Genomic DNA, 54,774 nt, shown 5'->3' with positions numbered 1-54,774 from the left:
GGCGGCGCGTTGTGGTGGCCCGTCCGGGGATGCGGGCCACCGGACGCGGGCCACCGGACGCGGGCCACCGGACGCGGTCCACCGGACGCGGTCCACCGGACGCGGGCCTCCGGATGCGGGCTAGGGCGCCGCCGTCGCGGTGTGCGCCTGTGCGACTCCGGCCGCGTCCAGCAGTGCCGTCACCGTCGCCGTGGCGAGTCCGTCGTCCAGGTGTTCCACGCGGGCACCGGCACGGGCGCTGGCGCCGTCGAAGATCAGCATGAGCTGGCGGGCGAGCAGGTCGGGGTCGTGGGCGCCGCCCCGCTCGGCCTGGGTGCGGAACAGCGCCTTGAGGTCCTCCTTCACCGCGCGGGCCACCTGGCTCGCCGGGTGCCCGGGGTCCTTCAGCTCGACGAGCACGGCGAGGTAGGGGCAGCCGAGGTAGCCGGGATCGGCGGCGGCCTTCTCGACCTGCTCGAAGACGTACAGGATCCGCTCGCGGGGCGTCACGGAGTCCGGGTCGGCGGGCGCGAGCAGGGCCTCGTACCGGGGGATCCGCTTCTCCAGGCTCGCGGCCAGCATCTCGTCCTTGCTGTCGAAGAGCTGGTACATCGACCGCTTGGAGACGCCCGCCGTCCGGCACAGCGCCTCGATGCCGACGGAGACGCCGTCGCGGTAGAACAGCTGGGCCGCCGCGTCGAGCAGCCGGTCTCGGGGGGATGCCTTGTCGGTGGTGGCCATACGGCGAGGTTACCGCGTCCGCCACGAGAGGAAACCGATCGGTCTACCATGGTGGGACCTGGCGGGACCCCCGTGACAGAGGGGGTGAACAAGCGCTTAGATAGGACCTGGCTGCCCATCCCCGACCTGCCGGAGGCCCCGTTGTTCACATCCGTCGACGACGTCTCCGCCCGCCTCGCCGGGACCGGTTACCTCGCCTCACCCGCCGTCGCCACCACCGTCTTCCTCGCCGCCAGGCTGGGCAAGCCGCTGCTGGTGGAGGGCCCCGCCGGGGTCGGCAAGACCGAGCTGGCCAAGGCCGTCGCCCAGGTCGCCGGGGCCCGGCTGGTCCGGCTGCAGTGCTACGAGGGCGTCGACGAGTCCCGTGCGCTGTACGAGTGGAACCACGCCAAGCAGCTGCTGCGCATCAGCGCCGGGCGCGACGAGAGCTGGGACGAGACCCGCACCGACATCTTCAGCGAGGAGTTCCTGCTCCCCCGCCCGCTGCTGACCGCGATCCGCGGCGACGAGCCGACCGTCCTGCTGATCGACGAGACCGACAAGGCCGACGTGGAGATGGAGGGGCTGCTGCTGGAGGTGCTCAGCGACTTCCAGGTCACGGTCCCCGAGCTGGGCACGATCACCGCCACCCGCCGCCCCTTCGTCGTTCTCACCTCCAACGCCGGCCGGGAGCTGTCGGAGGCGCTGCGCCGCCGCTGTCTGTTCCTGCACATCGGATTCCCCGAGGAGGAACTGGAGCGGCGGATCGTACGGCTGAAGGTGCCCGGGCTCGACGAGGCGCTGGCCGCATCGGTGGTCCGCGTGGTCGGGGCGCTGCGCGCGATGGACCTGCGCAAGGCTCCGTCGGTCGCCGAGACCGTCGACTGGGCGAACACCCTGCTGGCCCTGGGCGCCGGCACGCTGGACGAGACCGTCGTACGGGACACCCTGGGGGTGATCCTCAAGCACCAGGACGACGTGCAGAAGGCCGCCGCCAAGCTGGACCTGGACGCGCTGTGAGCGATGTCGACGGGCGGATCACCGCCCTGGTCGGCGCGCTGCGCGCGCACGGCGTACGGATCGGCACCGGGGAGACCGTGGACGCGGCCCGAGCGGTCGAGGCCCTCGGGCTCGCCGACCGGGAGCTGCTGCGCGAGGGGCTGGCGGCGACCCTGCTGCACGGTCCGGCGCAGCGGGCGGTGTTCGACCCCGTCTTCGACCTGTACTTCCCGCGCGGCGTCGGTGGTGGGGACGGCGGCACCGCGGACCGGCAGGAGCTGCGCGACCGCCTCGCCGACGCGCTGGCCGCCGACGACCGGTCCCTGATGGCACTCCTGGCGGCTCAGGCCGTGGACGGCCTGGGCGGGTACGGCAGTTCGCCGGGGGCGGACGGCTGGTCGGCGTACCAGACCCTCGACCGGCTCCGCCCGCAGACCCTGCTGGCCCGGGTGCGCGCCGACGTGCGGGGCCGGGACGGTGGCGCGGGGTTCGCCGACCGGCTGCTGGACGACGAGATCCGGGGCCGCATCGAGGCCTTCCGGCAGCTGGTGGCCGCGGAGGCGCGGCGCCGGGTGGCCGAGCGACGCGGCCGGGACGAGATCGCCCGGCGGGCCGTCGCCCCGACGGCAGACCGGGTGGACTTCCTCTACGCCGGCCGGGACCGGCTCGCCGAGCTGCGCAGGACCGTTCAGCCGCTCGCACGCAAGCTGGCCACCCGGCTCGCCGCGCGCCGCCGCCGCGCCGCACGTGGCACGATCGATCTGCGCCGCACCGTGCGCTCCTCACTGTCCACGGGCGGGGTGCCGATGCGGCCGGTGCTGCGCAGGCGCCGCCCCGCCCGGCCCGAGCTGGTGCTGCTCTGCGACGTCTCCGGCTCCGTGTCCGGGTTCTCCGACTTCACGATGCTGCTGGTGCAGGCGCTGCACGACCAGTTCAGCAAGGTCCGGGTGTTCGCCTTCGTCAACCGCCTCGACGAGGTGACGGGCCTGCTCGGCCACGGACACGCCGACCCCGACGGGCTCGGCGCCCGGATCCGCGCCGAGGCCACGCTCACCGGCTGGCACGGCAGCAGCGACTACGGCGTCGCCCTCGGCGAGTTCGCCGAGCGGTACGGCGACGCGGCCGGCCCGCGGACGACCGTGTTCGTCCTCGGCGACGCCCGCACCAACATGAGCGACCCGAACCTGCCCGCCGTCCGCGGCATCGCCCGCAGCGCCCGCCGCATGTACTGGCTGAATCCCGAGCCGCGCGCCCAGTGGGGCACCGGCGATTCGGCGGCGCCCGCATACGCCGAACTGGTCGAGATGCACGAGTGCCGCAACGCCGGTCAGCTGGGCGCACTGGTCGAGCGGTTGCTGCCGGTGTGATGCAACGGTTGTTGACGGTGTGAAGCAACGGTTGCTGCCGGTGGGTGAAGCAGGGAATCGGGCCCGCCGTGGGGGCGGAGCGGAGAGAGGAGCGGCTCATGGACCTGCGGCGGACGGTGTGACGCGGTGGGGCCCGGCGTGATCGACTGGCGCCGAACGGCGGACGGGCGCCCACCCTGTGCCCACCGGTCGTTCGCCGACCGCCCGCCCTCCGCCCGCAGACGAGGACGTACGACATGAGCCATCCAGCCGTGCAGCTCGGTACCTTCCCCACTCCCGTGGAACCGGCACCCCGGCTCGCCGCCGCGCTCGGACTCGGTTCCGAGGACCTGTGGATCAAGCGGGACGACCTGACCGGTCTCGGCGGTGGTGGGAACAAGATCCGCAAGCTGGAGTGGACCCTGGGCGCGGCGCTCGCGGAGGGGGCGGACACCCTCGTCACCACGGGTGCCCCGCAGAGCAACCACGCCCGGCTGACGGCCGCCGCGGCGGCTCGGACGGGCCTGGAGGCCGTCCTCGTGCTCCGCGGCTCACCCGGCTGGTCGCACTCCGGGAACCTTGCGCTGAACGGCCTGTTGGGAGCGCGTCTCGCATGGGCGGGCGAGGTGGACCAAGCCGGGCTGAACGCCGCTGCGGCCGAGGTGTGCGGGCGGCTGCGCGAGACCGGTGCCCGGCCGGCCCTGATCCCCTTCGGCGGGTCCAGCACGCTGGGCGCACGGGGCTACGTTCAGTGCGGCGAGGAGCTGCGCACGCAGGTGCCGGGGCTGCGCACGGCGGTGGTCGCGCTCGGCTCGGGCGGCACGATGGCCGGCCTGGTCGCCGCCCTGGGAACGGAATCGGTGCTGGGCGTGGACGTGGGCGCGCTGGCCGACCCGAGTGCGGCGGTGACGGAGTTCGCGGGTCCGCTCACCGCGGAGAAGGTCACCGCGGACCGGCTGAGGGTACGCCGTGACCAGGTGGGCAGCGGGTACGCGGCACTGACCGGTCCGGTGGCCGAGGCACTCCGGCTCGCCGCCCGCACCGAGGGCGTCGTCCTCGACCCCACGTACACCGGCCGGGCCCTGGCCGGCCTGGCCGCCGCGGTCCGGGACGGCGACGTACGGCCGGGCGAGAAGACTGTGTTCGTCCACACCGGCGGCCTGCCCGGCCTGTTCGGCCACGCGGAGGCCGTCGCCTCCGCCGAGGAGGCGGCAGGGGCATACGGCGTCTGACGGCCGCGGCCCCTTACACGCACCCGCGCCGCTCCTCCCCCGGGACTACGGCCCTTCCCCGATGCGGGGCCGGTGGTCCTGGCCCTAGCCTGCGAGTACGCGAGGGTGGGGAGTGAGCAGGACATGAAAGCTGTCGTCCAGGACCGGTACGGTTCACCGAACGTGCTGGAGCTGAGGGACATGGAGCGACCGGTGCCCTCCGACGACGAGGTGCTGGTGCGGGTGCGGGCGGCGGGGTTGAACGCTTACGACTGGCACCTCATGCGCGGTGACCCGTACGTGGCCCGACTGGCACTGGGACCGCGCGCACCCCGGGCCCGGATCAGAGGACGGGACTTCGCGGGCGAGGTGACGGCGGTCGGCCGGAACATACGGGATCTCCGGCCGGGCGACGAGGTGTTCGGCGAGGTCGACGGCACGTTCGCGGAGTACGTGTGCGTCCCCGACGCCTGGGTGGAACGCAAACCCGCCACGCTCACCTTCGAGCAGGCGGCGGCCTTGCCGCTGGCCGGGAACACCGCCCTGCGCGGCCTGCGTGACGTGGCAGGTGTGCGGCCGGGGCAGCATGTACTGATCAACGGCGCGTCCGGCGGGGTCGGCACGTTCGCGGTGCAGATAGCCAAGGCGCTGGGCGCGGAGGTGACCGGCGTGTGCAGCACGCGCAACGCCGAGTTGGTCCGCTCGCTGGGCGCGGACCACGTCGTCGACTACACGCGGGAGGACTTCACGCGCGCCGGCCGACACTACGACGTCGTCCTCGACCTTGCGGCCAACCACGGGATCGTCGGCCTGAGGCGCGCCCTCACGCCCACCGGCACGCTCGTCCTCGGCAGCGGGGGCAGGTCGGGGCAGTTCCTCGGAGCTCCGGTCCTCATCCTCAAGGGTCTCGCGCTGTCCCCGTTCGTCCGCCAGCGGCTGCGCCCCCTCATCGGCCCGGCACCCGGCAAGGCGGTACTGGCGGACCTGCGAGGGCTGGCCGAATCCGGGAAACTCGCCCCGGTGATCGACCGGACGTTCCCGCTGGGTGAGGTGCCCGAGGCCATCCGGTACCTGGAAGAGGAACACGCCCGCGGGAAGGTGGTCGTCACGATCTGACCACCGGACGGCTCGCAGGAGTGCCCCGCGGTGACGCGCGCGCCGCGGGGCACTCGGGGACCGGCTCACGCCCCCTGAGCCCGCGCATAGTTCTGGGCCATGCCTCCCGCGAAGTCCAGCACCACGACCTGTTCGTCGCCCACGACCCAGGCGTCGTGCCCCGGCGAGCACACGAAGACGTCGCCGGGGCCGACCTCGCCCTCGCCTCCGTCGTCCATGTGCAGGTGCATCCGTCCCTGGAGCACATAGCCGTTGTGGTGGACCATGCAGCTCCTGGTGCCCGCGATCGGCGCCACGGACTCCGACCAGCGCCAGCCCGGTTCGAAGGTGCCGACCGCGAAGTCGAGCCCGGTCAGGTGGAGCGCTTCCAGGTGGCCGCGGGGGAAGTCACGCCGCTCGTCCGGCTTGTCGACCGTCTTCACTTCCAGCATCACGGTGTCCTCCCATCCGGCCGCTCACCGCGGCCGGGGCCGGCCTCCGTCCCCCGGCGGCCTCGGACGGCACCGGCGCTGCGGCGGTGACCGTACCCCACGCCTCCATCGTCGGCCCGGCCTGTCGGGGCCGCCATCTGGAGGCAGCCGCGGCGGGACGTGCCCGAGGCGTGCCCAGACGTGCCCAGGCATGCCGGGATAACGTTGTCGCTCAGCCGTCAGGGGCCCCACGCCCGCTCACGTGATGCCGTGGGACCCGCCGAGGGGGCTCCGATCAGTTCCGATCACTGCTCACTGCTCAGTGCTCACTGCTCAGTGCTCGCTGCCCAGTGCTCGCTGCCCAGTGCTCACTGCTCAGTGCTGGAGCGCGCCCTGAGCGGGAATCTCGGCGGCGCGGGACGTCCGTTCGGCGCGCCGCGCGGCCACCACCGCGTACACGTAGGCGAGATCGAGCACGAAGCAGCCGATGTAGAGGTAGTGCATGAGGGCGCTGTCGTAACGCGGGGCGCCGTCCGGGTCGGTGAGCAGCGCGAGTGAGGCGCACGCGGTGCCCACCAGCTTGGTCACGGCGATACCCGGCGACTGACCGCGCGTGCTCCGGCGCGCGGCCAGCATCGCGAGGAACATGCCGGACATGGCCAGGTTGCTGCCGAACGCGGTGATCGCGCCGACGCCCTCGTCGAACTGCTCCGAGGCGTAGTTCATGCCCGGATAGGCGAGGGCGATCAGAACCGCCAGTGCGGGCAGGAACAACCGATCGGGGAGGTAGGGGAATTCGGCCCGCCCGAAGCGTACGACGGTGTAGCCGATGGCGAGATCGAAGCAGAACCAGACGATGTTGATGCCCTGCATGACCCCGGACGGGGGCCGCACGAACGAGAACATGAACTCCCAGCTGAAATTGGTGGCGAACGCGACGACGGGCATCCCGAAGGTGCGTTCCCGAAGCCCCGTGCGGATCAGCAGCACGTACGCCGCGGTCCAGAAGAGCCCCGTACCGAGCAGAAACGCCGTGTGCACCGCCTGCATGAACACCCTCCGTGATGCGACCGTCACGCACGCCGGGGATTACTCTCGCACGATGGCAGCAATGAGCACAGTGTCGATCGCGACGGACGCGACGGACGCCCCACCGCTGCGGCCGCTTCCCGAGCGGGCCACCGAACTGCTGGCCCGAGTGGACGCCCCGCCCCGGCTGGTCGCCCATCTCAGGGCGGTGCACGACGTGGCGGCGCAGCTCGTCGACTGGGCGCAACGGCACTGCCCGGGGCTGGAGTTCGACGCCCATGCGGTGCTGTTCGGAGCCGCGACCCACGACATCGGCAAGGCCGTGCACCCGGCCGAGCTGTCCGGCCCGGGCGCCCGGCACGAGGAAGCCGGGAGGAAACTGCTGCTCGAGCACGGCGTGGAGTCCGGCCTGGCCCGGTTCGCCGGGACCCACGCCTCCTGGACCCCGCCCGGGATCGGTACGGAGGACCTGCTGGTGAGCCTCGCCGACAAGGTGTGGAAGGGCAAACGCGTCCCTGAGCTGGAGGACCTGGTCGTCGCGCGGCTGGCCGACGCCGACGGGCGGGCGGTCTGGGAGTGGTTCATGGAGCTGGACGAAACCCTCACCCGGATCGGTGAGGAGGCCGACCGTAGGCTGGCGTACCAGATGTCCCACTCCCTGGCCCGCAGGTGACGATGTACACGATCCCGCTCGGTGACGACGGTGCCGGTCTGTGTCCCCTCCTCCCCCGGCAGGCCGGGGAGTTCCTCGCCCACGTGGACCGGGGCCGTGAGTTCATCGGACGGTTCAACGGGCTGCCGGACGTGATCACGGACCTGGCGTCCAGCCGGGCGTTCCTGCAGGCGTACGCCGAGAAGGAGGCCGCGGACGCGGGCCGCATCTGTGGGATCCGCCTCGACGGCACGCTGGTCGGGGCGGTGATCCTGCGTCGCATGGACGTGACCCGGGGCACCGCCGAGGCCGGCTGTTGGCTGGAGCCGGCGGCGGTGGGCCGGGGCCTGGTGACCCGGGGTGCCCGAGTGCTGATCGACTGGGCGATCCGGGAGCGGGGCATCCACCGCGTCGAGTGGTGGGTGTCGCCGCACAACGCCCCGAGCATCGCGGTCGCCCGGCGGCTGGGCATGCGCAGGGACGGCCTCCTCAGGGAGAGTTACCTGCACCGCGGGCAGCGGCACGACGAGGAGATCTGGTCGGTGCTGGCACCGGAGTGGACCGGCGGAGCCGACTGACCGGGGCCGCCGCGCCCTGGGCCGGCCCCACACCTGTGCGGCAGCTCGCCGACGCGGACCACGTCGTGGCCGCGACGAGGACCGGCTCCCCGCCGACCGGCGGCCTGGCGCGCGAGGTGCAACGCGCGACGTGCGGGACGCGGCGTGCGGCGTTTGGCGTGCGAGGTGCGAAGTGCAACGCGCGAGGTGCGGCGTGCCACGTTCCTGCCGGTGTGCGACGTAGGGCGTGACCACGGATTACCGACAACGGCCCGTCCGCAGATCGCTGCCACGGGTCCCTCCGCGGATCACCGTCATGAGCCCATCCGCGGATCACCGTCATGAGCTCATCCGCGGATTGCCGTCATGGGCTCATCTGCAGGTGGCCGTCATGGCCCGTCGCCGATCGCAGGCTCGGGCCCGTCCGCGGGTCGCGGGCTCGGGCCGGCTGCCGGTCGCGGCCCTCCGCACGGTCCGTCGCCGAAGGACGGCAGAAGAAGCCAGGCCGATGCCATCCTTCGGCGACAGACCGTTGACCGTCCTGCCGGTGAGATGCCGTCCTGCCGGTGAACGGAGGCCGGTCGCCCGTGCGGAAAATTGGTCGGCCGTCGCCTGCAACCTCGCCCGGGGTCGGACGTCTGTCGGGATGGAGGCCTCCACTTCGACCTAAGTCCCACCGACCCGAGCAATCGAAGGAACCCATGTCCGCACACCGCATCCCCCGTCCTCGCCGCATCCGCAGGCTGCGCACCGCCCTGGGGGTCTCCGCCGTCGGCGCGGCACTGGCCGTCGGCGGCGCCGTGACCGCGCGGGCGTCCCAGAGCGGCGCACACTCCGCGTCCCGGCCCGACGCCACCGCCGCTCCCACGCCCGCCCCTGCGGGCGGTCACGCAAAGCCGTCTCCGGCCCCGGCCCGCACGGCGACGCCGGTACTGGTGCCGTCCGCACCGCGCACGAGCGCCCCGACCCCGGTACCGTCGGCCCCCGGCACGGACACCTCCTCGCCGGCCCCGTCCGCGCCGCACACGGCAAGCCCCTCGCCGGTCCCGTCCACTCCGCGCACGGGCACCCCCTCGCCGGTCCCGTCGCCCGGGCACCCGGGGGCGCCGCGGCCCGTGCCGGCCACCCCGGCCCCCTCACCGGTACCGCATCACGGCCACCGCCCGGCGTCGCCGACGCCGGTCTCAGCGACCGTGTACGCCACGCCTTCGCCGGTTCCGCAGCAGCACTGAGGCATGCCGGTGTGCGGGGAGCCGCCCGATGGGGATCACCAGGGTCTGCATCAGCGAGACCACGATCCCGCCGAGGGCCAGCACCGCGACGACGACATTCGTCCGGGGTATGGGGGACTCCCCCGCCTCGCCGGGCCGGGAGTGCGCTTGGGACATGGTTCGCGCCTCCATCACAGGGACGCGGTCTGCACGCTTTGCCGAATATAAGTCAGCTGATTGACTTAACCAAGCGTGACCGGGGTTCTGTTGTCCGCCAAACGCCCGCACCACACCCCCGGCGCACTCGGCAACGGCGACGCCCTGCCGCTAGGTTGGGCGGCATGAGCAACCTTGACCGCGCGCCCGTGCCCAGTGTGTGCGGCGGCCGCGGCTTCGTCGTCGCCGAACCCGTCCGCGAGCTGCTGAGCCCCCGCCATGTGCAACTCGGCGAGTCGACCGAGGTGCGCCGACTTCTGCCGAACCTCGGCCGGCGCATGATCGGCGCCTGGGCCTTCGTCGACCACTACGGCCCCGACGACATCGCCGACGAGCCGGGCATGCAGGTTCCGCCCCACCCGCACATCGGACTGCAGACGGTCAGCTGGCTGCACGAGGGCGAGGTGCTGCACCGGGACTCCACCGGCAGCCTGCAGACCATCCGCCCCAAGGAGTTGGGCCTGATGACCTCGGGCCGGGCGATCAGCCACTCCGAGGAGAGCCCGAAGCCGCACGCCCGCTTCCTGCACGGCGCTCAGCTGTGGGTCGCTCTGCCCGACGAGCACCGGCACACCGAGCCGAAGTTCGAGCACCACCCCGACCTGCCCAAGGTCACCGCGCCCGGCCTGACCGCCACGGTCATCCTCGGCGCCCTGGACGGCGCCGCCTCCCCCGGTACGACGTTCACCCCGATCGTCGGCGCCGACCTCGCGCTCACCGGGGGCACCGACCTCCGCCTGCCGCTGGAACCCGAATTCGAGTACGGCGTGCTCGCCATGTCCGGCGAGGTGCACGTGGACGGCGTACCCGTGCTGCCCGGCTCGATGCTCTACCTCGGCTGCGGCCGCACCGAACTCCCGCTGCGCGCCGAGTCGGACGCCGGAATCATGCTGCTGGGCGGCGAGCCGTTCGCCGAGGAACTGATCATGTGGTGGAACTTCGTCGGGCGTACGCAGGACGACATCAAGCAGGCACGCGAGGACTGGACGAACGGGACGAGGTTCGGGGAAGTGAAGGGCTACGACGGGGACCCGTTGCCCGCTCCCGAACTGCCGGCCGTACCGCTGAAGCCGCGGGGTCGAGTGCGCTGAGCTGGGATTGTCCGGTTCGGCACGCACATAGCCGGGCGAGGCGAAACGCACCCCGCCCGGTTCGCTCAGACCACGTGAGCAAACACCCTTCACACCCCCCGTTCCACTCCATCCTGAAGTGCACGTTTCGCCAGCCGTAGTCAGCTTTGATCGGACTGATGCTGACCCAATGCTGACTTTACTGACGGTCAATCAGCTCCCTCTCTCGGGACTTCGCTGACACCGCCCGCGTCTCACTCGCCTCCGCTTTCCCGCACCTGCGCCAAGAGTCGTCAGCGGATCGCCTTTCCCTCGGCGAGCGCGGATCCCACTCCCTTCGGAACCATGCTGACCGCATCCGTCGCGCCATGCGCGAGGGCGGCGCCGCCCATCGCGGTGAGCACCAGTGGGTTGATCCGTGCGAGCAGGCCCGTGAGCCCCGGTACACCGGCCTCGGTCATCATGAGCGCGTGGACCGCGGACTCCTTGGTGCCGCTGGTGTGCTCGATCCGGGTCCGTCGGTGCATTCACCAGTCCGCGTGGCCGGGTACCACCCACAACGGGAGAAGGCCGTACAGCAGAAAGCGCCGACCGGCGTCCTCCGCCTCGGTCGATCGGAGCGGGGTCCGCAGGTCGTCGGACCGCCGCCAGCCCCGCCAGTTCCGCCAGGCCGTACGGGGCGGAGCACGCAGTGTCATGGAAACATCCGTGACAGTGACAAGGCCTTCGACCGGGGCTTTCGGGCCCTCCGGGCCACGCCTGCCTGGTACCGGTACCCCTCCTCCTGTCGGCGACACCATGCACAAGCTCGTGCCCATCGGGTACTCGGCTGCGGTCACCCCCGATCGACACGCGGTTCAGGAGGCACCATGACCGGCTTCGGATACTTCCTCGCGTGTGAGGAGCATCGCCCGGCGGAACTCGTCGAGCAGGCGCGCATGGCCGAACAGGCCGGCTTCGAGTCACTGTGGATATCCGACCACTACCACCCGTGGAACGACAGCCAAGGGCAGAGCCCGTTCGTGTGGTCGGTGATCGGTGCTCTCTCGCAGGCGGTCTCGCTGCCTGTGGAGACGGCGGTGACCTGCCCGCTCGTGCGGACACACCCCGCCGTCATCGCCCAGGCGGCCGCGACCAGTGCAGTACAGCTGGGTGGGCGCTTCCGGCTGGGAGTGGGCACCGGCGAGGCGCTCAACGAACACATCCTCGGCACGGTCTGGCCGGAGGCCCCGGTCCGCATGGAGATGCTGGAGGAGGCACTCCAGATCATCCGGCAGCTGTTCACCGGCGAGCAGACCAGCCACCACGGCAAGCACTACACCGTGGAGAACGCCCGCCTATACACGCTGCCCGACGAACCCGTGCCCATCGACGTCTCGGCCTTCGGCCCGCAGGCCGCCGAGGTCGCCGCGCGGATCGGCGACGGGCTGGTCACGATGATGCCGGACAAGTCTCTGGTGGAGCGATTCCGGCGCGGTGGCCGGGGCACCAAGCCGGTGTACGGGGGCCTCAAGGTGTGCTGGGGCACCGACGAGCGGGAGGCGGTCCGCACCGCGCACCGGCTGTGGGCCACCGAGCAGCTGCCCGGCGAGCTCGCGCAGGTCCTGCCCACCCCGAGCCACTTCGAGCAGGCGTCGCAGCTGGTCACCGAGGAGCAGGTGGCCGGGTCGGTGCCGTGCGGCGACGATCCGGACGCTCACGTCGAGGCGCTGAGGGCGTTCGTCGACGCGGGGTTCGACGGCGTGTACGTCAGCCAGATCGGCAAGGACCAGCAGGGCTTCTTCGACTTCTACCGCACCAAGGTCCTGCCGAGGCTGCGGGACTGACCGCGCGAGGTGGTGGACACCGTGTCCGGGCCGGGAGAGAGGGGTCGCAGCGCGCTGGTCGTGATCGACATGATCAACACCTACGACCATGAGGACGCCGAGCTGCTGGCACCCGCCGCCGAACGGGTCGTGCGCGTGCTGGCGGATCTGATCGGCCGGGCCCGGGACGCGGGCGTGCCGGTGATCTACGCCAACGACAACTTCGGGCTCTGGCGCTCCCACCAAGGGGAACTGGTCGCATCCGCGCTGTCCAGCCCACACGCCGGCCTGGTCGAGCCGATCCGGCCGGACGACGCATCTCTCTTCGTGGTGAAGGCCCGGCACTCGATCTTCTACGACACCCCCATGTCCTATCTGTTGTGGCACCTGGACGTCGGAACGGTGGTCCTGACCGGTCAGGTCACCGAGCAGTGCGTCCTGTACTCCGCCCTTGACGCGCACATCCGTCATCTGGAGGTCACGGTGCCGAGGGACGCCGTCGCCTCGATCCACCCCCATCTTGCGGTCGCCGCGCTGGAAATGATGGAGCGGAACATGGGCGCCCGGATCGTCCTCGCGAAGGAACTCGGCTTCCAGGATTCCTGGTGACCCGGACAGGGCAGTGCCCCTCAGTGCCCGAGAGCTGGTGCTGCAGGACGCGGTGGCAGGCGGCGGACGGCCGCGCTGTCGAGTCCGTGGAGTCGCCGCTGCTCAGTGCCGGGGCCGAACCGAACCCTACGTGGGCCCACCAGTCGGCGCCCTCCTCCAGGTGGCGCAGCAGGATGCCCTCGCGCAGGGCCAATGGGCAGATCAGCAAGGTCTTCACGTCGCTCTATCAATCTCATCGCGGTGTGCCCGATCACTCCTCATTCTCACGTGCCTACGTACCCAGAGTGGCCGGGTTGACGCGGCCCGTGCGCAGCGCGGTCCGGCCGCCCCGCCGGGCTTCCAGCAGCCGGGCGGCCAGCCGGTCCTCCAGATGGCCAGTCGTACGGATCCCGAACACCACGTCGGCGTCCAGTCCGGGCTCGCCCGCCAGCAGGCCCGCGACCACCTCATGCCGTACTACCTGATTCGTGCACCGCGTCGGCCTCGACGTGCTCGGTGTAGAACCGCACGGCCGCGGGGCCGGCGCCCATGCGGCGCAGCGCCTCGGCCAGACGACGGGACGCGGGGGACGAGGTCATTTTCGACGGTCGCGAAGTGGCCGACGGGCGCCCCGGGCAGGGCTCGGTGCAGGCCGAACAGGGACATCACGTTGACGGTGGCCAGCACCTCAGCCGGTGCGGCATCGACGTAGTGGCCGTACGACGTATCCAGACCCAGGTCCGCCAGGAGGTCGGCGAACAGTTGAGCATGGATCTCGTCCGCGTGGCCCGCGCCGAACTCGTCGAACTCCACGGCCACCATGGCGGCCTTGGCCCGCCCGCGCAGCCTGGGGATCACCCAGGCGTGCGGATCCGCCTCTTTGAGGTGGTAGAGCGAGCGCAGCGCCGCGTACTCACGGAAATGGCCGACCGGGCAGTTTCAGCGGCTGTGCGGGCAGCGCCCGGGCAACTCCGCAGAGGTTGTCGGCCATCGTACGGCCGGTGCTGGGCGCCCAGTCGCCACCGCGTTCCTCCGGGTAGTCGGGGCCGGGTCGCAGGCCGAGGTGCAAGTACGTCCACGCCTGGCCGGGAACGGTGTAGCCGATGTCCGCAAGGGCGCCGGAGATCTGGCTGATGACGCAGTGAGCGCCGTCCTCGTTGCCGGTGACCACTACACCCGGCACCCGGTTGTAGGCGACGGAGCGATCCTCGTCGTCCGCCTCAAACATCGTCGCGTCCATCCGCTCCCCACACCCGCTGCGCCACCGAAGACGGCCGGCCCAGCCAGGTCGGCGAGGCGATGACCAGGATCTGCGAGGCCAGGAGCCGGTCGTGGACCCCCGGCCACTCGTTGCCTTCGCCCCCGTCGGTTACCACGCCTGGGGGGAACCAGGTCGACGGTGCACACGACATCGTGGAACTGCGCCTGTCCGGTCACCCGCACTGCGCCGGCCACCGGGGAGGGCAGCTCCGTCTCCGTGACGAACTCGGCCCGGCAGACCCGCCTCGCGCGCCGCCTCGGCCTCCGCCCGCAGCTGCACGACGCCCTGTCCGAGGTGCATGCTGCACTGCCACGCCATGTGGAGCGGTACGAGACCTCACCCGGCGAAGCGCGGGTTCACTCCATTCAGTACGTAGTCGCGGCCGACGGGCGCCGAGTTCCCGGCCGCGGGCCGATGGCGTGGGAGTGCGCGTCGTGCCGTGCAGGCGCCGAGGAGAGGTCGTCCGAGGCTGCTAGCTTCGCGCACCTGGTTCGAGGTCAGGGCCCGGATCGCGGGCGTATGTACGGAGGCTGCGGTGGCGAACACGAGAAGATCTCCCGAGGAGTCGGCCGGTGACCCCATCCGGCGCCGTACTCTCCTGGCGTCGGCCGCCCTGGCGGCGGGCACACCGATCTCACTGGCCGCTCCCGCCCAAACCCCCAGACTGTCGGCGCCCGAGCTGCACGCCGCAGCACAGCGCGGGAGTGCGGTCCGCCTCCTCGCAGTGCCGGAGGAGAACCGCGGCGTCGACTGGCTCAGGTCGGCCCTTCAGGTCGCGGTGGAAATCGAGTTCTCCACCATCCCGCCGTACCTGTGCGGCTGGTGGTCCATCGAGAATCGGAAGTGTGACGCGTCCCGGTTGATCCGGCGCATCATCTCCGACGAGATGTATCACCTCGGAATCGTCTGCAACCTGCTGGTAGGCCTGGGAGGACGGCCACGGATCAGAGAGTCGGCACCCGCCTACCCGGGCCCATTGCCGGGCGGGGTGCATCCAGGGGTCAACGTGTACTTGTCCGGCCTGACCAAATCGCTCGTCGGGGACGTGATGATGGCCATCGAAGCCCCCGCGGTACCACTCACCGAGGGCGCGCACGACCCACTCAGCATCGGCGTCTTCTATGAGGAACTGCGGAAGGCGTTCCGGGTGGTGGCGCCCGATCTGTCAGTGGACCGGCAGATGCACGAGCGCATCGGCGAGGACACACTCAGGCCGGTCAGGACTCTCGACGATGTCGAGCGCTCGATCGAGATCATCAAAGACCAGGGTGAAGGCACCGCGGCCTCTGCGGCCGACGGCCAGGGAGACGGTCACATGGCGCACTACTACGCCTTCGCCGAGATCTATCACGGCCGGCAGCTTCGTGAGACCGACGGGGATTGGACGTTCACTGGTGCTCCCGTGCCATTCCCCGACACTCGGCCCATGGCCAGGGTCCCTGCGGGCGGCTGGGACCGGCCACCCGCCGAGGCCCAGCGGCTCCTGGACGACTTCGACAGCACCTACACCGCACTTCTGGAAGCGCTCGACACGGCGTGGGCAGAAGGCGACCGGCACAGCCTGAAGGCTGCTGTGCGGCGCATGCGCAGGCTGGAGACTCCGGCCGTGGGGCTGATGGAGATCCCGATCAACGGCACCAAGGAAACCTACGGCCCTCAGTTCCGTCCAGGCAGATGACCCACCACCTGCCGGCGCCCGGCGCCCGGATCGCAGGCTCCGCATGCCCTACTGGTTCACGAGGGTCCCGGGTGCGCGGAATCCCGGGAGCCGTGGAGCCCGCGTAAGTCCGCCCCGGGTCGTCAGCGGATCCATGGGGGGATATCCGTGCCCCCCCCAAATCCGGTACCCGGTGAGCGCAGCCGCGCAGACCGGCAGGCCCCCGCCGTCGCCCGGTCCTGCCGGTCCCCCACCCCCAGACCGGGGACGATCGCGCGAGTGCCACGAAGGTCGACGTTCATCTGTCCGCCGATCACCTCATCCTCAGGTGCTGAACCACCAGGGTGACCACCATCAGGCTCAGGAGACCGGTCGAGACGACGCTTGGGGCGACCACCTATGCCGCTTCCAGGACACGGCTGTTGGCGCGTGCGCCGCTCCGGCCGTTGGCTGACGGTCTGTCCGTCGGCGGGGTCGGAACGGCGAACGCGTGCTGTCAGGCAGCGACCGGTTCCGCCTTGCGGACCGGTTCGGCTGCCTCCAGCGCCCCCGCCAGACTCAGGCGCGCCCGGGCGACCCGGGAGCGCACGGTGCCGACCGGACACCTGGTCGCGGCGGCCGCCTCGGCGTACGGCAGTCCGAGCATCTGAGTGAGGACGAATGCCTCGCGCCGGTCGTCCGGCAGGGAGTCGACGAGGTCCATGAGGGCGACTCCCTCCTCGAAACCGGGCAGGCCCAGCGGCTGGCTGTGCTCGGCTTCGGTCTGCCAGTCGCCGGTGTCCGTCAGCCGGGGCCGGGCGGACGCGTGCCGCATGCTGTCCACCACCGCGCGGCGGGCGATGGTCAGCAGCCACGTCCTGGCCGAGGAGCGTCCCTCGAACCGGTGCAGGCTGCCCAGGGCGCGCAGGAAGGTGTCCTGAGTGAGGTCGTCGGCCTTCTGCGGGTCACCGGTCAGGTATGCCACATAGCGGCGCACATCGCGCTGGAGCGCGCGTACGAACCGGTCGACCGCGTCACGATCTCCGCCCGCGGCGGCGAGGGCCCATGCGGTGACCGTCTCATCGGTCACGGCAGGCAGGGCAGGGCTCATGGCCCGAGGTCCTTTCACTGGACCCGTGCGCGGAGCCGACAAGCGGACACCTTCATGCCTTGTGTGGGCGGGCATGGTTGTCCCGCCGGCCGCGCACGAGTGAGAGAGATCCGCTCGCGCCCATGCGCAAACGGGAGCCTGCGCCGCGTCGGTCGCGGGGCAGGAATCCGGCTGTCAGGCGACAGCGATCTCCCCGGGCGGGCCTCGGGTGGTGAGCGTGTGGACGAGCAGCAGGCGCCGAGGACGGCGCACCCGCCGGTGCGAGGGCCGCAGACGCGGCCGGCGCGGGAACGGCAGTAGTACGGCGAGCACGAGCAGCAACGGCACGAACACCCTGTCCGTCAGCGCCCGCAGCAGGCGGAACGCGGCCCGCTCGCCCTGGGCGAGCCACAGCCCGCACAGTACGGCCGCCAGAAGGTGGGCGGCGAGCATCCCGGAGGAGGCCGTGCCGGTCATGCCCCCCATCTGGTGCATGCCGACCACACCATCCATGCCGGTCATCGAGTGGCCGACATGGTTCATGGGGGCCAGGTCGTGCGCCACCGGCAGGGGCATCGTGCGCGTCAGCCCGAAGTGCACTGCCGGGTCGTAGGAGCGGGCCGTAGAGCCTGGATCGGGATCGGTCCCGCCCAGCAGATAACTGGCCCACTGCCGGACCGCGGCCGCGTCATCGGGTACGGCCATGACCGGATGCCGACCTGCTTGAGCGAGCGCGAAGCACATGTGCAGGCAGCTCTGCACGCCGACCGTCAGGGCGATCACGCCGGTCCGGCCACGCTCGGTGCTCCCGAGCACCCAGGCAATGGCTCCCACGCCGGTCACTGATGCGAGCAGTACCCACCAGGGCAACGGTGAGCCCGACATCAGCACGTGGCCGATGGCCGCGAGCACGACACAGACGACCGCGAACACCGCGGCACGTAGCACGCGGAAGAGCCCACCGACAGACATGACGCCCCATCTCGACATCCGGTGGCCGGGTCTCGATGACCGGGATACGCACCATGCAGCATCCGCGCCCGGGCCCGCTCGTGCAAGGCAACCCGCCGTGGCCGGGGCCTCTGCGTGGTCGCCGTACGGCTTCTGGGTGCAGGAGCGCCACCACGGAGCCGAGTCCGTCGGAGCAGCCGCTGCCGTGCACCGCACGGCGCGAGCTTCGGAGACCAGACCACACACCGGACATCGCGCCTCGCCGGATCTGACCACAGGAGTTCTGCTCTTCGAGTCGAGCATCTGGGTGTGGGGTCCGGCCGCTGCCTGAGGCCGGCCGGCGGGTCGGAGGTCGCCTCTGCCGACCTGCAGCTGACCGCGGACGCCTCCGGCGTCCGAGCGTGCCGTCCAGGGAAAGCAGGTACGTAGACGTTCCACCCGTTGTCGGAGATCCGCGCCCACTCCAGTGGGGCCGGCCGGCCGCTCCACACGGCCGGGCAGACGCCGACCGTCCTGGTCCTCGTCGACATCCTCTCCGACCTCGCTGACAACGACAACGAGTGACCATCTACATGAACGGCGTCGCAAGGACTGAGCTTCGCGGTGATCGCGACGATGGCGACGGGGATCAGCCGGCCCGCCGGGTGCAGCGGCAGGTGTACGGCCAGGACGACGGCCGTACGGCGCACGCGCAACTCCAGCCGGCCGGAGGCGGCCAGCACGCCGACGGCAGCCGCCGAACTCCACAGTGCGGCCACGGTGTTGAGGCCGCTGACTCCCCCACCCCGCGGTGGTTGACTCACCATATCCACGGGTGCAGGCGGCGGTTCACCGGTCCGGGGCGTGGCTGTGTCAGTCGGGAGGCCTCGCCGGCAGCCAGGGTTCGTGCCATCGCGAATATCCGGCGACGAGCTTGCTCGCGCCCGCCGGACCCCAGGTCCCCTGCCGGTAGCGCTCGGGGTTGCCGGGCGCCTCCAGCAGTGGTTGGACGATCCGCCACGTCTCCTCCACCGAGTCCTCCCGGGTGAACAGGCTCGCGTTGCCTTGCATTGCATCACTGAGCAGGCGCTCGTACGGTTCGGGTGCCTCACCCAGCTCGGCCGCGAAGAGGAGGTCGAGGTCCACCAGCTGCGTGTCCTGCTTGCCCGGCTGCTTGGCCTGGACGCGGAAGTTCATGCCAGGGCTCGGATCGATCCGCAGGATCCACTGGTCGGGCTCTGGCGCGAACCGCTGCGCGAACGCAAGCCGTGGCGGGCGCTTGAACATGATCCGGATCTCGGTCACTCGCTCGGGGAGCGACTTGCCGGCGCGGATGAAGAACGGCACCCCGGACCAGCGCCAGTTCTCGACCTCCAGCCGCAACCCGACGAAGGTCTCGGTGCGCGAGCGCGGCCGCACGCCGGGGACCTGCAGGTACCCCTCGTACTGTCCGCGGACGTAGTGGGCCGGGTCGGCGTCGGGGATGGCCCGGAACACATCGACCCGGCGGTCTCGGAGCGCGTCCGCATCGGCGGCTGACGGCGGCTCGGACGCCACCAGGGCGAGCAGCTGCAGCAGATGGTTCTGCACGACGTCGCGGAGCGCGCCGACCGGGTCGTAGAAGTGGCCGCGGTCCTCGACCCCGAAGTCCTCGGCCATGGTGATCTGCACGCAGGAGACGTGGTCGCGGTTCCACACCGGCTCGAACACGGAGTTGGCGAACCGCAGGAACAGGATGTCCATCGCCGGCTCCTTGCCGAGGAAGTGGTCGATCCTCAGCAGCTGATCCTCGTCGAGGAGCTGACGCAGCTCGTCGTTGAGGGCGCGCGCCGACGCAAGGTCATGCCCGAACGGTTTCTCCACCACAACCCGGGCGCCCTTGGTCAGCCCGGCGCCTGCCAGGCCCCCGACCACCCGGGCGAACAGCGACGGCGGGATCTCCAGGTAGAAGACGGGGCGCCGCCTGCCGTTGACCGCCCGGGCGAGGCGATGGAACGTCTCCTCGTCGGTGTAATCGCCCTGCACATAGCTGAGTCGGGCGGCGAACCGGGCAAAGACACTGTCGTCGAGCGGCTCACCCGTTGCCTTGATCGCCGTGCGGGCGTGGTCACGCAGCGCGTCGTCGGACCAGCCGTCGCGCGCCACTCCGACGACCGGGCAGGTCAGCAGCCTGCGCCGCTCAAGCCGATAGAGCGAGCGAAACGTCATCTTTCGCGCGAGGTCGCCAGTGATCCCGAAAATGACCAGCACGTCAGCGGGAACGTTCGACGAGTTCAAAGCCATCTGATCCCCCTTACGGGGCCGGCACGGCAATAGGACCGGGCGTCATGGTCATGCACGGGTTCCGTGGCACCAGCGAAGCGGTGTGCCCGTCCGGGCCGAGACCCAGCTGAACGAGGTCGAAACGCCCGGGCGGCGACCGCATCGGGGGCGGCGTCGACTTGGAGTTGGTGACGCATAGCCCTCAGCCCTTCTTTTCGGCGTGACCGCCGAACTCCGAGCGCATCGCCGAGAGGATCTTGTCGGTGAACTCCCCGGCCTGCCTGGACTCGAAGCGCTCGTAGAGCGAGGTGGTGATGACCGGTGCCGGGACGCCTTCGTCCACGGCGGCGAGGACGGTCCAGCGGCCTTCCCCGGAGTCGGAGACCCGCCCGGCGAAGCCGTCGAGGGAGGGCGAGGCGGCGAAGGCGTCGGCGATCAGGTCGACCAGCCACGAGCCGACGACCGAGCCGCGCCGCCAGACCTCGGCCACCTCTCCGACGTCGATGTCGTACTGGTAGGCCCACGCATCGCGCAGCGGCGTCGTCTCCGCGTCGACCTCCTGCCGGCTTTTGCCGGCGTCCGCGCGCTTGATGATGCTGAGGCCCTCGGCGATCGCGGCCATCATCCCGTACTCGACCCCGTTGTGGACCATCTTCACGAAGTGCCCGGCGCCGTTCGGCCCGCAGTGCAGATACCCGAGCGGGGCGGTGCCATCGGTCCGGGTCCGGCTCGGCGTCGGTTCGGCGCAGCCCTCGCCGGGAGCGATCGTCTTGAAGATCGGGTCCAGATGGGCCACGACCTCGTCCTCGCCACCGATCATCAGGCAGTAGCCGCGTTCCAGCCCCCAGACCCCGCCACTGGTCCCGCAGTCAACATAGTGCAGCGACTTGCCGGCAAGACGCTTGGCGCGCGTGATGTCGTCGCGGTAGTAGGAATTGCCGCCGTCGATCAGGATGTCGCCGGGCTCCAGCAACGGTTCGAGCTGGTCGAGGATGGAGTCGACGATCGCAGCCGGAAGCATGAGCCATACGGCTCGTGGCTTGTCCAGTTTCGCGACGAAGTCCTGGAGTGAGTCTGCGCCCGTCGCGCCCTCGCCGGTCAGTTCGGCGACGGCGTCCGTGTTGACGTCGGACACGACGCAATGATGGCCGTCCCGCATCAGCCGACGCACCAGGTTCGCCCCCATCCGGCCGAGACCGATCATCCCGAGCTGCATGGGCTTGTCTGTCGCCATGTGGCGCCTCCTAGTCCTTGAGCGTGCGGTAGTGCCGGATCAGCGCGGCCCGCCGCTGGTCCACCGGTACTCCGGGTACCCGGAGCAGCGCGAGCCGAGCTGGCGGAAGGTCCTGAGGTCGTCGGGGGTCACGGCGGGTCGGCCGAGGGCCTCGTGGTCCGCGTCGACAGCCTGCACGCCGGCGAGGTGGAGCAGCGACCAGAGCAACGCGGAGGCGTGTCCTTGCCACAGCACGAAGCGGTCGCGGTCGGGCCGGATCGGGTCGGCCGGGTCGAAGCGCAGGAAGCGTTGCCAGAGCGTGTACGCGACCGGGGCGATTCCCATCGGTGTCCCCGGACGGCCGGAGTCGGCCGCCTGGAGGGCGTCCATGCACAGAGTGCGGATCGTGTTGACGGAAAGTGTTTCCAGGTCGTTGTCGCTCAATGCGAGCCTCCCTGAAGGTGCTGCTCCTGCGCTCATATCGAGCGCGGCGGACTAGGGTTGAGCTTTCCCGGCCGGGGCGAAGAGCGCCGCACCGACAATGCCCGCATCGTTCAACAGCTGCGCCGGCACGATCTCGGTCCTGAGATCGACGTACGGCAGGAACTTGTCGGCCTTCTTGCTGACGCCGCCGCCGATGACAATCAGGTCGGGCCACAGCAGCCGCTGGACCAGCTCGAGATACGTCTCCAGCCGGTGCGCCCATTTCTTCCAGGACAGGTCGTCGTGCTCGCGCACCGACTCCGCGGCCCAGTCCTCGGCATCCCCGTGGTGCAGCGGCAGGTGCCCCAGCTCGCTGTTGGGCACCAGGTACCCGTCGGAGAAGACGGCGCTGCCGATACCGGTGCCGAGCGTCACCATCACGACGACGCCCTTGCGTCCCTTGCCGGCGCCGAAGCGCATCTCGGCGATTCCGGCCGCGTCGGCGTCGTTCACTACCCTCACGTCGCGGCCGGTCGCTCGTGCGAAGAGCTGGGCCGCGTCCGTCTCCATCCAGGCCGGATCGATATTGGCCGTCGTCTGGACTCTGCCGCCCCGGATGACGGCCGGGAGCGTCAGCCCGACCGGTCCTGGGACGCCGATCTGGGAGAGCACCTGCACGACCACGTCCGCGACTGCCCGCGGGGTCGCCGGATGCGGGGTCGGGATCCGGACCCGCTCACCGATGAGGCTGCCGAGCTCGAGGTCGACCGGCGCTCCCTTGATACCGGTTCCGCCGATGTCGACCCCCAGCACGTGGGCCGTCTTGTCCTGACTTGCCTGCGCCACTGCCCGCTCCCCTCAGGGGCTGGCCCAAAATGTGTTGTTTGAATTTTGGACGTCAGGCCCCGTAAGAGCTTCGCCATATAGTCCTCAACGCTCGCACATGTCTCTCATAGTCGCCACATCACTCTTGTCAGGGTTACATCGAAGCTCAAGGGTTACATCCAAGCATTGCGCGCCCTCAAGAGCGTTGGTTTTCCCCTCTGCTCGATGAGGAACACGACTGCGACTCATGCCAGCCGCGACGATGCGGGGAACGCGTTTCGGCGAGGTGAAGGACTACGACGGAGCCCCGCTGCCCGCGCCGAAACTGCCGGAGACGCCGCTGAAATCCGGAGAAGGGTTCACTGACGTGCGAAAATACGGTTTGCCGATCTCGGCGCATCAAGAAGTCGACCGGGTAGGACCGTGCCCTGCCGGTGGCCCTGCTGGTCGCGACATTCAGTGCCGTCCCTCGTCGGCCATACGGACGTGGCCCCGCTTGAACGTGTTCTGGTGCAGGACCGCTGGGCGGCCGTTTACCAAGAGCCAGTGTCAGCCGTGTCCGGACCGCCCTCGGTGCACCAGCTCCCGCGAGAGCGCCCGGAACGTGGGCTTCCCTCCGCGAGAACTCCGCGACCTGCAAGTCCGTGTCCGCAGCGAGCCTCAGACACCCGAGTGGAAGGCCCGCTACGCGGTCCGCTCCGGAGTGGAGGGCACCATCAACGAGTTCGCCCACGGACACGGCATGCGCCGTTGCCGCTATCGGGAACGGCTGGTGACGGCGGTACGTCAGCCCGGCCGGGCGTCCCTTCGCGGAGGCGAAACACTCGAGTGGGTCGGCAGCGCAGGGGTGCGCAAGCTGGGCGAGGCCGCGAAGCCGCCGACGAACGGGCGGTTCTGGATGGGCAGCACCACCAAGGCCTTCACGGCGACCCTGGTGCTGCAACTGGTGGCCGGGGGCAAGATCGGACTGAACTCCCCGGTGGCCGACTACCCGCCCGGGCTCGCGTTGGACCGTCGGATCACGGTGCGGATGCTGCTGCAGCACACCAGCGGGCTGTTCGACTACGCAGGCGGCGAGCGCTACGACGACGGGACGTTCGTGCCGGGGATCCCCGCGGCGGGCCAGGAGTGGGTGGACAACCGGTTCCGCCCCTACCGGCCGGAGGAGCTCGTACAGTTCGCGTTGTCCAAACCGCCGCGGTTCGAGCCGGGCACCGACCAGAGCTACGCCAACACCAACTACACGCTGGCCCTGCTGCTGATCGAGAGGGTGACCGGCCGCTCGTACGCCGCGGAAATGCAGCGACGGATCCTGCGGCCGCTCGGACTGCGGGACACCATCGTGCCGGACAGCCGAACGGAGATCCCCGGCCCGCACGCCCACGGCTACTACCGCTACCAGGACGCCGGCCAGTGGAAGGTGGTCGACGTCACCCGCCAGAACCTCTCCCTGCTGGCTGGCGAAGAAGCCGGCCTGGGCCCGGCTGACCGCGTTGATCGAGGCCCGTCTTCGCTCGGCGGGCATCGAAATCACGTCGGTCCGGCCCTCCTCATCAGCATCGGCCTGAGCAGCGCGCGAGATCCTCTCCCGCATGCCGTCACCCGGCCATCTCCGATGCCGTGTCCTTCGACAGGTGGGGCTCCAGCCGGACCCACTCCCGATCAGAAACATCACCTGGCCCGGTACCGGCTGGAACGACACCAGCTCGGCACTCAGAACTCCTGACGGAATGCCCCCACGCCCTGGACGCCTCACGCGCTCTCGGCTCGTGGACCTGTCGCACAGGCCAGCGGGGGCGCGATCGTCCGTACGTCCGCCTGCTCCGCCACCCACAGTCCGATGAACAGCGCGGCGGTCGCCTCCAGCAGTCCGGCGCGGTCCAGCCCGCCCCCGGCCACCGGCTCACAGCCCATGTCCCGCACCAGCGTGCGTGCCAGTGCGAGTGCCGCCTCGTCGTCCCCGCAGATCGGAACGCTCAGGGGCTGACCGTCGAAGACCGGCGGAGTCATCCGCCACACGTCCTCGTGGCAGAGGTTGAACGCTTTGACGACGTGCGCGCCCGGTGCCGCCGCAGCCAGCTGGCGTGCCGCCGAGGGGCCGCCCTCTGTCAGCAGCCGGAAGCCGGGCCCGACCGGATTGGCGCAGTCGAGCAGGACTTTCCCCTTCAGCGCCGACTGATGCTCCCTGACGATGTCTGCTCCCGCGCCGTACGGCAGCGCGGCCAGCACCACCTCACCGAAGCCGACCGCAGCATGGAGACTCCCGTGCCCCGCACCGCCCCCGATGCGCGTCGCGAGCCGCTGGGCCTTCTGCTCGTCCCGGCCTCCGACGAACATCTCGTGTCCGGCCCGCACCCACTGCGTGGCCAGTGCGTCCGCCATGTTTCCCGTTCCCAGCACACCGATCTTCATCGATACGCCCCTCTCCGTATCTCCTCCAACCGCTTTCGGGACGACACTAGGAAACCCGTCAGGCACCATTTGGTACGTGACGACCGACGCCTACCTCGCCGACTGCCGCGCCCGCCTCGCCTTTGACCTCCTCTCCAACACCTGGAACGCCGTGCTGATCTGGGTCCTGCGGGACGGCCCCGAACGCCCCGGCGAACTACGCAAGCGCATCGGCGGCATCAGTCCCAAGGTCCTGACTGAGACGCTGCGGCGGCTGGAGTTCAACGGGCTGGTGGTACGGAATGCCTATGGCGAAGCGCCGCCTCGTGTCGAGTACGAACTCACCGCTCTGGGGCGGACGTTGCTCGGCCCGATCGACGCACTGGGCGCGGGGGCCTTCGAGCACGGCGATGAGGTCATGGCCGCCCAGGAACGAATAGGTGGGTGAGCTCCCTGCCAGTGATCTCCCAGCCCGTGCCCTCCCCTGCACGCGTCGACGCACTTTCATCGGCACGAGGTCAAGCGCCGCCGGCAGATCAGCGCGCATCCCGGAGTGAGGAACGCTTCGTGGATGTCGTCGCGGACCTCCCAGCGGATCCGCGGACGGCGGAACCAGCGCAAGTGGGTGAACTCGCCCTCGAAGAGCGAGCGTTGAGTGCCCAGCCCCGAGGCGTGCTCGATGCCTCGTCGGGCGCCCAGCGGCTTCACGCCGAGCTTCCGCACCAGGCGACGGTACTTGTCGTGGTCGTACCCGCGGTCAGCGAGAACGACGTCCGGTCGGCGCCGTGGTCGGCCGCACTTGCCCCGCACGGATGGAACGGCTTCCAGGCCCTTCGCGTCGGCCTCGGCCGAAAGCGGCGGACCACGGGACCTCCCATTCGGCGTATGAGTGCAGCGTGCGCCGGTGAAACCGGTGCTGTATCCCGCCTCGGGCCCGGAGGTTCACGGAACTGCGGGCAGATCCACTTACATGACCGTCGACTTCGTCCAGCCTCACAGCCACCACCGGTGGCGCGGGCTTGCCCAGGACCTCCTGGGCAAGCCCAAGCAGAGTCAACCGCCTGTCCTGCGCAGGTGAGGGGTCCCGGTCTCTGCGGAACGGGACCTCCGCGCGTCCTTGCTCACGCAGGTCAGCTCGGCTGGTCTCCGGTGTAGCGGTAGATGCCGCCGGCGGAGTTGACGACCCAGACGGTGCCGTCGGCGGCGGCTCCGACGTCGACGGCAGCGCCGGGGATGCCGACCCAGGGGTTGGCGTCGTGACCGGTGTAGCGGTAGATCTGCTCCGAGGAGTTCACGCCCCACACGTGGGTTCGAGAGCCGACGGAGATGCGGGACAGGCCGCCCGAGACGGAGACCCAGTCGGTGGAACCCTGGTCCCCGGTGTAACGGTAGATCCCACCCGCGGAGTTGACATGCCACACCGTCCCGTCGGCCGCCACACCGATGTCCACCGCACGACCCGGGATACCCACCCACGGATTCGCGTCGTGACCGGTGTAACGGTAGATCTGCCCTAAGGAATTCACGCCCCACACGTGAGTCCGAGAACCGACGGAGATGCGGGACAGGCCGCCCGAGACGGAGACCCAGTCGGTGGAACCCTGGTCCCCGGTGTAACGGTAGATCCCGCCCGCGGAGTTGACATGCCACACCGTCCCGTCGGCCGCCACACCGATGTCCACCGCACGACCCGGGATACCCACCCACGGATTCGCGTCGTGCCCGGTGTAACGGTAGATCTGTCCCGAGGAGTTCACGCCCCACACGTGAGTCCGGGACCCCACCGAGATCGTCGTGAGACCGCCAGAGATCTGCTTCCAGTCAGCCACGCTTGTGCTCCCTTCTTGTCGCCTTGCACCTGGTACATGCTGTGCGACTAGGACACCTAAACAGCCCCATATACCGATTGACCGCTTAAAACATCCAGAAATCGATGTTTGGCGCCGGTCCACCATCCGGGCACACGGCTTCCGGCAGCCCTTGCCAGTATCTGAAGGCCAAAAGCGCCGTAACCCACATGGAGGCACCTGGTTCTTACGTCCCCGGGCGTCACAACAGCGGCGGCACATGCACAGACCCGGCCGCCGGCTCCCCCACGCTTCGCTGTGCGCACCGAGGCCAACGGCTTCGTCGAGGGCCTCATCACCCTCGACAACGAGTCCACGAAGGCGTCCGGCGGCGGATTTCTCAGCGTGGCCACCACCGTCTACAACGCGGCGTCCTTCGCCGGGATGAAGTTGGTGGAGCACGGCGCCCACTCCTTCTACATCGAGCGCTACCCGGAGGGCCGTGAGGCGACAGTCGCCTGGGGCAGCCTGGACCTGGGGTTCAAGAACGACTCCGGCAACGCCATCTGCATCCAGGCCGAGTCGACCGACACCTCCGTGACCGTCACCTTCCTCGGGACCAACAAGTACGACGACCAAGTCGACCAAGGGACCGCGCACCGATGTGAAACAGCCGACGAAGAAGGTGGGCACCGGCGAGCAGTGCGTGCCGCAGACACCGCCGGAAGGCTTCGACGTCGCTGTGGAACGGGTCTTCTACAACGACGGCTGGGAAACGGGATCACCACGGGTGTGCATGCGTTGCGTGGTGCACTTCGGGAGCCCCGACAGCTGCGGAACCCGGGCGATGAGCGGCCGGTTGACGAGGCCCACGGCGACACGGACGGCAGCGTCCGCGCCCTGGGCATGGTCCCGGTGGACCGACAACCGCGGCCCAGAGCAGCGGTGGGGCACGACAGAGTCGGCCGACCTGCCCGCCCCGACGCCGCCACCTGACGCCGCCTCCGTGTGCCGCCACCTGACGCCGCCTCCGTGTGCCGCCACCTGACGCCGCCTCCGGGTGCCGCCACCTGACGTCGCCTCCGGGTGCCGCCACCTGACGTCGCCTCCTGTCGGAAGGAGCCAGAGCCGACAACCTCCCTTTGCTTGAAGTTGCTTCAAACACACGGATATGATGCATAAACAATCATCGGCTTGCACCTGACTGCGTAGCGCTCAGCACCTCCCCCCTTTGCCGACCCTCAGGCATCCCGACTCCGGAGGACCCATGCCTCTCGCAGCCACCGGCCCACTTCTCGCCGCGGCGGCCGCGGAGCGGAGTGCCGTCGCGGCGTTCGACGTCGTCACCCTCGAACACATCCGGGCTGTCGTCGAAGGCGCCGAGGCGGTGGGAGCGCCGGTGGTCGTACAGATCAGCGAGGACGTCGTGGAACACCATGGGGGGCAACTGCCGCCGCTGGCCCGGGCCGCCGCGGATGCGGCACGCGCCGCGGCGGTGCCCGTGGCACTCCACCTGGACCGGGTACGGCGAACCGCGCTGCTCGCCCAGGCAGCGCACTGCGGCTTCGGCTCGATCACGTATGACGCGACCCGTCTGCCGTACCCCGAACAGGTCGCCATCACCCGCGACATGGTGGCCTGGGCGCACGAGCAAGGACTTCACGTGGAGGCGGAATGGGACCGCGGCTCACCCACGGAACCGGAGGCGGCCCGGGCATTCACGGCGACCACCGGGGTGGACGCGCTGGCAGTGACCCTCCCCGCGCCGCACAGGAGAGGTTCGTACCAGCAGGGCACCCACGGCCGTTCACCCGCGACCGGACGCCTCGACCACCACCTGCTCGCCCGGCTGCGGGCCGCCATCGGTACACCGCTCGTGCTGCGCGACTCGGCGGGGCTGTCCGACGAGGAGCTGAGGAACGCAGCCCACCACGGCATCGCGAAGATCGCAGCCGGTTCCGCACTCGACCTCGCGATGACGGAGGCGGTGCGCACCCGTCTCCTGGCCGAACCGGGTGCCGGTCCACGTGACTGGCTCGCCGACGGCCGCCGGGCCATGACCGCGACGGTCGCCCGTTTCATCGGCGCCCTCGGCGCGAAGGACAGGGCCCCGGTTCCGGCGGGCCGTCCCTGATCGTCACCGCAGGAGAAGACGCCCCGAGCAACACACGCTCAGACGCACGTCCTTCACCCGTCCCAGCACGTCTCTTTCTCGACCGAGAGGAGTTCCCGTGCTCCACCCCCCACGTGTCCGACACCTGCGCCACCACCGCGACGTATCCTCCCGCCCTCCGCGACGCCGGTTCACCGGCCACCGCACCGTCCTGACCGCCTTGGCGGCGGCGCTGCTGTGTCTGCCGATCACCGTCACGGCCGCGCACGCCTCTCCCGCCGCTCCCTTGGGCGACGGCGGACCGCTCGCACCCACCCCGCCCATGGGCTGGAACGACTGGGCCCACTACCAGTGCGGTGTCACCGAGCAGATCGTCACCGCCAACGCCGACGCCCTGGTGGCCACCGGCCTCGCCGCCAAGGGCTATGCCACGGTGACCGTCGACGACTGCTGGATGGCCAAGTCCCGTGACGGGAACGGCACCTTGGCGGCCGACCCGGTGAAGTTCCCGCACGGCATGGCCTGGCTCGGGTCGTATCTGCACGCGCGCGGGCTCAAGTTCGGCATCTACGAGGACGCCGGATCGACGACCTGCGGCGGCTACCCGGGCAGCGGTCGGCCGCAGGGCGGCGGCCCCGACCACTTCGTCGTGGACGCGGCCTCGTTCGCCGCCTGGGGCGTGGACTACCTCAAACTCGACGGCTGCAACGTGTACACGGCACCGGGCCGGACGCAGGAGCAGGCGTACCACCAGGCATACGACGACCAGGCCGCGGCGCTGCGGGCCTCCGGCCGGGACATCGTGTTCTCCGAATCGGCACCCGCATACTTCCAGAGCGGCGAGTGGGGCAACCCCACCTGGTTCGACGTGCTGTCATGGGTCGGTTCCGACGGCCAACTGTGGCGGGAGGGCACGGACATCGCCACGTACGACCCCGCGCGGCCGAACGCGAGCCGGTGGTCCAGCGTGCTCGGCAACTACGGCTACAACCGGTGGATCGGCCGCTACGCCTCGCCCGGGAACTGGAACGACCCGGACTTCCTGATCGCGGGCGCCGGCGGCCTCACCGACGACGAGTCGCGCAGCCAGGTCGCCCTGTGGTCGATGATGGCCGCCCCGTTGATCCTCTCCTCGGACGTCGACCGCCTCACGCCCGCCGCGCGGTCGGCGCTCGGCAACACCGACCTGATCGCTCTCGACCAGGACCCGCTCGGCCGGCAGGCGGGCGTGGTCTCCACCGACGGCAGCACCGACGTGCTGGCCCGACCGCTGACGGACGGCGACCGGGGCGTGGCCGTCCTCAACCGCGGCTCCTCCGCCCGCACGATCACCACCCCGCTCACCGACATCGGGCTGCCGGGCTGCACGGTGACAGCCCGGGATCTGTGGACCGGGACACGCTCGGCCGTCGGCAGCGCGCTGACCGCAACCGTTCCCGCGCACGGTACGGCGATCTGGCGGCTCACCCCGGGCGGTGACTGCGGCGCTGTGGTGCCCACCGGGCAGCTCACCGGCAACGGATCCAAGTGCGCAGACGTGACGGGCAGCAGAACCGACGACGGCACCGGCGTGATCCTCTACACCTGCACCGGCAACCCCAATCAACGCTGGACAGCCGGTGCCGACCGTACGGTGCGCTCGCTCGGCAAGTGCCTGACCGCCGCCGGCACCACCTCTGGCAGCCCCGTCGTCCTGTCCACCTGCAGCGGCGCCGCCACGCAGGACTGGACGGCCAGACCGGACGGCACCCTCGTCAACGCGGCCTCGTCCCTCTGCCTGGACGTGGAGGGCGGCGGCACCGCCGACCTGACGAGGCTCGACACCTGGATCTGCGGCCACCTGCAGGCCAACCAGATCTGGGCGCGGCCCGACTGATCAGGTTCGCCATGGAGCGGCTGCCGCGAGCCCGAGGCGCGCCGCAGCCGCTCCTGTGACGCGCGCGGAGGTCACCCTACGATCCAGCAGGTGTTGCCCGTGCAGGGAGCAGCGGACCTCATCGTCCGGTCGCCCGTCGAGCCGGGCCAGGGGTCCGCCCGGCGCCCGGCCTGGTGGTGTGGGCGTCCGTCGTCGGTGACCGGCGGGTTCGAACCAGCGGCCCTGGGCGTAGCGGGCCGCGAGCGGCAGCGCGCGTTTGCCCGCCGGCGTGATCGCGGCGACGGTGAAGTCCACGACGGGCCGGCTGCTCGCATCCGCCGCCGATGAGACGAGGACGCCCCGCCGCCAGACCGACCTGCCGCGAGGGAAGCCGACTCGCGGCACCTCCAGTCCGCCCGGGCGGCTTCACCCAGGGCGGAACGCCGCTCCCTTCCCGCGGCGCCCCGGATCACCAGGCTGAAGGGGTGAGCACTCATGCGCCGAACGAAGACGCACATGACCCCGCGGACGGGGGAGACCGCGGGGTCACATGCGCAGGCTAGCGCACACGGCCCCGCAGGGGCACCCGCCACCCGGAACGCCATCGGCCGAAGAGTCGGCAGCGGACCAGATCGATGCCGCGCCATCACTCGCGTACGGCGTGCACGTCGTAGCGGGTGAAGTCGCCGGCGAAGCGGATCAGCCTCGCACTGATGCTCCACAGCACGTGGGCCGCGGCCGTCGCCCAGAAGCCTGCACACCCGCTCTGAGCTGCGACGATTCGTCTATCACAGGTCCGCGACGGGGAGCTGGGCCGCTGCTGCAGCTCGCCCGGACGGTCTTGTGGGACACCCGGACCTCATTGGCGCGCAGTCACTAGCTTGCTAGGATGCTAGCATCACCTCGTGAGCGATGAGGAAGTCAAGCAGTTCAACGTGTACCTGCCGATCGGGCTGATCAAGCAGGTCAAGTACCGCGCCATCGAGTCGGGCATGTCCTTGTCGGCGCTGGTCGCCGACGCACTGCGCGCCTACCTCGACGACGCTCATGGGCACGCACAGCAGTCGACCGAGAAGGAGACCTGACATGGCGACCGAAGGCATCGAGGCCGTGTTCTTGACGACCCACAACTGGGGCAAGTCGGCGCAGTTCTTCCAGGCGCTGGGGTACGAGCTGGAGTTCGCGACGGACCACAACTCCGGCCGGCTGCGCAACGGCGACGGTCCTTACGTGTTCATCGCCGAGGTTCCCGAGGCCCAAGAGCCCCAGACGCGGATCGTGCTGAAGGTGCCGGACGCAGACGCGTTCCGTCCCGATCCTGTCGTCGAGGTGGTCACACCGTTCGAGGGCACCCATTACGGGACCGAGGAGATGACCGTCCGCGACCCCGACGGGCGCCTGTGGAGCCTCCAGGCTCCCGCCAAGAGCTGACTGCGACGAAGGGGGAACACACCATGGCGCACGAGCAGATGCAGGCACCGGACAACACCGCGGTGCGGACCGCCCTCTGGCGGGCGATGCACCTCCTGGTCGACCCTCCCCCGCATGTGGTCGAGGACGATCTCGGCCTGCAGCTGGCGGCCCCCGCCGACGACTGGCGCGCCCGTCCGGACATGGACCCGCGGGCCACCAGCGGGTTCCGGGCAGCCATCGTTGCGCGCGCTCGTTTCATCGAGGACCTGATCGCCGAGCAGGCCGGCCGGGGCGTGACCCAGTACGTCATCCTGGGGGCCGGCCTGGACACCTTCGCCCAGCGCAAGCCGGAACTCGCCTCCCGCCTGCGGATCTTCGAGGTCGACCAACCCGGCACCCAGGCGTGGAAGCGGCACCGTCTGGTCGAACTCGGCTACGGCATCCCCGACTGGCTGCGCCTGGTGCCGGTCGACTTCGAGGCGAGCGAGGACTGGCTGAAGAAGCTGGCCGCGGCCGGATTCGATGCCAGCCGCCCGGCGGTCATCGTCTCCACCGGCGTCACCATGTACCTCACCAAGGACGCCACCGCGGCCACCCTGCGCCAGATCGCCGGACTCGCACGCGGCTCGGCTCTCGCCATGACCTTCCTGCTGCCGACCGAACTGCTCGACGACGCCGACCGCCCCGGCCTCCGGGCGAGCAGGGAAGGCGCGCGAGCATCCGGAACGCCGTTCATCAGCTTCTACGCCCCGCCCGAGATGCTGGCACTGGCGCGCGAAGCCGGCTTCGAAGACGCGCGGCACGTGTCGGGAGCCTCGCTCGCCGAACGCTACTTCGCCGATCGCACCGACGGTCTGCGCCCGTCGAGCGGAGAGGACCTGCTGCTGGCCACCACCTGACCACTCCTCACGCCTTCTGCTCCAAGAAGCCTCCGGGCCTTGCGGTTCAAAGAGTGTGCTTCAGCCCGCGCGGGCCGCAGGCGGACGTCCCGTACGGGGTCATGCGCTGGTTCATGGACCAGGTCGATGAGGAGATCCGCACCTCCCGCGCCTGGATGCGGCTGAGGCCCGATCTCGTCGAGATCATCCGTCAACTCCGTCAGGAGCACATGGGTGCCATCGACGACGACACCTTCCGTCATGTCCTGGCGGAGGTGCGCGCCACGGTCCCCGAGGCAGACCTCCCCGCCGTTCTGGAGGCTGCCTTCGGGCGGAGGCCCGACGGCACCACCATGGACCAGCCGCAAGCGCTCCCGCCAGCAGACGGTCAGGGAGGATAGGCCTAGTCCCCGCAGAACTTCTTCTCCGCCGCGGCCGCGCCGTCCCTGAACCCTTCCCGGAAGTTCTCGTTGACCGTGACACCCTGAAGCCGCCGCACGTCGCAGGCGCGCTTCATGGCCGCGTAACCCGCCTTGTAGCCTGCCGCGTACTGCTCCTGGGCACTCTGGCGTCCCCCTCGCTCGGCCGTGCCGCACCCGACCTCGGGGCCGCCGACCTGCCGGGCAGTGACGGTGCCGCGGGCATGAGTGATCGTCGCGGAGAAGTTCCCGCCGGCGTCCGTCCGCACGGTGCCCTGGGCCCCGTGCGCGGACTCGATGAAAACGGCCTTGTTCGACTCGAAGTCCCGGCCGATGACCTTCAGGTTCGCCCGCCCGTCGGCCCGCGAGACACCGCAGGTGGGCGACGCCGCCGCGGCCGGCGAGGCGGCAAGCTCCACCGCCCCCGCTGTCAACGACGACACCACCAGGGGGACCAGCACCGCCAGGCGTACGCGTCGACCATTCATGGGAAGGCTCCTACGTGGCTCGTCCCCCTGCGGCCCCTGCCCTCCAGCGTCTCTCCGACGGTAAGGGGTGTCAAAAGGGGAACAAACCCTCAACCGCCGACGGATCATCGTTCGCCCACCGGGCAGGCCTATCCCCCCTTTGCCCCGGCGGTCTCGCAGGCGCTCATCGGGGCGGTTCACAAGACACGCGTTCATCAGGGTGCTTCACGAGAATCGGGATGCTTCACAAGAAGCTGCGCGAGGCATTGCCCTCTTCAGCGCCACCGGCGGCATCCCCCAACCACCGTGTCAGGGCGGCTTCCAGGCCGGCGGGGTCACTGGCATCGGCGGCGGACGCCCACGCCACGAACCCGTCGGGGCGTATCAGCAAGCCGCTCGTCCCGGCGTCGTTCGAGCTGCCCCGGACCAGTTCCAGACGATCGGCGTACGGCTTCGCCAGGGCGGAAAGCTCGTCGTCCCCGGCGAGATCGACGAGCAGGGCCCGGCCCCCACGGGTGTGGTCGGAAAGCCGTGTGCCGTCGTCCAGGCGGAGATCGGGCATCGTCGCGCCGACCAGCGGGTGGCCGTTGCCCAGGTCGTAGCGCTGCCACAGGCCGGAGATCCGCTTCACGTAGTACGTCGCCCCGTCCCGTGTGCCGAGCAAGTCGGTGACCGTGTCCCGCAGTGCGCGGCTGTAGGCGTCGCCGCGCATGACCGCCACCTGTGCACGTGTCCAGTCGAGTACCCAGGCGCCGATCGGGTGCCGTTCGCTGGTGTACGTGTCGAGCAGACCCTCGGGCGCCCGCCCCTGGACGGTGGCGGCGAGCTTCCAGCCCAGGTTGACGGCGTCGCCGATCCCCAGATTCAGGCCCTGGCCGCTGAACGGCGAGTGCACGTGGGCGGCGTCGCCGCAGAGCAGCACTCGACCGCGCCGATAGCTCGTCGCCTGCCGCGCGTGGTCGGTGAAGCGCGTGCCGACGGTGACCTCACGCACGCGGACGTCGGCGCCGCTGACGCGCCGCAGACTGGCCTCCATCTCGGCCGCGGTGACCGGTGCCTCCCGGTCCGCCGGGGGGCCGTCCAGCTCGACGGTGCGGATGCGACCCGGTCCCGGCCCGTGGATGTAGAGGCCGGTGGGGGTGTGCTGCCAGCCCTGACCGAGTTGCTCCGCCCCTTCGATGGTGCCCACCGCCTGTCGGACCGTGATCCGAGGATCCGTGCCGGGGAACTCGAAGCCCGCCCGACGGCGGACCGCACTGCGGCCTCCGTCGCAGCCGACGAGCCACGCCCCGCGCACGTCGTCCCCGCCGTCCAGGTGAACGGTGACACCGTCCTCGTCCACGTCGAATCCACGTGCCTCGACCCCGCGCCGGACCTCGACGCCCAGCTCCGCCGCGCGCTCCCCGAGGATCCGCTCCACCTCGGCCTGCGGGACTTGCACGTACCAGTCCGGGCCGCGGCCACGCAGACTGGGGTCCCGTTCGTCGACGGGGTCTGCCGGCACCTGGATTCCGCCGAAGTGCCCGACGGAAGGGGCCCGCTTCCGCTCTCCTTGGAGCGGCTGCCGCCCCGCGACCGCCTCCATCGCGGAGAGCAGGCCGCGCCGTTCGAAGGCCTCGGCGGAGGCGGTGTTGAACGCCCCTGCCTTGAGCGCGGTGTCGGGCTTCGTCCGCCGTTCGACGACCAGCACCCGGACCCCCGCCAGTTGCAGTTCCGTAGCCAGCATCAGGCCGACCGGCCCGGCGCCCACGATGAGCACGTCGTGGTCCGTCGTCGTCGACATCCGGGTTTCCTCTCTCATGGACACGTGGGGTCCCTCTCTCCGTTTGAGCCTTCCTCCGCGGTCCGTCACTTCGGTGATGCGGCAGGCGTCACCCCCGGACCTGAGATCGAAGGGCTGAGTTGATCGGTTCTTCAGTGGGTTTGGCGGTCGCGTCCAGGGAGGAGCGGCACGGTGCCGAAGCCGTCGGCCAGGGCGCCCGGGGTGCGAGGGAACGGGTGACGATGGTGATCGACGGCAACGGTGACGAGGGTGGTGCTGAGGACGACGGCGAGGGCACCGACGATGACCGTGAACGCCTGGCGCCCCACGGCGGGATCGATGCGGTCGGGAGTCGGCGCCCGGGACGCGGTCCCGGCCTCGTGGAGAGTGCTCATGCACAGCGGCCTTAAGATACAGTGTTCTATCTTCCAATGCTCACGGTAGGGTGCAGAGATAAGATAGGCAAGTCTATTTAAAGGACGTGTGCACGATGGCCGAGCGGCGACGCGGAGCGGCACTGGAGAAGGCGCTCCTCGATGCGGCCTGGAAAGAACTCACGGCGAACGGCTACGCCAGGTTCACCATGGACGCCGTCGTCCGGCGCGCGGGCACCAGCCCTCCCGTGCTCTACCGCCGCTGGTCCGGCCGCGACGACCTGATCCGGGCAGCCATCACCCACGTCCTGGAGCAGTCCCGGGTCGACCTCCCCGACACCGGGAGCCTGCGCGGGGACGTCCTCACTCTGATGCGGACGATCAACGCCACCCGCGTCCAGCACGTGACCGTCATGAGCGCACACCTGGCCGGCTATTACCAGGAGACGGGCACCAGCCCCGCCGACCTCCTCGCCACAGGGCACGAGAAAGCCACCGACGTGCTCTTCGACCGCGCCGCCGCCCGCGGCGAGATCAATCCGGAACACCTCACCGAACGCATCAAGTCCCTCCCCTTCGACCTGCTGCGCCACGAAATCCTCACGACCTTCGCCCCCGCGCCCGATCACGTGCTCGAAGAAATCGTCGACACGATCTTCCTCCCCCTCGTACGCTGAGGCGAAGGTGTTGATCGCGGTGGGGTCCCGGCCGCGCGCAGACTCACCGCGTTCTTCGCCGCCGCTGCGGCTGGAACGGCTCGGTCCCGCCCGGCGCCGGACACCGGGCTCGTGGTCGACGGCGCAGAGCGGGCCACCAGGACGTCCCGCCGCAGGTAGTCCCGGAGTCCCGGAGCGTGAGACTTGCGGGCGGAGCCTCACTCACGACGGCCTGGTCTCCCGTCGTGTCGAGCCGACCGTTCCCCCGCGCGTGGACTACCGGATCACCGGACGGGGACGGCCGACAGCATCTTCTGCGATACGCCGGGGATCCTGCGCTGCAACTCGGCGAACCGCACCGCCTGCGGAGCGGCCTCGGGCAGCACCTTGATAGCCATGGACGTCCATTTCGTACCGACTCTGTCCAGCAGCCGACGCGTCGGGCAGCCCGGATCGAAGAGGTCACTGCGCGTGGGAAGGGCACCCGTGGGTGAGGTGGTCACCCGGAGCTCACCACCTTTCGGGAAAGTACCCTCTTGGCGCGTCGAGTCCAGTCACCTAGCTTCAGCTTGTAACCGTCAGTTACTGCTAGGAGCCGATGTGACGCCCCAGGCGCCCATGCCCTCACCCGCCCGCCGCACCGCCGGTCCGGACGTTGATCCGCAGGTGGATCCGGACGTGGATCCGCACGTGGATTCGGATGTCGATCCGGACGTGGAAATACGCACCGTCGCCGTGGGCGGTGTGGCAACCAAGGTGGCTCTCTCCGGCGAAGGTCCCGCCCTCCTGCTGCTGCACGGCTTCCCGCACTCCTGGGAGGTGTGGCGGGCGGTCATCGGCCCGCTGGCCCGGCGCCACCGGGTGATCGCACCCGACATGCGGTGGCTGCGCACCGGCAAGGCAGCCTCCCTCGAAGAGCCCACGGCACAGGACTACGACGCCGCGACGCTCGCGCGGGACGCAGAGTGCCTGCTGGAGGCGCTCGGCGCGACGGGCGCCGCGGTGGCCGGCATAGACGCGGGAGCCCCTGCCGCCTTCCTGCTCGCCCTGCGGCGCCCCGACCTCGTGCGGCGCCTGGTGTTGATGGAGTCGCTTCTCGGCGGTCTGCCGACCGGCGGTCCAGGCAGCGAGCAGCCCGCAGCGGGCGGGCCCCGGTGGTGGTTCGGCTTCCACTCCGAGCCCGGACTCGCGGAATCCGTGCTGACCGGTCACGAGGACCGGTACATCGGCTGGTTCCTCGACAACGGCACGCTCGGTCGCGGCGTCCCCAGCGCGCTTCGTGAGGCGTTCATCGCCGCCTACACCGGCGAGGACGCCTTGCGCCGCGCCTTCTCCTACTACCGCGCCCTGCCGAGCAGCGCCCGGCAGATCAGGGATGCCACGATGACGGCCCGGCTCACGATGCCCACCATGGCCATCGGGGCACACCCCATCGGTGCCGCGCTCGAACAGCAACTGCGCCCGATCGCCGACGACCTGACGGGCCATGTCATCGAGGACTGCGGTCACATCATCCCGCTGGACCGCCCTGACGCCCTGCTCGCACTGCTCCAGCCGTTCCTGGCGGCTGACATCGTTGTGTGAGGGCTCTGCTGCGCGCATCACCGCGGCGTGGAGCAGGGTCCTTCGGCGACACGCACGGAGCGGCGACGGGCCGGCGACGGGCCGCGGTGGTGCCGGCGCGCGGGGCGGCACCCCTCGGCGCCGGGCGGCGCTGACCTCGGTCAATCGACCCACAAGCACAGGTATCCCGACTCACGGCCTCATGGCCGCACGCGGTTGCAGGTCAGCCGGGGCCGCCGGCAGTGAGCCTCAGATGGGGAACATCCCGGGGAACGCGCCGTGACCGACGCCTGGTGCGGTGAGGGCCAGCCAGCCGTGGCCGCGCACCGCGGTGTCGGGGCCGACCTCGCCGGGGTCGACCGAGAGAGACCCGCAGGCGGACCGGGCTCCGGCGGTGCCCGCGTTGGCCGGGACCTCGTCGTACTCAGGGGCGAAGTCCGGGTCGTCGACCGCGAGGGTCTCCCACGGCAGCGGGTCGCCCTCCCATTCGGGGTCGCTCTCGGCGGCGTACTGACGGATCACCCGGCCGTTCTCGGCGACGATCCACACGTCGGAGCCGCCGGCGTCGTCCAGGAAGAAGAACTGGGCCTGGCCGCAGTGGACGCTGACCCGCTCGACCGTCTCGATCATGCCGTCCCAGGGGTCGCCGACGAGCAGGTCGAAGGGGCCGAAGACGAGCCGCCAGCCGTCCAGCTCCGGGGTGACGAAGGCCCGCCCCACCGTGTGGCCGGCGCCGTCCGGCCCGGGTAGCCGGATCTCCTGGCTCTCCGCAGCCTGGACGCCCGCGGTGACCGTGACGGGCCGCCGGTCGTGCAGGTCCAGGGCCTCGAAGACGCCCTCGTACGACGCCCCGGGCACGGCCATCCACCAACCGCTGAGGGTCGACGACGGGAGCCTCGGGGTCTCGTGCGGGATCTTCACCCGTATGAGCCGCTCGATCGCCGCGCGATCGCGGTCGTCGAGCGCGTCGGCGCCGCCGCCCGCCACCAGCGCCGCCATCGCGCCCCGCCGGATCCGCGGGGACGCGGCCGGGTCGCGGCGCAGGGAGCGCAGCCGCGGCCGGAAGGGTTCGTGCAGCAGGCGGGCGTAGTCGGAAGCCTTGTAGGGGATGAGGCGGCCGCGGGCATGGCTTTGCACCAGGGCCCGCAGTCCGGCCTCAGAGTCCGTCCGCAGCCTGAGCAGCCCCTGGAAGCCGTTGCCCGACCTTCCGTAGTTCGGATCGGCCGCCAGGGCCGCGTACTGGTCGGCGGAGCGCTCGTCGAACACCCCGAGGAGGCGGCCCGCCTGCCAGTCCGTCACTTCCTTGCGGCCCCATGCCTCCAGCAGGGCGTCGAAGGCCGGCGGCCCGACGAGTCTCAACACCCGCATGACCGGCTCCAGATCAGCAGTCCGCTGCACACCGGCCAGACCCCGCAGCAGCGTCGGCACCACGCTGTCGGCCTGCTCCGTCAGCTCTGCGGCCGCGGCGTCCACGCGCGCGGCGTCGCCGCTCTCCAGGTCCGCGAGAAGGGATTCGATCTTCATGCGGCAGCACACTAGCCCCGTCCGCTGACCGCACCCTGCGGGGGCCGTGCACCGGAGCTCGACGCGGACGGAGTCGTGGTGACTCCAGTGACGGCGCTCTTCCCAGAACTGCCGGCACGCAAGGGCGACAGCTCGCCGAGATGTTGGTGTGCGACGCCGCAGAGGACAGGACGAGCCATGGCCGCCCGGGCCTGCTTGATCTTCACACCACAAGAACCCACGCGGCCATCCCTCTGTCATGGCCTGCCTGGAACGGTGGCTCAGACCCGCTCCAGCGGCCGATGCGGCCCGTCCGGCAGCTCCACCTTGATCACGTCTCCGGGGCGCACCACGCCTCCTTCTGTCACGATGCCCATGATTCCCGCCTTGCGCACGATGTTGCCGAGGTCATCGCGACCGACGACCTGCTTCAGCAGCCCGTCCTGGAAGTTGTCGATCTGCAGACAGGGATTCCGCAGGCCGGTGACCTCGACCACGGCCTCGGCGCCGATGCGCAGCAGCGTGCCCACCGGCAGACGGAGAAGATCGATGGCACGGGTGGTGATGTTCTCCCCGAGCTCGCCGGGGGCCACCCGGAAACCTGCCTCACCGAGTTCGTTGAAGAGTTCTTCGTGGATGAGGTGCACCTGGCGAAGGTTCGGCTGGGTGGGGTCCTGCGCGACACGTGAGCGGTGCTTGACCGTCACACCAGCGTGAACGTCCCCTTCCACACCCAGGCCGACGAGCAGGGTGATGCTCTCCCTGTTCGGCTTCGTGAACGAGTACTCGCTGTTGCTGCTGACCGCCGTCACTACCCCACTCATGTGCGGAATCCCCCTCTTCGCAGCCACGATCCACCCAGAGCCTAACTCTCAGCGCTCAGCGCTCAACGACCCACGTCCCACGTCCCACGTCCCACGTCCCACGTCCCATTGCAGGTCGGCCCGTTGTCGGACGGTCGATGGATTCTCCGCCGCCCGACGCGCAGCACGCCGGTCAGCATCGGGAGGGTGAACTCGCCGGCGCCGGTCTCCGGTCGGCTCGCGAGATAGGCGCGGGTCCGGCCCAGCACGGCCTCCCGTTCCTGTTCCGGCATGACGAGCATGCCCGCCTTCGTCCCGAGGGTCGCGACGAGGGAGTCGGCGGTCCGGCGCTGCCCGTGCGGGAACTCTGCTCGTTCCGGCGAGTCGAACCGGGCGCCCCCGCCCGTCCTGGGAAGGTCCATGCCGGCCGTCGCGGCACGCCAACCGGCGGGCACGTCGCGCGGGCCGATGGCCGCGCTCCCGCTGACCCGTGCCAGCGCGGCCACCCAGTCGACCCGGTCGTCGAAGACGTTCCACAGACCCGCCAGAACCCCACCGGGTGCGAGGACCCTGGCAATCTCGGGTCCCGCGACGTCCATGTCGAACCAGTGCATGGCGTTGCCGGACAGCACGGCATGGACGGACGCGTCCGGGAGCGGTATCGCCTCGGCGCTGCCCTGCAGGGCGCGAACGTCCGGGAGGCCGCGGCGCAGTTCGGCCAGCATCGCCGGATCGGGCTCGACCGCGACGACGTCGACGCCCAGCGCGGCCAGTGTGCCGGTGAGCTTGCCGGTCCCGGCGCCGAGGTCCAGCACTCGCGGGCCGGGCGCGGGTTCAAGTGCCCAGCGCACCGCGGCCTGCGCGTAGTCCGGGCGGTGCTCGGCGTAGGCGCCCGCCGCGGCACCGAACGACGAGCTGTGAAGCAGCCATTCGTCCTTCTGAAGCTTCTGCTCGGTGGGCCCACGACCACGCGCGAAGTCCTGGTGGTGCTCCGTGCCGTCGCCGGTCCGCCTCATCGCAGCTCCTTTGCCAGCGGTCTGTGCGAGGTGCACTGCTCGCGGCCAGTCGGACAGGGTTCACATCGTCCGGGCGCGCAAGCTATCGATGCGATATATCGAACAGATGCATCGACAAGATATGCACTGCCACGCTACGACGCAAGAGCCCCCTCTTCACCGACGAAGGAGCATCTGCTGACTCACCGACGTCTGTTGCGCGCCACTGGGCCCCCGTCAAACGGCGCTGCTGTCCACGTAGTTGTGCATCCGATGCCGCGACAGCCCCCTGCTGCGGGCTGTCCCAGAGTCGGCGAACGGCTTGCAAGGCGACGGAACGGCGCTAAGCAGTTGCAGGACATGAAGATTCCCTGGCCTGCCGGGGTGAGGTAGTCGCCGCCCCCTCTCGTGCCGCCAGGCGGATTCGCTCCCCGTGTGCACGGCATTTCGTTGTCGGAGGGGCCTGCGATGGTTGGCTCATGGATGAGATGGATGAGTGGGTCGAGCAGGTCGACGAGCACGACCAGGTATGTGGGGTGGTGCTCCGCCGAGAGGCCGTCCAGCGGGGCCTGCTGCACCGCGTCGCCGTGACGTTGTGCCGCGATCCCGGCGGACGGATCCTCGTTCATCGACGGTCCGAACGGGCCTCTCGTTTCCCTGGCCACTACGAGGTCGTGGTCGGCGGGGCCGTCGCTGTGGGTGAGTCATATGAAGCTGCCGCTGTCCGGGAGTTGGCGGAGGAGTTCGGCGTTCGAGTATCTGTCCGCCATGTGACCACATTCCTTAATCAGCATGGTCTCAGTCCTCACTGGCTCGGTATCCACGAGGCGCTCATCTCGGTCGAAGTAGAGCCGGATCATGACGAGGTCGTGTGGCATGAATGGCTGACAGAGAGCGAACTCTTCGCCTTCATGGAACAGCGACCGTTCACTCCGGACAGCAGTGAAGCCCTTCGCCAGTATCTGGCGGCCCGAGGCGATCGTTGACGGTCGGCCAAGACAATGGGCGATGAGCACGGGGCCCCGTGATTCGAGAAGCCGTGTGGGAAGGACCTCCCATGCATCTCAAGCTGCCGTTCGACGCGGTCTGGGCGCTGGACGAAAAGGGCGCGGCACGACGGTGCCGCGAGGGCAACGACCGAGGTCAATCGGCGGCGGCAACAGTGAACTCGGCGCCCGGGCGCCACGGCCGACCCTGCGACGCGTCTTCAGGCAAATGTCCTCAAGACGTCCTCGCCGTCCGTCCACCAGACGCCGAGCCGCTGGCGGACCAGGAGCCAGCCGTCGGGACCCGAGCGGAATTCCCAGTCGTAGGGGCCGCCCATGGCATAGGGAGAGGAGGTCCGGCCGGGTGTGGTGACGGCGACGAACCACATGTAGCCGATTCCCGTTGCCCGGTCTCCTTCCAGGTCGACATGCATGTTGAGGATGTGGTGCTGCATGCTGGCGTAGGGCGATTCCGCCTCTTCCACCTTCGCCCGGATCGCCTCCTTTCCCTCGATCGTCTCCCACGGCCCGAACTCCAGCACCGCATCCTCGGCCCAGCAGTCGATCCAGGTCCGCCAGTCCTTGCGGTCCAGCGCCCGCCACCCGCGGATCAGCAGACCACGCAGGGCTTCCTTGTCCTCCAGCACCTGCAGCCTGTCGGCCAGGGCATCCAGTTCGCGCACACCGTTCGTCATGCCTGTTCCTGTTCCTTCCTGATGGGTCATAGGACGATCACCGCGGACCGGACGACGATTTCGTTCCCGTCGACCTGCGCAGCCTCAGAAGGGGCGTGCGCAGTGGCCTCTACGACGGCGGAGGCAGGCAGGCAAGCAAGCAAGCAAGCAGCGCCATAGCGCGTTGCGCCGCCGCTGCGCCGCCATCACGTCTTCATCGCCTCTCGCACGGTGGGTCCGGAGATGGCATCGGCCAGTTCGGGGGCGTAACGGCCGTCTCCGCTCGGCCTTCTGTGCTGCGGGGGGGGTCCCGCGACACCGAGTCTGCGCAGGTCCCGGGCATCCCTCCAGGGCGTGTGCTGCCTGCGGCCCAGCCTGGATGCATGACCGACAACCACTTGGGAGAGTTCCTGCGCGCACGCAGGGCGGGCCTGCAGCCGCAGGACGTCGGCATCGCGAGCCACGGCGTACGCGAAGTGAGCGGGCTGCGCCGCGAAGAAGTCGCCGTCCTGGCCGGGATGAACTCGGACTACTACACCCGCCTGGAACAGGGACGCGAGCGCCCCCCTCGGGCCGGAGGGCGGGGGCAGGAAGCATTCTCCGGGCAGGACAGCCTGACCTCTCCGCTGGAAGCCGACGAGTGCTCGATTGGCCAACTGGTCGTCTTCGTTCGGCAGTCCGACACGACGCACGGTCACCTGTCCGGGAGGAGAAGCCAGACTTCGGAGAAGGCTAGGCCGTGGTCATGGGTCACCACCCCGCACGGGCAGCCCAGTGAGATCACGCGCCAGTCGCAGGTCACCGTCCACGGCCCGCCCTTGCCACCACACGCCGGGCAGCCGACCGTCTCGGCCGTCCACACTCCGAAATCGGGTCTGCGGTAACGACGGAAGCATCCCGCGTACAGGACCTGCCAGGGCTCGACCGGGGGCGTGAGCGGGACGGTCCCAGGCAGACTCGTCGAGGCCAGCGCGGCGAACACCGCGATCAGGTCCGGGAGCAGTGCCTCGCCCGCCTCTGTTGGTGGTACGCCCGGGCCGTCCGCCGTCTCCGCAGGGGTCCCGTATCTCGGGGCCGCCGCTGCGCGCGGTGGGTTCGGGGTGGCGTGCCAGGGCAGGAAGGCGCGGGCGACCGCGGCAAGGAGCGCGGCCGCGGGCGGGGTGACGGCGCCGGCGTCGAGGTGGTGGAGGGTGGTGCGCAGGAGGCGTTGGAGTCGCCGGTCCCGGTCTACGGCCGCTGTCCGGCCGGTCGCTCCCCGCCGGAAGGGAAGCGGGGCCGTAAGACGGTCCAGGACGGCTGCTGCCGCTTCGGAGTCTGCCGCAGCAGGGCGCCACTCCCCGGCGGACAGGAGGTGCCGTGCCCTCCCGACCTCACGGGTCAGAGAGCGTGTCTGCAACGGCCCCGGGCCACAGGCTGCCTCGTGAATCTCGTGCCCACGCTTCATGGTCCCCTCTTCCCCCTCCCCTCGTTCCTGTGGCTGCCACTACGTGCCCGGTGCGCCCACCGCGAGGTCGGTGGATATCCCATCACACAGGCGGATTGCGTCTTTGGGAGGCGCTGCATGCTGATCGATGGGGGTTCGCCGGCGCGTACAGACGGGAGTGCGATGGCACGATCTGCCAGTGGAGTACGGCCCGTGGCAGAGGGACAACAGGCTCCGCCCATCCGCCTGCCCGTTCTCGCCGGCCCCCCTCCATCCGCCCGTCCATCCGCCGTCCGCCCGTCCATCCGTTGGGCAGGCAGCGGTCCGTGCGGCAGGCGCTGCCTGCCGTGGGTCAGGCGCCGTACGGTCCAGTTCCGGCGCTGGTGCCTGCACCTGCCCGTACCGCTGGAGGAGGGGCCGTGCCCTCGGTGTGGCACGGCCCCGTGGTGTGGATGGATGGTCAGCGGTCCTGGGCGAGGGCGTGCAGCTCGCCCAGCAGGCTTCCCTCGGTGGCGACGAGGTCCTCGAAGCAGCCCTCCTCGCGGATTCGGCCCCGGTCGAGGACGATGACCCGGTCAGCCATCTTCACGTTGTCGAGCCGATGGGTGACCACGATCGTGATGCGGCCCGGGGCCATCGCACGCAGCTCGCGGAAGATCTGGTGCTCGCCGCGGGCGTCCATCTCACTGGTCGGCTCGTCCAGTACGAGAACCGCCGGCTCCCGGTACACGGCCCGCCCGCACGCCAGGCGCTGCCATTGCCCGCCGGACAACTCGTGCCCGCCCCAGACCGACCGGGCCAGCAAGGTGTCGAGTCGGCCCGGGAGCGCTCGTAGCGCGTCGCCCATGCCGACCTGTTCCGCGACCGCCCAGACCCGGTCGTCGCTGTGCTCCTGAGGCTGGCCGAGCGTGATGTTCTCCCGTGCCGCCAGCGGCCAGTGACCGTTCTTCTGCGGGACGAGACCGACATGCCGCCACACCGATTCCGCGTCCGCGGTGGCCAGGTCGGTGTCGTCCCACAGGACCGCGCCCTCTGAGGCCGTGGTCAGCCCGGTGAGCAGCCGGATCAGCGTGGACTTGCCGGCGCCGTTCTCGCCCACCAGGGCGACGACCTCGCCACGGTTGAGGGTGAGGGTGATCGGATGCAGCGCCGGGGTGTCCTTGGACGAGTAGGTGAAGCCGGCGGCCTGTAGTCGGATCCGCTGGGGTGCCTCGACCTGCGCGGTGCCGCGGTTCATGGCCATGGACCGGACCTCGTCGACGAACTCGTAGTAGTCGCTGAGGTAGAGCCCGTGATGGAACATGACCGCTCCGTATCGCACGATCGAGTTGAGTGCGCGCCCGGCGGTCTGTGCAGCGACGACGGCCGTGCCCGCGATCGCCGCGGACATGGCGCCCGCGAGGACCAGCGCAGCCAGCGAAGCCCACATGCCCAGGGTGAACACACCGGCCAGCGAGGCGGCGAGCAGGGTCACGAGCAGGTACGGGCGAGCGCCCTCCAGTTCCCGGCCCTCGACCCGGTCGCACATCGTCCGGTACCAGAAGTGCAGGTAGGGCCTCATGGTGTTGGCGCGCAGCTCGTCGGCGAGATCCGCGGTGGTCAGCCACCAGCGCATCATGCCTCTCACATTGCGGGCGGAGATGGTCCGGTCATGGACGCGGTAGTCGATGCGCGCGGCGATCACACCGCCCAGGCCCCGCGGGACGACGGACAGCAGCAGCACGCCCAGGAGCAGCGGATGAAGGGACGTGAGGACACTCGCCGCCGAGACCAGCTGGACGAGGCCGTTGGTGAGTGTCTTCGCGTCGTCCGCGAGGTCCACGGCGCGCAGCGCACCGATCTCCGCGGCCTGGCTGCGATCGGTGAAGCCCTCCGTGTCGTAGGCGGAGAGCTCGGCGCGCATGTGCAGGTCGACCAGGGTGAGGTCGGCGACCGAGGCGATCTTCGGATTCAGGCGCCGCGTCGCCCAGTCCGCGAGGATCCACATGATCGCCCCGGTGGCCATCGCCAGGACCGCGACGGTCAGCGCCGGCCACGCGTGCACCAGCCCCTGGCGCGGCGGGGAGGCGGTCAGTTTCGGCAGGGCACTGGCGACAGCGCCGAGCATCACGGCCGTCCCCGCGCCGGACAGCAGCTGGCAGACGACGATCGTGATCGCCATGCGCCGGTCGACGGCCCAGGCGAGCCGGGCCGTCTGCGCAAGCGCCATGGGGATCCGCCGGGCCATGTCCCACAGGGTCGCGTCGTCCATGGCTCGCCGGTGTTTGCGCCCGTTGTAGTCGAGTTCGGGAGGCGCTGCCGGTTGCGGAGTCCCTGCCCGCGCCGCCGGGACCGCCACCGCCTCACCGGCGTCGGGCATCGCCTCGGCTGTGGGAACCACGTCGTTGTCCTGCTGCGATGTCATACCAACACCCCCGTCGTGAGCCGGTCCAAGGTGCGCCGTCCACGCGCGGCAGCAGCGGGATCGTCGTGCGCCGGGCCCCGCATCAGGCAGCGCACGGCATCCAGCGCCGCCAGCCCCTTCAGCGCGTGCTGTTCCTCGGGTACCAGATCGCGCCCGTAGCCCTGGAACCACGCAGCGCGCAGGTCGGGCCGATCCGCCCAGATCCCGCAGCTCATCACCACGAAGTCCTGGACCGCGGTCGCGAACCGTGACCGCTCGAAGCCGATCCAGGCGGCCTGCCCCAGCTGCCGGGACCACAGGAGGTTGCGGGGCCGCGCGTCGCCGTGGATGAACGCCAGCGGCAGTGGTGGCAGACCGCGCAGTTGGTCGGCGAGGAAGCGCACCAGCTTGTGCTCCGTCGGTGTCAGCACGTCGTCCGCCTGTCGCAGGAGCTTGTCCGCGCTGTCGGCCGCGGCCTGCAGCGCCTGCTCGGCCTCGATACGACGGGGGCCCCAGAGGTCTCCGGCCGCGTGCAGCAGAGCCAGCAGAGCGCCGCCCTGCCGGTGCGCGCGGCGTTCCTCGGCAGGCGTCGCCGTGAGCATCGTCGGCGGAGCACCGGAGACGGCGGTCAGCAGCAGAGCCAGGTGCTCGGCGCTGGAGGCTCGCAGCTGCGGTGCGCGGCCGGCGCCGAGCGCGGGAACCGCGTGACGCAGGGCGAAGGTCTCCCGCTCGTACAGCGCAGGCTTCGGCGAGACTTTCAGGTAGAACCGGACGCCATCACGGCGGCCGAGGGCCCGGACGCGGGAGTTCGCCCGGGGGTGTGAAGGATCCTCTGCAGCGGACACTTCACCACCGAGTTCTTTGGCGGCCCAGGCGAGCAGGGCCGGCGAGGGCAGGGTCGGGTCGGTCATGCACCCCACCTCGTGGACGGGCGTGATGCGGATGCGAACAGGGCACGGCGGGCGTCAGCCGGGCGCCGGAGCACGGTCGGGGAGATGGCCCGGGCCGGAGGGTTTTCGAACACAGGCTGAGGGGCGGTGAGTACGAGCACGGGATTCACGGGTTCTCCTCGGTTGGGGAATGGGGTTGAGCACTCCGGACAACGGCCCTGGTGACAGGACCGATACGGGTCGCATCGAGCGAACGATCGAATGAACGTTCCATGCAGGGCGGGGTGGTCAAGTGGCTTCGGCCTGACCGGCTGGCACCTGCGCGTTCGATTCACCCGTCAAGGGGACGGCGATGCGGCCGTAGCCCGAGCGGGGGATTGCGGCACGACGGCATCGAGTGCACGGGACTCCTTCGGCGAGGTGCGGATGTGGTCTGCGTACGGGCACCCTCGTGCACACCACTGACAATCAGCGGGGAACGGGACCGCGTTCCGGACAGTCCGCGGGCGAGCCCCGTCGGTGGGCCGGCGGGAGGCGCCCAGCCCCTGGCCTGGGCCGAAGCCGGAAGAAAGGATTCTCGAATCGCTGGGCGTCGTCCCGTGGTTGAGCGGCAGCGGGAATGGCTTGATCTACGTGCACCCGGCGGCGACCACGCCGCGGCCCCGGGTGTCGACACCGCGCCAGGGCGTGTCGGCGGCTGCCCTCTCGGCCTTCGCCACCGGAACGCCGGTGGCGTTTCACCCGCGAGCCGCCGGGCCTCTCACGTGGAGGCGTGGCGGCTCACGCAGGGGCTCGGGCAGGAGGCTGACGCACAGCCCGGAGGCGATCTGGCTGAGCAGGCCGATGAGGTCATCGGCCACGGCATGACTGCGTGGAGAGAATCCCGCCTCGCTGCAGACAGGGCGGCCAGTGACAACTCGTCCGCCGTTCTCACGGCGCGTCATTTTCCGGGAAGGCAGCGGTGAATGCGTTCACGAGAGGCCTTCGCCGACGCCGCCGTGCCCGACCCCACGCTGCAGCGGGCAAACGGGGCGTCCGCCACCGGCACCCTGCGGCCGGGCCGCAGCCATGCACCGGTTTTCGCTCCGGCGATCGGTATCGTCCGCCCCACCGGGTCTGCTGCGCGACCGCCCGCGTGGAGGAGGATCACCATGGCCGATCGCTCGCGGGGAACCGCGCCCGGCGACGGATCCGCGGCGCATGCGCCCGAGCCCCACGGCACGGGCGCGCACGACACGGTGCGCCTCGCGCTGGTGATCGGCGCGCTCGGTGTGGTCTTCGGTGACATCGGGACCAGCCCGATCTACACCCTCCAGACCGTGTTCAACCCGAGCGACCCGCACCCCGTCCCCGTCACCGTCCAGAACGTGTACGGGGTGGTGTCGCTGGTGTTCTGGTCGGTGGTGGTCATCGTCCTGGTCACCTATGTGCTGCTGGCGATGCGCGCCGACAACGACGGCGAGGGCGGCATCATGGCGCTGATCACCCTGGTGCGGCGGTGGGGGTCGCAGCGGAGCCGGCGCGCGGCGGCCGTCCTCGCCGCACTGGGCATCTTCGGCGCCTCGCTGTTCTTCGGCGACAGCATGATCACCCCGGCGATCTCGGTCCTGTCCGCGGTCGAAGGGCTCAAGGTCGTCCAGCCCTCGCTGGAGAGCGCGGTCGTGCCCATCACCGCCGTGATCATCGTGCTGCTGTTCCTGGTGCAGCGCCGGGGGACCGCGGCCGTGGGACGAGTGTTCGGGCCGGTCATGATCGTCTGGTTCGTGGTCATCGGCGCCTGTGGTGTCGCCGGCATCGCCGATCACCCGGCCATCCTCAGGGCGCTGTCCCCTATCTATGCCCTGGGCTTTCTGTTCGGTCACTTCGGCACCGCCTTCTTCGCCCTGGCCGCGGTCGTACTCGCGGTCACCGGCGCCGAGGCGCTCTACGCCGACATGGGGCACTTCGGCCGCCGGTCGATCAACCGCGCCTGGCTGTTCTGCGTCTTCCCGGCGTGCGTCCTGAGCTACTTCGGGCAGGGCGCCCTGATCCTCGCCGATCCGCACAACATCAGCAGCCCGTTCTTCCTGCTCGCACCCGACTGGGGCCGGCTGCCGATGGTCGTGCTGGCCACGGCGGCCACGGTGATCGCCTCCCAGGCCGTGATCACCGGCGCGTACTCGGTCACCTCACAGGCCGCCCAGCTCGGCTATCTGCCGAGGCTGCGGATCGCGCACACCTCCGAATCCACCATCGGCCAGATCTATGTTCCCTGGATCAACTGGCTGCTGATGGTCTCGGTCCTCACCCTGGTCTTCGCCTTCCGCAGCTCCGCGGCGCTGGCATTCGCGTTCGGTATGGCTGTCACCGGCACCATCACCATCACCACCCTGCTGTTCTTCTACGTCGCCCGCGCGAAATGGGGCACGCCGAGGTGGCTGGTCGCCCTCGGCGCAGCTGTGCTGCTCCTCGTGGACCTGCTGTTCGTGGCGGCCAACCTGACCAAGCTCGTCCACGGCGCATGGCTGCCGCTGCTGATCGGCATCACCGCGTTCACCGTCATGACGACCTGGCAACGCGGCCGCGAGCTCGTCACCGCCCAGCGGGCCCAGCTCGAAGGTCCGCTGCCCGAGTTCGTCGACGACCTCCGCTCGGGGAAGGTGCCGACGCTCCGGGTACCCGGTACGGCCGTCTTCCTCAACCGGGGCAAGCAGACTGCTCCCTTGGCCATGCGGGCCAACGTCGAGCACAACCACGTCCGGCACGACCAGGTCGTGATCCTCGCCCTGGAGACCGAACCGGTGCCCCGCATCCCGGACGACCAGCGGGTCGTCGTCGACGAACTCGGCTACAGCGACGACGGGATCATCCACGTGACCGCCCGGTTCGGCTACATGGAGACTCCGGACGTGCCCGGCACCCTGGCGATGCTGGACCCGGCCCGCACAGAGGGTGCGTTGCAGCTCGACCAGACGTCGTACTTCCTGTCGAAGATCGACCTTCGGCGCGGCGACTCACCGACGATGGCTCCCTGGCGCAAGCGGTTGTTCGTCGCCACCTCCTACATCACGGCCGACGCCGCCGAGTACTTCGGCCTCCCCCGCGATCGCACCGTCATCATGGGCTCGCACATCGACGTCTAGGCGGACACCGGTCACGTCGGGCCGATGTGATGCGGTCGAGTGGCACACGTCCCCGTACCGGACGGGAGCGTTCGAAAGCGATCCGATACGACCGGATGCCGGCACGTGTCCACCCATCTCTTCTGCGTCCTGAGTCCTGTTTCCTGCCTCCTGCCTCCTGCCTCCTGCCTCCTGCGGGACAGCAGGGGACGGAGGCGGAACAGGACTCGCCGTAGGGGTTGTGCCCGGCGTGTCTGTGATCCCGGCATGCCCTTCCGGGACGCGTCCCTTCCGAGGCACGCCGACGATCCGCGCGCCCTTGACGGGATGCTGACGCGCCTGGTCAGAGGCGTGGAAAAGGTCGTCAGAAGGGCGCCAAGAACTGGCGTACGGACTGTTCGAAACCCCTCGGGCGCGGTGAGATTGCAGTGGTTCCAAGATGGATCGCCGGACGGGAACCCCGGCCGGCGTGTGCAGAACGGTGAAAGAGATGTCCGAGTCCCAACCGCCTCCAGCAGCCCGCGTCGTGGTGGGAGTGAGCGGCTCGCTGGGCAGTCTCACCGCCCTGCGCCGGGCCGCCGAGGAGGCCGGGCGCCGCGGGGCCGAGCTGTGGCCGGTGCTGGCCTGGGAGCCGCCCGGAGGGGACCATGCTGCCCGCAGGTTCCCCGCCTCGGCCGTCATGGTCCAGGAATGGGAGCGGCTGGCGCGGGAGAGGCTGGTCGGGGCACTGAGCGAGGTGTTCGGCGGCCCGGACACCGGGCTGCCCGGGCAGGGACTCGTCGTCCGGGGCACCCCGGGACCGGTGCTGGTACAGATCGCGGACCGCAAGGACGACATCCTGGTGGTCGGTGCCGGACAGCGGAGCCTGGTGCACCGGATGCTGTCGCCGTCGGCCGGCCGCTACTGTCTCGGCCACGCCACCTGCCCCGTTCTCGCGGTACCGCCGTCCCCACTGCAGGCAGCGCTGACGGCCGTACACCGCCGCAACACCTGGCGGCTGCGGCTGAACACGCGGGACCTGCAGAGGGAGTTCGAGGCCGTGCCGCCCGCCGCCTGAAGCGGCGGGGTTGCGGACCTCAGGACGTGGCCGCCGCCGACAGGTCCGGCTGTTCCGGACGCCGGTCCGGTGCCGTCGGCACGGTGAGCACCATGGTCAGCCCGCCGCCCGGAGTGTCCTCGGCGTGCAGGGTGCCTCCGACGGCCTCCGCGAAGCCACGCGCGACCGCGAGGCCGAGACCGACACCCACCCCGCGGGGCGAGTCGCCGTACCGCTGGAAGGGTTCGAAGATGCGGTCCTTGGCCTCGTCCGGGACGCCGGGCCCACGGTCGACGATGCGCAGTTCGACGCGGTCGGCCAGGGCGCTGGCGGACACCAGCACCCGCTCCCCCGCCGGGCTGTACTTGACCGCGTTCTCCACGACGTTGGCGACGGCCCGCTCCAGCAGCCCCCGGTCGACGTGCACCATGGGCAGGGTCTCGGGGATGTCGAGTTCCACACTGTCCTCGGGCACCCCGCCGAGCGCCATGGGCACGATCTCGTCGAGGTCGCTCTCGCGGATGATGGGGGTGACGGTGCCGGTCTGCAGCCTGGACATGTCCAGCAGGTTGCCGACCAGGTTGTCGAGCCGGTCGGCGCCCTCCTCGATGGCCTCCAGCAGATCGGCCCGGTCCTGTTCGGACCATTCGACGTCGTCGGAGCGCAGCGAGGTGACAGCGGCCTTGATGCCGGCGAGCGGGGTGCGCAGGTCGTGGCTGACGGCGGCGAGCAGGGCGGTCCGTATACGGTTGCCCTCGGCCAGTTCCTTGGCCCGGTCGGCCTCACTCTGCAGGCGCTGGCGGTCCAGGACTACGGCGGCCTGCGCGGCGAACGCGGCCAGCACCCGGCGGTCGGCGGCGGGCAGCACCCGGCCGCGCAGGGAGAGTGCCATGTGGTCGCCGACGGGGACGTCGACGTCCGCGTCCTCCGGGATCCCGGCGGGCCCCGGTCCCACACTTCCGGCGCAGGTCCAGGGGGCGGTTTCGCCGGTCCGTTCCAGCAGGGCCACCGACTCCATGCCGAAGGTCTCGCGCACCCGCTCCAGCAGCGCCTCCAAGGTGGTCTCGCCGCGCAAGACGTTTCCGGCGAGGAAGGAGAGGATCTCGGACTCGGCGCGCAGCCGGGCCGCCTGGTGGGTGCGGCGGGCGGCGAGGTCCACCACCGAGGCCACGGACACGGCGACCCCGACGAAGATCGCTATGGCGACGATGTTCTTCGGGTCGGCAATGGTCAGGGTGTGGACGGGTGGGGTGAAGTACCAGTTGAGCAGGAGGGAACCCACCACCGCCGAGGCCAGCGCCGGGAAGAGGCCGCCCAGCAGCGCCGCCGCCACCGTCAGCGTCAGGTACAGCAGCATGTCGTTGGCGAGGCCGACGGCCGGGGCGGCGCTGGTGAGCAGCCAGGTCAGCAGGACGGGGCCGAGCACGCCGACGAGCCAGCCCCAGATGACCCGGGAACGTCCGAGGCGTGTTCCCGGAGTCACCGGCAGCCCGCGGCCCTTGCCCACCTCGTCGTGCGTGATGAGGTGGACGTCGAGGTCGGGACCGGAGTCCCGGGCCACCGTCGCACCGACCCCCGGCCCGAAGATGACCTGCCAGCTGCGGCGGCGGGAGACACCGAGGACGATCTGCGTGGCATTGACGCCACGCGCGAAGTCCAGCAGCGCGACCGGTATGTCGTCACCCACCACGTGGTGGAAGGTCCCGCCCAGGTCCTCGACCAGCGTGCGCTGGACGGCGAGCTCCTTCGGGGAGGCAGCGGTCAGGCCGTCGCTGCGGGAGATGTAGACGGCGAGCACCTCGCCGCCCGCGCCCTTCTCGGCGAGCCGGGCGGCACGCCTTATCAGGGTGCGTCCCTCGGGGCCGCCGGTCAGGCCGACCACGATCCGCTCCCGCGAACCCCAGATGGTCGACACCCGGTGCTCACGGCGGTACTCGTTCAGGTACTCGTCGACCCGGTCCGCCACCCACAGCAGCGCCAACTCGCGCAGCGCCGTGAGGTTTCCGGGGCGGAAGTAGTTTGCGAGGGCCGCGTCCACCTTGTCCGGCTTGTAGATGTTGCCGTGCGCCATGCGGCGGCGCAGCGCCTCGGGGGACATGTCGACCAGCTCGATCTGGTCGGCGCGGCGTACGACCTCGTCCGGGACGGTCTCCTGCTGCCGCACCCCCGTGATCGACTCCACCACGTCGCCCAGCGACTCCAGGTGCTGGATGTTGACGGTCGAGACCACGTCGATGCCGGCCGCGAGCAGTTCCTCGACGTCCTGCCAGCGCTTGGTGTTGCGGGAGCCGGGGATGTTGGTGTGCGGAAGTTCGTCGACGAGGGCCACCCGAGGACGGCGCGCGAGGACGGCGTCCACGTCCATCTCGGTGAACGTACTGCCCCGGTACTGGATCTCCTTGCGCGGAACCTGTTCCAGACCGTGCAGCATCACCTCGGTGCGCGGCCGATGGTGGTGTTCCACGAAAGCCACCGCGCAGTCGGTGCCCCGCTCGACACGGCGGTGGGCCTCCGCCAGCATCGCGTACGTCTTGCCGACGCCGGGTGCCGCGCCGAGGTAGATCCGGAGCTTGCCACGTGCCATGTCATCCCTCGAAGCGGTAGCCCATGCCGGGCTCGGTGATCAGATAGCGGGGGTGGGAAGGGTCCTGTTCCAGCTTGCGGCGCAGCTGGGCCATGTAGACCCGCAGGTAGTTGGTCTTGTTGCTCTGGGAGACGCCCCAGACCTCCTGGAGCAGCTGCTTCTGGGTGAT

52 protein-coding genes and 6 pseudogenes are annotated in these 54,774 nt (G+C 70.3%); 27 read left to right on the top strand and 31 right to left on the bottom strand.

The window, feature by feature from the left end; translation table 11 throughout:
- Positions 1–120: 120 nt before the first annotated feature.
- On the bottom strand, positions 121–720 hold the full coding sequence (locus tag ACFZCP_RS36005) for a TetR family transcriptional regulator (RefSeq protein WP_391436636.1): 600 nt from the start codon (positions 718–720) through the stop codon (positions 121–123).
- 141 nt (positions 721–861) lie between these two features.
- On the opposite strand from ACFZCP_RS36005, the gene ACFZCP_RS36000 reads away from it, so the two are divergent.
- The 4 genes from ACFZCP_RS36000 to ACFZCP_RS35985 all read left to right on the top strand — a co-directional run bounded on the left by ACFZCP_RS36000 (position 862) and on the right by ACFZCP_RS35985 (position 5,371).
- Positions 862–1,719 carry an AAA family ATPase gene (locus ACFZCP_RS36000; RefSeq protein WP_391437110.1) on the top strand — a complete coding sequence of 286 codons (858 nt, stop codon included), beginning with the start codon at positions 862–864 and terminating at the stop codon, positions 1,717–1,719.
- Positions 1,716–3,065 (top strand): VWA domain-containing protein, encoded by a 1,350-nt coding sequence (locus ACFZCP_RS35995; RefSeq protein ID WP_362690590.1) that lies wholly within the window; start codon positions 1,716–1,718, stop codon positions 3,063–3,065. The genes ACFZCP_RS36000 and ACFZCP_RS35995 overlap by 4 nt, the downstream gene beginning before the upstream one ends.
- A 236-nt stretch (positions 3,066–3,301) precedes the next feature.
- Positions 3,302–4,276 (top strand): pyridoxal-phosphate dependent enzyme, encoded by a 975-nt coding sequence (locus tag ACFZCP_RS35990; RefSeq protein WP_391436632.1) that lies wholly within the window; start codon positions 3,302–3,304, stop codon positions 4,274–4,276.
- A 123-nt stretch (positions 4,277–4,399) separates the two neighbouring features.
- Positions 4,400–5,371, top strand: coding sequence for a zinc-binding dehydrogenase (locus ACFZCP_RS35985; RefSeq protein WP_391436629.1), 972 nt, complete (start codon positions 4,400–4,402; stop codon positions 5,369–5,371).
- Between the two features lie 65 nt (positions 5,372–5,436).
- Here the strand turns inward: ACFZCP_RS35985 and ACFZCP_RS35980 are convergent, their stop codons facing one another.
- Together ACFZCP_RS35980 and ACFZCP_RS35975 are read right to left on the bottom strand one after the other, a co-directional pair.
- Positions 5,437–5,802, bottom strand: a complete 366-nt coding sequence (locus tag ACFZCP_RS35980) for a cupin domain-containing protein (protein ID WP_362690599.1) — start codon at positions 5,800–5,802, stop codon at positions 5,437–5,439.
- Positions 5,803–6,156: 354 nt separating this feature from the next.
- On the bottom strand, positions 6,157–6,831 hold the full coding sequence (locus tag ACFZCP_RS35975; RefSeq protein ID WP_391436621.1) for a hypothetical protein: 675 nt from the start codon (positions 6,829–6,831) through the stop codon (positions 6,157–6,159).
- Positions 6,832–6,883: 52 nt separating this feature from the next.
- Between ACFZCP_RS35975 and ACFZCP_RS35970 the strand changes: the two genes are divergently transcribed.
- Both ACFZCP_RS35970 and ACFZCP_RS35965 read left to right on the top strand, forming a co-directional pair.
- The gene (locus tag ACFZCP_RS35970; protein ID WP_391436616.1) at positions 6,884–7,483 is read left to right on the top strand and encodes an HD domain-containing protein; all 600 of its coding nucleotides are present in this window, start codon (positions 6,884–6,886) and stop codon (positions 7,481–7,483) included.
- Between the two features lie 2 nt (positions 7,484–7,485).
- The gene (locus ACFZCP_RS35965) at positions 7,486–8,040 is read left to right on the top strand and encodes a GNAT family N-acetyltransferase (RefSeq protein ID WP_391436612.1); all 555 of its coding nucleotides are present in this window, start codon (positions 7,486–7,488) and stop codon (positions 8,038–8,040) included.
- Positions 8,041–8,905: 865 nt separating this feature from the next.
- On the opposite strand, the gene ACFZCP_RS35960 is transcribed toward ACFZCP_RS35965, so the two are convergent.
- Both ACFZCP_RS35960 and ACFZCP_RS35955 read right to left on the bottom strand, forming a co-directional pair.
- Positions 8,906–9,145: a hypothetical protein gene (locus ACFZCP_RS35960; RefSeq protein ID WP_391436607.1), complete on the bottom strand. Its 240-nt coding sequence runs from the start codon at positions 9,143–9,145 to the stop codon at positions 8,906–8,908.
- A 58-nt stretch (positions 9,146–9,203) separates the two neighbouring features.
- Positions 9,204–9,407, bottom strand: a complete 204-nt coding sequence (locus ACFZCP_RS35955; RefSeq protein ID WP_391436604.1) for a hypothetical protein — start codon at positions 9,405–9,407, stop codon at positions 9,204–9,206.
- A gap of 164 nt (positions 9,408–9,571) precedes the next feature.
- Between ACFZCP_RS35955 and ACFZCP_RS35950 the strand changes: the two genes are divergently transcribed.
- The gene (locus tag ACFZCP_RS35950; protein ID WP_391436600.1) at positions 9,572–10,537 is read left to right on the top strand and encodes a pirin family protein; all 966 of its coding nucleotides are present in this window, start codon (positions 9,572–9,574) and stop codon (positions 10,535–10,537) included.
- Between the two features lie 272 nt (positions 10,538–10,809).
- On the opposite strand, the gene ACFZCP_RS35945 is transcribed toward ACFZCP_RS35950, so the two are convergent.
- Together ACFZCP_RS35945 and ACFZCP_RS35940 are read right to left on the bottom strand one after the other, a co-directional pair.
- Positions 10,810–11,043: a hypothetical protein gene (locus ACFZCP_RS35945; protein WP_391436597.1), complete on the bottom strand. Its 234-nt coding sequence runs from the start codon at positions 11,041–11,043 to the stop codon at positions 10,810–10,812.
- A complete protein-coding gene (locus tag ACFZCP_RS35940) occupies positions 11,044–11,214 on the bottom strand; it encodes a hypothetical protein (RefSeq protein WP_391436592.1) in 171 nt (56 codons plus the stop codon).
- Positions 11,215–11,385: 171 nt separating this feature from the next.
- Between ACFZCP_RS35940 and ACFZCP_RS35935 the strand changes: the two genes are divergently transcribed.
- Positions 11,386–12,342, top strand: coding sequence for a TIGR03557 family F420-dependent LLM class oxidoreductase (locus tag ACFZCP_RS35935; protein ID WP_391436588.1), 957 nt, complete (start codon positions 11,386–11,388; stop codon positions 12,340–12,342).
- 21 nt (positions 12,343–12,363) lie between these two features.
- Positions 12,364–12,930: an isochorismatase family protein gene (locus tag ACFZCP_RS35930; protein ID WP_391436583.1), complete on the top strand. Its 567-nt coding sequence runs from the start codon at positions 12,364–12,366 to the stop codon at positions 12,928–12,930.
- Between the two features lie 271 nt (positions 12,931–13,201).
- On the opposite strand, the pseudogene ACFZCP_RS35925 reads toward ACFZCP_RS35930, so the two are convergent.
- Both ACFZCP_RS35925 and ACFZCP_RS35920 read right to left on the bottom strand, forming a co-directional pair.
- A pseudogene (locus ACFZCP_RS35925) lies at positions 13,202–13,827 on the bottom strand (iron-containing redox enzyme family protein); the annotation flags it as partial.
- A pseudogene (locus ACFZCP_RS35920) lies at positions 13,823–14,346 on the bottom strand (flavodoxin family protein). The pseudogenes ACFZCP_RS35920 and ACFZCP_RS35925, both read right to left, overlap by 5 nt.
- Positions 14,347–14,705: 359 nt before the next feature.
- Here ACFZCP_RS35920 and ACFZCP_RS35915 point away from each other — a divergent pair.
- The gene (locus ACFZCP_RS35915) at positions 14,706–15,848 is read left to right on the top strand and encodes a ferritin-like domain-containing protein (RefSeq protein ID WP_391436577.1); all 1,143 of its coding nucleotides are present in this window, start codon (positions 14,706–14,708) and stop codon (positions 15,846–15,848) included.
- A gap of 475 nt (positions 15,849–16,323) precedes the next feature.
- Here ACFZCP_RS35915 and ACFZCP_RS35910 read toward each other — a convergent pair whose 3' ends face one another.
- A complete protein-coding gene (locus ACFZCP_RS35910; protein ID WP_391436574.1) occupies positions 16,324–16,917 on the bottom strand; it encodes a sigma-70 family RNA polymerase sigma factor in 594 nt (197 codons plus the stop codon).
- 174 nt (positions 16,918–17,091) lie between these two features.
- Entirely contained in the window at positions 17,092–17,868 is a 777-nt protein-coding gene (locus ACFZCP_RS35905; protein WP_391436562.1) for a hypothetical protein, read from the bottom strand.
- A gap of 420 nt (positions 17,869–18,288) precedes the next feature.
- Between ACFZCP_RS35905 and ACFZCP_RS35900 the strand changes: the two genes are divergently transcribed.
- The gene (locus tag ACFZCP_RS35900; RefSeq protein WP_391436557.1) at positions 18,289–18,411 is read left to right on the top strand and encodes a hypothetical protein; all 123 of its coding nucleotides are present in this window, start codon (positions 18,289–18,291) and stop codon (positions 18,409–18,411) included.
- Positions 18,412–18,699: 288 nt separating this feature from the next.
- Here the strand turns inward: ACFZCP_RS35900 and zwf are convergent, their stop codons facing one another.
- The 5 genes from zwf to ppgK are packed head-to-tail and all read right to left on the bottom strand — an operon-like array spanning position 18,700 to position 22,570.
- Positions 18,700–20,109: a glucose-6-phosphate dehydrogenase gene (gene zwf, locus ACFZCP_RS35895; protein ID WP_391436552.1), complete on the bottom strand. Its 1,410-nt coding sequence runs from the start codon at positions 20,107–20,109 to the stop codon at positions 18,700–18,702.
- A 10-nt stretch (positions 20,110–20,119) separates the two neighbouring features.
- A complete protein-coding gene (locus ACFZCP_RS35890; RefSeq protein WP_391436548.1) occupies positions 20,120–20,251 on the bottom strand; it encodes a 6-phosphogluconolactonase in 132 nt (43 codons plus the stop codon).
- A 39-nt stretch (positions 20,252–20,290) separates the two neighbouring features.
- Entirely contained in the window at positions 20,291–21,322 is a 1,032-nt protein-coding gene (gene gnd, locus ACFZCP_RS35885; protein WP_391436543.1) for a phosphogluconate dehydrogenase (NAD(+)-dependent, decarboxylating), read from the bottom strand.
- A 39-nt stretch (positions 21,323–21,361) separates the two neighbouring features.
- A complete protein-coding gene (locus ACFZCP_RS35880) occupies positions 21,362–21,745 on the bottom strand; it encodes a hypothetical protein (RefSeq protein WP_391436538.1) in 384 nt (127 codons plus the stop codon).
- Between the two features lie 51 nt (positions 21,746–21,796).
- Positions 21,797–22,570, bottom strand: coding sequence for a polyphosphate--glucose phosphotransferase (gene ppgK, locus ACFZCP_RS35875; protein ID WP_391436533.1), 774 nt, complete (start codon positions 22,568–22,570; stop codon positions 21,797–21,799).
- A 226-nt stretch (positions 22,571–22,796) separates the two neighbouring features.
- Between ppgK and ACFZCP_RS35870 the strand changes: the two genes are divergently transcribed.
- Positions 22,797–24,275 carry a serine hydrolase gene (locus ACFZCP_RS35870; RefSeq protein ID WP_391436526.1) on the top strand — a complete coding sequence of 493 codons (1,479 nt, stop codon included), beginning with the start codon at positions 22,797–22,799 and terminating at the stop codon, positions 24,273–24,275.
- 26 nt (positions 24,276–24,301) lie between these two features.
- On the opposite strand, the gene ACFZCP_RS35865 is transcribed toward ACFZCP_RS35870, so the two are convergent.
- Positions 24,302–24,961 (bottom strand): NAD(P)-binding domain-containing protein, encoded by a 660-nt coding sequence (locus tag ACFZCP_RS35865; protein ID WP_391436523.1) that lies wholly within the window; start codon positions 24,959–24,961, stop codon positions 24,302–24,304.
- Between the two features lie 76 nt (positions 24,962–25,037).
- On the opposite strand from ACFZCP_RS35865, the gene ACFZCP_RS35860 reads away from it, so the two are divergent.
- Positions 25,038–25,388, top strand: a complete 351-nt coding sequence (locus ACFZCP_RS35860) for a winged helix-turn-helix transcriptional regulator (protein ID WP_391436521.1) — start codon at positions 25,038–25,040, stop codon at positions 25,386–25,388.
- A 56-nt stretch (positions 25,389–25,444) separates the two neighbouring features.
- On the opposite strand, the gene ACFZCP_RS35855 is transcribed toward ACFZCP_RS35860, so the two are convergent.
- A complete protein-coding gene (locus ACFZCP_RS35855) occupies positions 25,445–25,663 on the bottom strand; it encodes a hypothetical protein (protein WP_391436514.1) in 219 nt (72 codons plus the stop codon).
- A 407-nt stretch (positions 25,664–26,070) separates the two neighbouring features.
- Positions 26,071–26,895 carry a tectonin domain-containing protein gene (locus ACFZCP_RS35850; RefSeq protein WP_391436510.1) on the bottom strand — a complete coding sequence of 275 codons (825 nt, stop codon included), beginning with the start codon at positions 26,893–26,895 and terminating at the stop codon, positions 26,071–26,073.
- 153 nt (positions 26,896–27,048) lie between these two features.
- Between ACFZCP_RS35850 and ACFZCP_RS35845 the strand changes: the two are divergent.
- The 7 genes and pseudogenes from ACFZCP_RS35845 to ACFZCP_RS35815 all read left to right on the top strand — a co-directional run.
- Positions 27,049–27,502 (top strand): annotated as a pseudogene (locus ACFZCP_RS35845) (VanW family protein); the annotation flags it as partial.
- A gap of 492 nt (positions 27,503–27,994) precedes the next feature.
- Positions 27,995–28,861: a class II fructose-bisphosphate aldolase gene (locus tag ACFZCP_RS35840; RefSeq protein ID WP_391436505.1), complete on the top strand. Its 867-nt coding sequence runs from the start codon at positions 27,995–27,997 to the stop codon at positions 28,859–28,861.
- A gap of 97 nt (positions 28,862–28,958) precedes the next feature.
- Complete coding sequence (locus tag ACFZCP_RS35835; RefSeq protein ID WP_391436500.1) at positions 28,959–30,716, top strand: ricin-type beta-trefoil lectin domain protein; 1,758 nt, start codon at positions 28,959–28,961, stop codon at positions 30,714–30,716.
- A gap of 884 nt (positions 30,717–31,600) precedes the next feature.
- On the top strand, positions 31,601–31,780 hold the full coding sequence (locus tag ACFZCP_RS35830; protein WP_361316216.1) for a CopG family transcriptional regulator: 180 nt from the start codon (positions 31,601–31,603) through the stop codon (positions 31,778–31,780).
- A 1-nt stretch (position 31,781) separates the two neighbouring features.
- Positions 31,782–32,126 carry a VOC family protein gene (locus ACFZCP_RS35825; RefSeq protein WP_391436495.1) on the top strand — a complete coding sequence of 115 codons (345 nt, stop codon included), beginning with the start codon at positions 31,782–31,784 and terminating at the stop codon, positions 32,124–32,126.
- Between the two features lie 23 nt (positions 32,127–32,149).
- Entirely contained in the window at positions 32,150–33,007 is an 858-nt protein-coding gene (locus ACFZCP_RS35820; protein WP_391436492.1) for an SAM-dependent methyltransferase, read from the top strand.
- Entirely contained in the window at positions 33,004–33,387 is a 384-nt protein-coding gene (locus ACFZCP_RS35815; RefSeq protein WP_391437107.1) for a hypothetical protein, read from the top strand. The genes ACFZCP_RS35820 and ACFZCP_RS35815 overlap by 4 nt, the downstream gene beginning before the upstream one ends.
- 2 nt (positions 33,388–33,389) lie before the next feature.
- Here ACFZCP_RS35815 and ACFZCP_RS35810 read toward each other — a convergent pair whose 3' ends face one another.
- The 3 genes from ACFZCP_RS35810 to ACFZCP_RS35800 form a co-directional block, all read right to left on the bottom strand.
- Positions 33,390–33,893: a hypothetical protein gene (locus tag ACFZCP_RS35810; RefSeq protein ID WP_391436489.1), complete on the bottom strand. Its 504-nt coding sequence runs from the start codon at positions 33,891–33,893 to the stop codon at positions 33,390–33,392.
- Between the two features lie 223 nt (positions 33,894–34,116).
- A complete protein-coding gene (locus ACFZCP_RS35805) occupies positions 34,117–35,655 on the bottom strand; it encodes an FAD-dependent monooxygenase (protein ID WP_391436485.1) in 1,539 nt (512 codons plus the stop codon).
- Between the two features lie 131 nt (positions 35,656–35,786).
- Positions 35,787–36,029 (bottom strand): hypothetical protein, encoded by a 243-nt coding sequence (locus tag ACFZCP_RS35800; protein WP_391436481.1) that lies wholly within the window; start codon positions 36,027–36,029, stop codon positions 35,787–35,789.
- 95 nt (positions 36,030–36,124) lie between these two features.
- On the opposite strand from ACFZCP_RS35800, the gene ACFZCP_RS35795 reads away from it, so the two are divergent.
- Positions 36,125–36,685 (top strand): TetR/AcrR family transcriptional regulator C-terminal ligand-binding domain-containing protein, encoded by a 561-nt coding sequence (locus tag ACFZCP_RS35795; protein ID WP_391436477.1) that lies wholly within the window; start codon positions 36,125–36,127, stop codon positions 36,683–36,685.
- A 190-nt stretch (positions 36,686–36,875) separates the two neighbouring features.
- Positions 36,876–36,962: pseudogene (locus ACFZCP_RS35790) on the top strand (winged helix-turn-helix transcriptional regulator); the annotation flags it as partial.
- Positions 36,963–36,966: 4 nt separating this feature from the next.
- Here ACFZCP_RS35790 and ACFZCP_RS35785 read toward each other — a convergent pair.
- Positions 36,967–37,167 (bottom strand): annotated as a pseudogene (locus tag ACFZCP_RS35785) (winged helix-turn-helix transcriptional regulator); the annotation flags it as partial.
- Between the two features lie 115 nt (positions 37,168–37,282).
- Between ACFZCP_RS35785 and ACFZCP_RS35780 the strand changes: the two are divergent.
- Entirely contained in the window at positions 37,283–38,248 is a 966-nt protein-coding gene (locus ACFZCP_RS35780) for an alpha/beta fold hydrolase (RefSeq protein WP_391437102.1), read from the top strand.
- A 228-nt stretch (positions 38,249–38,476) separates the two neighbouring features.
- Here ACFZCP_RS35780 and ACFZCP_RS35775 read toward each other — a convergent pair whose 3' ends face one another.
- The 3 genes from ACFZCP_RS35775 to ACFZCP_RS35765 all read right to left on the bottom strand — a co-directional run bounded on the left by ACFZCP_RS35775 (position 38,477) and on the right by ACFZCP_RS35765 (position 41,549).
- Positions 38,477–39,751, bottom strand: coding sequence for a hypothetical protein (locus ACFZCP_RS35775; RefSeq protein WP_391436472.1), 1,275 nt, complete (start codon positions 39,749–39,751; stop codon positions 38,477–38,479).
- A gap of 260 nt (positions 39,752–40,011) precedes the next feature.
- Entirely contained in the window at positions 40,012–40,554 is a 543-nt protein-coding gene (locus ACFZCP_RS35770) for an MOSC domain-containing protein (RefSeq protein ID WP_391436466.1), read from the bottom strand.
- 62 nt (positions 40,555–40,616) lie between these two features.
- Positions 40,617–41,549, bottom strand: a complete 933-nt coding sequence (locus tag ACFZCP_RS35765; protein WP_391436461.1) for a methyltransferase domain-containing protein — start codon at positions 41,547–41,549, stop codon at positions 40,617–40,619.
- A 458-nt stretch (positions 41,550–42,007) separates the two neighbouring features.
- On the opposite strand from ACFZCP_RS35765, the gene ACFZCP_RS35760 reads away from it, so the two are divergent.
- Positions 42,008–42,514, top strand: coding sequence for an NUDIX domain-containing protein (locus ACFZCP_RS35760; RefSeq protein WP_391436453.1), 507 nt, complete (start codon positions 42,008–42,010; stop codon positions 42,512–42,514).
- 221 nt (positions 42,515–42,735) lie between these two features.
- Here the strand turns inward: ACFZCP_RS35760 and ACFZCP_RS35755 are convergent, their stop codons facing one another.
- On the bottom strand, positions 42,736–43,209 hold the full coding sequence (locus ACFZCP_RS35755) for a nuclear transport factor 2 family protein (RefSeq protein WP_391436449.1): 474 nt from the start codon (positions 43,207–43,209) through the stop codon (positions 42,736–42,738).
- 362 nt (positions 43,210–43,571) lie between these two features.
- Between ACFZCP_RS35755 and ACFZCP_RS35750 the strand changes: the two are divergent.
- Positions 43,572–43,757, top strand: a pseudogene (locus ACFZCP_RS35750) (helix-turn-helix domain-containing protein); the annotation flags it as partial.
- A gap of 1,314 nt (positions 43,758–45,071) precedes the next feature.
- Here the strand turns inward: ACFZCP_RS35750 and ACFZCP_RS35745 are convergent.
- Both ACFZCP_RS35745 and ACFZCP_RS35740 read right to left on the bottom strand, forming a co-directional pair.
- Positions 45,072–47,015, bottom strand: a complete 1,944-nt coding sequence (locus ACFZCP_RS35745; RefSeq protein WP_391436445.1) for an ATP-binding cassette domain-containing protein — start codon at positions 47,013–47,015, stop codon at positions 45,072–45,074.
- On the bottom strand, positions 47,012–47,905 hold the full coding sequence (locus ACFZCP_RS35740; protein WP_391436434.1) for a phosphotransferase: 894 nt from the start codon (positions 47,903–47,905) through the stop codon (positions 47,012–47,014). The genes ACFZCP_RS35745 and ACFZCP_RS35740 overlap by 4 nt, the downstream gene beginning before the upstream one ends.
- Positions 47,906–49,035: 1,130 nt before the next feature.
- On the opposite strand from ACFZCP_RS35740, the gene ACFZCP_RS35735 reads away from it, so the two are divergent.
- On the top strand, positions 49,036–51,006 hold the full coding sequence (locus tag ACFZCP_RS35735) for a KUP/HAK/KT family potassium transporter (protein WP_391436430.1): 1,971 nt from the start codon (positions 49,036–49,038) through the stop codon (positions 51,004–51,006).
- A gap of 469 nt (positions 51,007–51,475) precedes the next feature.
- A complete protein-coding gene (locus ACFZCP_RS35730) occupies positions 51,476–52,042 on the top strand; it encodes a universal stress protein (protein WP_391436427.1) in 567 nt (188 codons plus the stop codon).
- Between the two features lie 19 nt (positions 52,043–52,061).
- On the opposite strand, the gene ACFZCP_RS35725 is transcribed toward ACFZCP_RS35730, so the two are convergent.
- A complete protein-coding gene (locus ACFZCP_RS35725) occupies positions 52,062–54,605 on the bottom strand; it encodes an ATP-binding protein (protein WP_391436422.1) in 2,544 nt (847 codons plus the stop codon).
- Between the two features lies 1 nt (position 54,606).
- The coding region (locus tag ACFZCP_RS35720) for a winged helix-turn-helix domain-containing protein (RefSeq protein WP_391437097.1) at positions 54,607–54,774 on the bottom strand (168 nt) is incomplete at its 5' end.

It is taken from the genome of Streptomyces sp. NPDC007971 (assembly GCF_042958635.1).
Classification (GTDB): domain Bacteria; phylum Actinomycetota; class Actinomycetes; order Streptomycetales; family Streptomycetaceae; genus Streptomyces.
The sequence above is the reverse complement of the archived record's forward strand: the minus strand, read 5'-3'. Positions and strand labels throughout refer to the sequence as shown.

What these genes read in the sequence shown, in the direction of transcription:
- ACFZCP_RS36005 (WP_391436636.1), bottom strand. Translation starts at nt 720, where the DNA reads ATGGCCACCACCGACAAGGCATCCCCCCGAGACCGGCTGCTCGACGCG.
- ACFZCP_RS35990 (WP_391436632.1), top strand. Translation starts at nt 3,302, where the DNA reads ATGAGCCATCCAGCCGTGCAGCTCGGTACCTTCCCCACTCCCGTGGAA.
- ACFZCP_RS35985 (WP_391436629.1), top strand. Translation starts at nt 4,400, where the DNA reads ATGAAAGCTGTCGTCCAGGACCGGTACGGTTCACCGAACGTGCTGGAG.
- ACFZCP_RS35980 (WP_362690599.1), bottom strand. Translation starts at nt 5,802, where the DNA reads ATGCTGGAAGTGAAGACGGTCGACAAGCCGGACGAGCGGCGTGACTTC.
- ACFZCP_RS35975 (WP_391436621.1), bottom strand. Translation starts at nt 6,831, where the DNA reads ATGCAGGCGGTGCACACGGCGTTTCTGCTCGGTACGGGGCTCTTCTGG.
- ACFZCP_RS35970 (WP_391436616.1), top strand. Translation starts at nt 6,884, where the DNA reads ATGGCAGCAATGAGCACAGTGTCGATCGCGACGGACGCGACGGACGCC.
- ACFZCP_RS35965 (WP_391436612.1), top strand. Translation starts at nt 7,486, where the DNA reads ATGTACACGATCCCGCTCGGTGACGACGGTGCCGGTCTGTGTCCCCTC.
- ACFZCP_RS35955 (WP_391436604.1), bottom strand. Translation starts at nt 9,407, where the DNA reads ATGTCCCAAGCGCACTCCCGGCCCGGCGAGGCGGGGGAGTCCCCCATA.
- ACFZCP_RS35950 (WP_391436600.1), top strand. Translation starts at nt 9,572, where the DNA reads ATGAGCAACCTTGACCGCGCGCCCGTGCCCAGTGTGTGCGGCGGCCGC.
- ACFZCP_RS35945 (WP_391436597.1), bottom strand. Translation starts at nt 11,043, where the DNA reads ATGCACCGACGGACCCGGATCGAGCACACCAGCGGCACCAAGGAGTCC.
- ACFZCP_RS35940 (WP_391436592.1), bottom strand. Translation starts at nt 11,214, where the DNA reads ATGACACTGCGTGCTCCGCCCCGTACGGCCTGGCGGAACTGGCGGGGC.
- ACFZCP_RS35935 (WP_391436588.1), top strand. Translation starts at nt 11,386, where the DNA reads ATGACCGGCTTCGGATACTTCCTCGCGTGTGAGGAGCATCGCCCGGCG.
- ACFZCP_RS35910 (WP_391436574.1), bottom strand. Translation starts at nt 16,917, where the DNA reads ATGAGCCCTGCCCTGCCTGCCGTGACCGATGAGACGGTCACCGCATGG.
- ACFZCP_RS35905 (WP_391436562.1), bottom strand. Translation starts at nt 17,868, where the DNA reads ATGTCTGTCGGTGGGCTCTTCCGCGTGCTACGTGCCGCGGTGTTCGCG.
- zwf (WP_391436552.1), bottom strand. Translation starts at nt 20,109, where the DNA reads ATGGCTTTGAACTCGTCGAACGTTCCCGCTGACGTGCTGGTCATTTTC.
- ACFZCP_RS35890 (WP_391436548.1), bottom strand. Translation starts at nt 20,251, where the DNA reads ATGCGGTCGCCGCCCGGGCGTTTCGACCTCGTTCAGCTGGGTCTCGGC.
- gnd (WP_391436543.1), bottom strand. Translation starts at nt 21,322, where the DNA reads ATGGCGACAGACAAGCCCATGCAGCTCGGGATGATCGGTCTCGGCCGG.
- ACFZCP_RS35870 (WP_391436526.1), top strand. Translation starts at nt 22,797, where the DNA reads ATGCCAGCCGCGACGATGCGGGGAACGCGTTTCGGCGAGGTGAAGGAC.
- ACFZCP_RS35865 (WP_391436523.1), bottom strand. Translation starts at nt 24,961, where the DNA reads ATGAAGATCGGTGTGCTGGGAACGGGAAACATGGCGGACGCACTGGCC.
- ACFZCP_RS35850 (WP_391436510.1), bottom strand. Translation starts at nt 26,895, where the DNA reads ATGGTGGACCGGCGCCAAACATCGATTTCTGGATGTTTTAAGCGGTCA.
- ACFZCP_RS35840 (WP_391436505.1), top strand. Translation starts at nt 27,995, where the DNA reads ATGCCTCTCGCAGCCACCGGCCCACTTCTCGCCGCGGCGGCCGCGGAG.
- ACFZCP_RS35825 (WP_391436495.1), top strand. Translation starts at nt 31,782, where the DNA reads ATGGCGACCGAAGGCATCGAGGCCGTGTTCTTGACGACCCACAACTGG.
- ACFZCP_RS35820 (WP_391436492.1), top strand. Translation starts at nt 32,150, where the DNA reads ATGGCGCACGAGCAGATGCAGGCACCGGACAACACCGCGGTGCGGACC.
- ACFZCP_RS35810 (WP_391436489.1), bottom strand. Translation starts at nt 33,893, where the DNA reads ATGAATGGTCGACGCGTACGCCTGGCGGTGCTGGTCCCCCTGGTGGTG.
- ACFZCP_RS35805 (WP_391436485.1), bottom strand. Translation starts at nt 35,655, where the DNA reads ATGTCGACGACGACGGACCACGACGTGCTCATCGTGGGCGCCGGGCCG.
- ACFZCP_RS35800 (WP_391436481.1), bottom strand. Translation starts at nt 36,029, where the DNA reads ATGAGCACTCTCCACGAGGCCGGGACCGCGTCCCGGGCGCCGACTCCC.
- ACFZCP_RS35795 (WP_391436477.1), top strand. Translation starts at nt 36,125, where the DNA reads ATGGCCGAGCGGCGACGCGGAGCGGCACTGGAGAAGGCGCTCCTCGAT.
- ACFZCP_RS35780 (WP_391437102.1), top strand. Translation starts at nt 37,283, where the DNA reads ATGCCCTCACCCGCCCGCCGCACCGCCGGTCCGGACGTTGATCCGCAG.
- ACFZCP_RS35775 (WP_391436472.1), bottom strand. Translation starts at nt 39,751, where the DNA reads ATGAAGATCGAATCCCTTCTCGCGGACCTGGAGAGCGGCGACGCCGCG.
- ACFZCP_RS35770 (WP_391436466.1), bottom strand. Translation starts at nt 40,554, where the DNA reads ATGAGTGGGGTAGTGACGGCGGTCAGCAGCAACAGCGAGTACTCGTTC.
- ACFZCP_RS35765 (WP_391436461.1), bottom strand. Translation starts at nt 41,549, where the DNA reads ATGAGGCGGACCGGCGACGGCACGGAGCACCACCAGGACTTCGCGCGT.
- ACFZCP_RS35760 (WP_391436453.1), top strand. Translation starts at nt 42,008, where the DNA reads ATGGATGAGATGGATGAGTGGGTCGAGCAGGTCGACGAGCACGACCAG.
- ACFZCP_RS35755 (WP_391436449.1), bottom strand. Translation starts at nt 43,209, where the DNA reads ATGACGAACGGTGTGCGCGAACTGGATGCCCTGGCCGACAGGCTGCAG.
- ACFZCP_RS35745 (WP_391436445.1), bottom strand. Translation starts at nt 47,015, where the DNA reads ATGACATCGCAGCAGGACAACGACGTGGTTCCCACAGCCGAGGCGATG.
- ACFZCP_RS35740 (WP_391436434.1), bottom strand. Translation starts at nt 47,905, where the DNA reads ATGACCGACCCGACCCTGCCCTCGCCGGCCCTGCTCGCCTGGGCCGCC.
- ACFZCP_RS35735 (WP_391436430.1), top strand. Translation starts at nt 49,036, where the DNA reads ATGGCCGATCGCTCGCGGGGAACCGCGCCCGGCGACGGATCCGCGGCG.
- ACFZCP_RS35730 (WP_391436427.1), top strand. Translation starts at nt 51,476, where the DNA reads ATGTCCGAGTCCCAACCGCCTCCAGCAGCCCGCGTCGTGGTGGGAGTG.
- ACFZCP_RS35725 (WP_391436422.1), bottom strand. Translation starts at nt 54,605, where the DNA reads ATGGCACGTGGCAAGCTCCGGATCTACCTCGGCGCGGCACCCGGCGTC.